At 66.3% G+C, this 55,115-nt stretch carries 55 protein-coding genes and 1 riboswitch (2 of these 56 running past the window's edge); of the genes, 27 read left to right on the forward strand and 28 right to left on the reverse strand.

The genetic code is table 11. The annotated features are described in order from the left end of the window. Together gltX and gltA are read left to right on the forward strand one after the other, a co-directional pair. Positions 1-124 carry the 3' portion of a glutamate--tRNA ligase gene (gene gltX, locus JI664_RS14020; RefSeq protein ID WP_207014384.1) on the forward strand. It extends 1,298 nt beyond the left edge of the window, so 124 of the gene's 1,422 nt are visible here — the last part of the coding sequence; its start codon lies off the left edge, out of view; it ends in the stop codon at positions 122-124. A 58-nt stretch (positions 125-182) separates the two neighbouring features. After that, positions 183-1,478 (forward strand): citrate synthase, encoded by a 1,296-nt coding sequence (gene gltA / locus JI664_RS14025; protein ID WP_207014385.1) that lies wholly within the window; start codon positions 183-185, stop codon positions 1,476-1,478. Between the two features lie 205 nt (positions 1,479-1,683). On the opposite strand, the gene JI664_RS14030 is transcribed toward gltA, so the two are convergent. Then, positions 1,684-2,349 carry an SOS response-associated peptidase gene (locus JI664_RS14030; protein WP_207014386.1) on the reverse strand — a complete coding sequence of 222 codons (666 nt, stop codon included), beginning with the start codon at positions 2,347-2,349 and terminating at the stop codon, positions 1,684-1,686. Between the two features lie 108 nt (positions 2,350-2,457). After that, on the reverse strand, positions 2,458-3,468 hold the full coding sequence (locus JI664_RS14035) for a zinc ABC transporter substrate-binding protein (protein WP_349768730.1): 1,011 nt from the start codon (positions 3,466-3,468) through the stop codon (positions 2,458-2,460). 80 nt (positions 3,469-3,548) lie between these two features. Here JI664_RS14035 and JI664_RS14040 point away from each other — a divergent pair, with 80 nt between their 5' ends. From JI664_RS14040 to JI664_RS14050, 3 genes are read left to right on the forward strand one after another with little or no spacing between them, the layout of a single operon-like run. After that, positions 3,549-4,061 carry a Fur family transcriptional regulator gene (locus tag JI664_RS14040; RefSeq protein ID WP_207014387.1) on the forward strand — a complete coding sequence of 171 codons (513 nt, stop codon included), beginning with the start codon at positions 3,549-3,551 and terminating at the stop codon, positions 4,059-4,061. Beyond that, positions 4,058-4,819 carry a metal ABC transporter ATP-binding protein gene (locus JI664_RS14045; RefSeq protein WP_207014388.1) on the forward strand — a complete coding sequence of 254 codons (762 nt, stop codon included), beginning with the start codon at positions 4,058-4,060 and terminating at the stop codon, positions 4,817-4,819. The genes JI664_RS14040 and JI664_RS14045 overlap by 4 nt, the downstream gene beginning before the upstream one ends. Further along, on the forward strand, positions 4,812-5,615 hold the full coding sequence (locus JI664_RS14050; RefSeq protein ID WP_207014537.1) for a metal ABC transporter permease: 804 nt from the start codon (positions 4,812-4,814) through the stop codon (positions 5,613-5,615). Before JI664_RS14045 ends, JI664_RS14050 begins: the two co-directional genes overlap by 8 nt. Here the strand turns inward: JI664_RS14050 and glmM are convergent. The 5 genes from glmM to JI664_RS14075 form a co-directional block, all read right to left on the reverse strand. Beyond that, positions 5,612-6,955, reverse strand: a complete 1,344-nt coding sequence (gene glmM / locus JI664_RS14055) for a phosphoglucosamine mutase (RefSeq protein ID WP_207014389.1) — start codon at positions 6,953-6,955, stop codon at positions 5,612-5,614. The genes JI664_RS14050 and glmM overlap by 4 nt on opposite strands. Then, a complete protein-coding gene (folP, locus tag JI664_RS14060) occupies positions 6,952-7,923 on the reverse strand; it encodes a dihydropteroate synthase (RefSeq protein WP_207014390.1) in 972 nt (323 codons plus the stop codon). Before folP ends, glmM begins: the two co-directional genes overlap by 4 nt. A 257-nt stretch (positions 7,924-8,180) precedes the next feature. Continuing rightward, positions 8,181-9,089: a dihydroneopterin aldolase gene (locus JI664_RS14065; RefSeq protein ID WP_207014391.1), complete on the reverse strand. Its 909-nt coding sequence runs from the start codon at positions 9,087-9,089 to the stop codon at positions 8,181-8,183. A gap of 183 nt (positions 9,090-9,272) precedes the next feature. Next, on the reverse strand, positions 9,273-9,920 hold the full coding sequence (locus JI664_RS14070; protein WP_286174100.1) for a cell wall hydrolase: 648 nt from the start codon (positions 9,918-9,920) through the stop codon (positions 9,273-9,275). A 340-nt stretch (positions 9,921-10,260) separates the two neighbouring features. Beyond that, a complete protein-coding gene (locus JI664_RS14075) occupies positions 10,261-12,828 on the reverse strand; it encodes a putative PEP-binding protein (protein WP_207014393.1) in 2,568 nt (855 codons plus the stop codon). Positions 12,829-13,072: 244 nt separating this feature from the next. Here JI664_RS14075 and JI664_RS14080 point away from each other — a divergent pair, with 244 nt between their 5' ends. The 3 genes from JI664_RS14080 (at position 13,073) to JI664_RS14090 (ending at position 15,829) form a co-directional block, all read left to right on the forward strand. Next, the gene (locus tag JI664_RS14080) at positions 13,073-13,726 is read left to right on the forward strand and encodes a DUF1236 domain-containing protein (RefSeq protein ID WP_207014394.1); all 654 of its coding nucleotides are present in this window, start codon (positions 13,073-13,075) and stop codon (positions 13,724-13,726) included. Between the two features lie 230 nt (positions 13,727-13,956). Then, complete coding sequence (locus tag JI664_RS14085) at positions 13,957-14,616, forward strand: PRC-barrel domain-containing protein (protein ID WP_207014395.1); 660 nt, start codon at positions 13,957-13,959, stop codon at positions 14,614-14,616. A 163-nt stretch (positions 14,617-14,779) separates the two neighbouring features. Then, positions 14,780-15,829 (forward strand): AI-2E family transporter, encoded by a 1,050-nt coding sequence (locus tag JI664_RS14090; protein ID WP_207014396.1) that lies wholly within the window; start codon positions 14,780-14,782, stop codon positions 15,827-15,829. Positions 15,830-15,854: 25 nt separating this feature from the next. Here the strand turns inward: JI664_RS14090 and JI664_RS14095 are convergent, their stop codons facing one another. The 4 genes from JI664_RS14095 to JI664_RS14110 form a co-directional block, all read right to left on the reverse strand. Further along, positions 15,855-16,370 carry a GNAT family N-acetyltransferase gene (locus JI664_RS14095; protein WP_207014397.1) on the reverse strand — a complete coding sequence of 172 codons (516 nt, stop codon included), beginning with the start codon at positions 16,368-16,370 and terminating at the stop codon, positions 15,855-15,857. Between the two features lie 90 nt (positions 16,371-16,460). Continuing rightward, a complete protein-coding gene (locus JI664_RS14100; protein WP_207014398.1) occupies positions 16,461-18,197 on the reverse strand; it encodes a sensor histidine kinase in 1,737 nt (578 codons plus the stop codon). A gap of 8 nt (positions 18,198-18,205) precedes the next feature. Then, complete coding sequence (locus JI664_RS14105) at positions 18,206-18,796, reverse strand: RNA polymerase sigma factor (protein ID WP_286174101.1); 591 nt, start codon at positions 18,794-18,796, stop codon at positions 18,206-18,208. After that, a complete protein-coding gene (locus JI664_RS14110; RefSeq protein WP_207014399.1) occupies positions 18,771-18,941 on the reverse strand; it encodes a NepR family anti-sigma factor in 171 nt (56 codons plus the stop codon). Before JI664_RS14110 ends, JI664_RS14105 begins: the two co-directional genes overlap by 26 nt. 111 nt (positions 18,942-19,052) lie before the next feature. On the opposite strand from JI664_RS14110, the gene JI664_RS14115 reads away from it, so the two are divergent. Then, positions 19,053-19,865: a response regulator gene (locus tag JI664_RS14115; RefSeq protein ID WP_207014400.1), complete on the forward strand. Its 813-nt coding sequence runs from the start codon at positions 19,053-19,055 to the stop codon at positions 19,863-19,865. A gap of 191 nt (positions 19,866-20,056) precedes the next feature. On the opposite strand, the gene JI664_RS14120 is transcribed toward JI664_RS14115, so the two are convergent. Together JI664_RS14120 and JI664_RS14125 are read right to left on the reverse strand one after the other, a co-directional pair. Beyond that, positions 20,057-20,560, reverse strand: a complete 504-nt coding sequence (locus JI664_RS14120) for a Dps family protein (RefSeq protein WP_211201706.1) — start codon at positions 20,558-20,560, stop codon at positions 20,057-20,059. 89 nt (positions 20,561-20,649) lie between these two features. Further along, positions 20,650-20,823 (reverse strand): DUF1328 domain-containing protein, encoded by a 174-nt coding sequence (locus JI664_RS14125; RefSeq protein ID WP_109533998.1) that lies wholly within the window; start codon positions 20,821-20,823, stop codon positions 20,650-20,652. Between the two features lie 290 nt (positions 20,824-21,113). On the opposite strand from JI664_RS14125, the gene JI664_RS14130 reads away from it, so the two are divergent. Next, positions 21,114-21,461: a hypothetical protein gene (locus JI664_RS14130; protein WP_207014401.1), complete on the forward strand. Its 348-nt coding sequence runs from the start codon at positions 21,114-21,116 to the stop codon at positions 21,459-21,461. Positions 21,462-21,466: 5 nt separating this feature from the next. Next, the gene (locus JI664_RS14135) at positions 21,467-21,793 is read left to right on the forward strand and encodes a hypothetical protein (RefSeq protein WP_207014402.1); all 327 of its coding nucleotides are present in this window, start codon (positions 21,467-21,469) and stop codon (positions 21,791-21,793) included. A 68-nt stretch (positions 21,794-21,861) separates the two neighbouring features. Here the strand turns inward: JI664_RS14135 and JI664_RS14140 are convergent, their stop codons facing one another. Then, positions 21,862-22,884 (reverse strand): alcohol dehydrogenase catalytic domain-containing protein, encoded by a 1,023-nt coding sequence (locus tag JI664_RS14140; protein ID WP_207014403.1) that lies wholly within the window; start codon positions 22,882-22,884, stop codon positions 21,862-21,864. A gap of 180 nt (positions 22,885-23,064) precedes the next feature. Here JI664_RS14140 and pobA point away from each other — a divergent pair, with 180 nt between their 5' ends. Together pobA and JI664_RS14150 are read left to right on the forward strand one after the other, a co-directional pair. Continuing rightward, complete coding sequence (gene pobA, locus JI664_RS14145) at positions 23,065-24,234, forward strand: 4-hydroxybenzoate 3-monooxygenase (protein ID WP_207014404.1); 1,170 nt, start codon at positions 23,065-23,067, stop codon at positions 24,232-24,234. A 52-nt stretch (positions 24,235-24,286) separates the two neighbouring features. Continuing rightward, the gene (locus tag JI664_RS14150) at positions 24,287-24,994 is read left to right on the forward strand and encodes an alpha/beta fold hydrolase (protein WP_207014405.1); all 708 of its coding nucleotides are present in this window, start codon (positions 24,287-24,289) and stop codon (positions 24,992-24,994) included. Here JI664_RS14150 and JI664_RS14155 read toward each other — a convergent pair. Continuing rightward, positions 24,991-25,962 carry a threonine dehydratase gene (locus JI664_RS14155; protein ID WP_207014406.1) on the reverse strand — a complete coding sequence of 324 codons (972 nt, stop codon included), beginning with the start codon at positions 25,960-25,962 and terminating at the stop codon, positions 24,991-24,993. The two genes, JI664_RS14150 and JI664_RS14155, sit on opposite strands and share 4 nt — an antisense overlap. A 116-nt stretch (positions 25,963-26,078) precedes the next feature. Here JI664_RS14155 and JI664_RS14160 point away from each other — a divergent pair, with 116 nt between their 5' ends. Next, complete coding sequence (locus tag JI664_RS14160) at positions 26,079-26,456, forward strand: lysozyme inhibitor LprI family protein (RefSeq protein WP_286174102.1); 378 nt, start codon at positions 26,079-26,081, stop codon at positions 26,454-26,456. A 32-nt stretch (positions 26,457-26,488) separates the two neighbouring features. Here the strand turns inward: JI664_RS14160 and JI664_RS14165 are convergent, their stop codons facing one another. Then, a complete protein-coding gene (locus JI664_RS14165; RefSeq protein ID WP_349768731.1) occupies positions 26,489-27,226 on the reverse strand; it encodes an NAD(P)-binding domain-containing protein in 738 nt (245 codons plus the stop codon). Further along, the gene (locus JI664_RS14170) at positions 27,226-27,708 is read right to left on the reverse strand and encodes a cytochrome b (protein ID WP_207014407.1); all 483 of its coding nucleotides are present in this window, start codon (positions 27,706-27,708) and stop codon (positions 27,226-27,228) included. Before JI664_RS14170 ends, JI664_RS14165 begins: the two co-directional genes overlap by 1 nt. Positions 27,709-27,805: 97 nt before the next feature. Here JI664_RS14170 and JI664_RS14175 point away from each other — a divergent pair, with 97 nt between their 5' ends. From JI664_RS14175 to JI664_RS14190, 4 genes are all read left to right on the forward strand, one after another. Then, a complete protein-coding gene (locus JI664_RS14175) occupies positions 27,806-28,387 on the forward strand; it encodes a GNAT family N-acetyltransferase (RefSeq protein WP_207014408.1) in 582 nt (193 codons plus the stop codon). 102 nt (positions 28,388-28,489) lie between these two features. Then, on the forward strand, positions 28,490-29,221 hold the full coding sequence (locus JI664_RS14180; RefSeq protein ID WP_207014409.1) for a glycosyltransferase family 25 protein: 732 nt from the start codon (positions 28,490-28,492) through the stop codon (positions 29,219-29,221). A gap of 23 nt (positions 29,222-29,244) precedes the next feature. Next, entirely contained in the window at positions 29,245-29,943 is a 699-nt protein-coding gene (locus JI664_RS14185; RefSeq protein WP_207014410.1) for a nitroreductase, read from the forward strand. Positions 29,944-30,069: 126 nt separating this feature from the next. Continuing rightward, positions 30,070-30,675 carry an inner membrane-spanning protein YciB gene (locus tag JI664_RS14190; RefSeq protein WP_207014411.1) on the forward strand — a complete coding sequence of 202 codons (606 nt, stop codon included), beginning with the start codon at positions 30,070-30,072 and terminating at the stop codon, positions 30,673-30,675. 4 nt (positions 30,676-30,679) lie between these two features. Here JI664_RS14190 and JI664_RS14195 read toward each other — a convergent pair whose 3' ends face one another. Together JI664_RS14195 and JI664_RS14200 are read right to left on the reverse strand one after the other, a co-directional pair. Next, complete coding sequence (locus tag JI664_RS14195) at positions 30,680-31,630, reverse strand: DUF726 domain-containing protein (RefSeq protein WP_207014412.1); 951 nt, start codon at positions 31,628-31,630, stop codon at positions 30,680-30,682. 297 nt (positions 31,631-31,927) lie between these two features. Next, positions 31,928-32,371 carry a hypothetical protein gene (locus JI664_RS14200; RefSeq protein WP_207014413.1) on the reverse strand — a complete coding sequence of 148 codons (444 nt, stop codon included), beginning with the start codon at positions 32,369-32,371 and terminating at the stop codon, positions 31,928-31,930. 166 nt (positions 32,372-32,537) lie between these two features. Beyond that, positions 32,538-32,614: riboswitch (SAM riboswitch) on the forward strand. A 67-nt stretch (positions 32,615-32,681) separates the two neighbouring features. Here JI664_RS14200 and metZ point away from each other — a divergent pair. The 4 genes from metZ (at position 32,682) to JI664_RS14220 (ending at position 37,653) form a co-directional block, all read left to right on the forward strand. Further along, complete coding sequence (gene metZ / locus JI664_RS14205) at positions 32,682-33,869, forward strand: O-succinylhomoserine sulfhydrylase (RefSeq protein WP_207014414.1); 1,188 nt, start codon at positions 32,682-32,684, stop codon at positions 33,867-33,869. Between the two features lie 135 nt (positions 33,870-34,004). After that, a complete protein-coding gene (gene folE2 / locus JI664_RS14210) occupies positions 34,005-35,105 on the forward strand; it encodes a GTP cyclohydrolase FolE2 (protein ID WP_207014415.1) in 1,101 nt (366 codons plus the stop codon). Between the two features lie 81 nt (positions 35,106-35,186). After that, on the forward strand, positions 35,187-36,161 hold the full coding sequence (locus JI664_RS14215; RefSeq protein WP_207014416.1) for a 1-phosphofructokinase family hexose kinase: 975 nt from the start codon (positions 35,187-35,189) through the stop codon (positions 36,159-36,161). Positions 36,162-36,204: 43 nt separating this feature from the next. After that, the gene (locus tag JI664_RS14220; RefSeq protein ID WP_207014542.1) at positions 36,205-37,653 is read left to right on the forward strand and encodes a TrkH family potassium uptake protein; all 1,449 of its coding nucleotides are present in this window, start codon (positions 36,205-36,207) and stop codon (positions 37,651-37,653) included. A 241-nt stretch (positions 37,654-37,894) separates the two neighbouring features. On the opposite strand, the gene JI664_RS14225 is transcribed toward JI664_RS14220, so the two are convergent. The 3 genes from JI664_RS14225 to JI664_RS14235 form a co-directional block, all read right to left on the reverse strand. Next, complete coding sequence (locus JI664_RS14225; protein WP_207014417.1) at positions 37,895-39,418, reverse strand: Hint domain-containing protein; 1,524 nt, start codon at positions 39,416-39,418, stop codon at positions 37,895-37,897. Between the two features lie 632 nt (positions 39,419-40,050). Continuing rightward, positions 40,051-40,554 (reverse strand): DUF4405 domain-containing protein, encoded by a 504-nt coding sequence (locus JI664_RS14230; protein ID WP_207014418.1) that lies wholly within the window; start codon positions 40,552-40,554, stop codon positions 40,051-40,053. Positions 40,555-40,708: 154 nt separating this feature from the next. After that, entirely contained in the window at positions 40,709-42,085 is a 1,377-nt protein-coding gene (locus JI664_RS14235; RefSeq protein ID WP_286174103.1) for an aminomethyl transferase family protein, read from the reverse strand. Positions 42,086-42,187: 102 nt separating this feature from the next. Between JI664_RS14235 and JI664_RS14240 the strand changes: the two genes are divergently transcribed. Continuing rightward, a complete protein-coding gene (locus JI664_RS14240) occupies positions 42,188-43,387 on the forward strand; it encodes a LysR family transcriptional regulator (RefSeq protein ID WP_207014419.1) in 1,200 nt (399 codons plus the stop codon). Here JI664_RS14240 and dinB read toward each other — a convergent pair. The 5 genes from dinB to JI664_RS14265 all read right to left on the reverse strand — a co-directional run bounded on the left by dinB (position 43,373) and on the right by JI664_RS14265 (position 47,569). Beyond that, positions 43,373-44,497: a DNA polymerase IV gene (dinB, locus tag JI664_RS14245; RefSeq protein ID WP_286174104.1), complete on the reverse strand. Its 1,125-nt coding sequence runs from the start codon at positions 44,495-44,497 to the stop codon at positions 43,373-43,375. The two genes, JI664_RS14240 and dinB, sit on opposite strands and share 15 nt — an antisense overlap. 90 nt (positions 44,498-44,587) lie before the next feature. After that, positions 44,588-45,691 carry a molybdenum ABC transporter ATP-binding protein gene (gene modC / locus JI664_RS14250; RefSeq protein WP_207014420.1) on the reverse strand — a complete coding sequence of 368 codons (1,104 nt, stop codon included), beginning with the start codon at positions 45,689-45,691 and terminating at the stop codon, positions 44,588-44,590. Further along, positions 45,688-46,380, reverse strand: a complete 693-nt coding sequence (modB, locus tag JI664_RS14255; RefSeq protein ID WP_207014421.1) for a molybdate ABC transporter permease subunit — start codon at positions 46,378-46,380, stop codon at positions 45,688-45,690. Before modB ends, modC begins: the two co-directional genes overlap by 4 nt. Further along, entirely contained in the window at positions 46,381-47,133 is a 753-nt protein-coding gene (gene modA, locus JI664_RS14260; RefSeq protein WP_207014422.1) for a molybdate ABC transporter substrate-binding protein, read from the reverse strand. 64 nt (positions 47,134-47,197) lie between these two features. Next, positions 47,198-47,569 carry a winged helix-turn-helix domain-containing protein gene (locus JI664_RS14265; protein WP_207014423.1) on the reverse strand — a complete coding sequence of 124 codons (372 nt, stop codon included), beginning with the start codon at positions 47,567-47,569 and terminating at the stop codon, positions 47,198-47,200. Positions 47,570-47,959: 390 nt separating this feature from the next. Between JI664_RS14265 and JI664_RS14270 the strand changes: the two genes are divergently transcribed. The 4 genes from JI664_RS14270 to rnd all read left to right on the forward strand — a co-directional run bounded on the left by JI664_RS14270 (position 47,960) and on the right by rnd (position 53,241). Next, a complete protein-coding gene (locus tag JI664_RS14270; protein WP_207014424.1) occupies positions 47,960-49,312 on the forward strand; it encodes a CmpA/NrtA family ABC transporter substrate-binding protein in 1,353 nt (450 codons plus the stop codon). A gap of 135 nt (positions 49,313-49,447) precedes the next feature. Continuing rightward, the gene (locus JI664_RS14275) at positions 49,448-51,529 is read left to right on the forward strand and encodes an efflux RND transporter permease subunit (RefSeq protein ID WP_207014425.1); all 2,082 of its coding nucleotides are present in this window, start codon (positions 49,448-49,450) and stop codon (positions 51,527-51,529) included. Continuing rightward, on the forward strand, positions 51,526-51,990 hold the full coding sequence (locus tag JI664_RS14280) for a hypothetical protein (RefSeq protein ID WP_207014426.1): 465 nt from the start codon (positions 51,526-51,528) through the stop codon (positions 51,988-51,990). The genes JI664_RS14275 and JI664_RS14280 overlap by 4 nt, the downstream gene beginning before the upstream one ends. A gap of 93 nt (positions 51,991-52,083) precedes the next feature. Then, the gene (gene rnd / locus JI664_RS14285; RefSeq protein ID WP_207014427.1) at positions 52,084-53,241 is read left to right on the forward strand and encodes a ribonuclease D; all 1,158 of its coding nucleotides are present in this window, start codon (positions 52,084-52,086) and stop codon (positions 53,239-53,241) included. 108 nt (positions 53,242-53,349) lie between these two features. Here the strand turns inward: rnd and JI664_RS14290 are convergent, their stop codons facing one another. After that, positions 53,350-55,115: the 3' portion of a hypothetical protein gene (locus JI664_RS14290; RefSeq protein WP_207014428.1), read on the reverse strand. It continues 1,684 nt past the right edge of the window; only the last 1,766 of its 3,450 coding nucleotides appear in the window; the start codon falls outside the window, past its right edge; the stop codon is at positions 53,350-53,352.

Raw genomic sequence — 55,115 nt, forward strand, 5'->3', positions numbered from 1 at the left:
CGCGCAACCGCTTCGCGCCGCTCTTGCCGGGCGGACCGTGTCACCAAGCGTGTTCGACATGATGGTGGTGCTGGGTCGAGACGAATCCCTTGCACGGATCCAGGATGCGGCAAAGGGGCAATAAGCCGCCGCGCTGCCATCGGCAGCCCGGCTCAACCGGACAATAACAAAAGGGGACCTCGATGGCCGACACCAAGGGAAGCGCGAAACTCACGTTTGGCGACAAGTCGATCGATCTGCCGATGCATTCACCGACCGTCGGACCGGACGTCGTGGACATCCGCAAGCTCTACGCGCAGGGCGATGTCTTCACCTACGATCCGGGCTTCACCTCGACGGCGGCGTGCTCCTCGACCATCACCTATATTGACGGCGACAAGGGTGAATTGCTGTATCGTGGTTACCCGATCGAGCAACTCGCTGACAAGTCGCACCATCTCGAGGTCTGCTACCTGCTTCTGTACGGAGAGCTGCCCTCGGCCCAGCAGATGGTCGATTTCGAGACCCGCGTGACCCGTCACACGATGGTCCACGAGCAGATGCACAACTTCTTCCGCGGCTTCCGCCGTGACGCGCATCCGATGGCGACCATGGTCGGCGTGGTCGGCGCGATGTCGGCCTTCTACCACGATTCGACCGATATCGCCGATCCGTGGCAGCGCGAAGTCGCGGCGATCCGCATGGTCGCCAAGATCCCGACGATCGCCGCCATGGCCTACAAATACTCGATCGGCCAGCCCTTCGTGTATCCGAAGAACTCGCTCGATTACGCTGGCAACTTCCTGAACATGTGCTTCTCGGTCCCCGCCGAGGATTACGTGGTCGACCCGATCCTTGCCAAGGCGATGGACCGGATCATGATGCTGCATGCCGATCACGAGCAGAACGCCTCGACCTCGACCGTGCGTCTGGCGGGCTCGTCGGGCGCCAACCCCTTCGCCTGCGTCGCCGCCGGCATCGCCTGCCTCTGGGGCCCCGCCCATGGCGGCGCGAACCAGGCGTGCCTGGAAATGCTGCGCGAAATCGGCACCGTCGACCGGATCCCCGAATTCATCGCCCGCGCCAAAGACAAGGACGATCCCTTCCGCCTGATGGGCTTCGGTCACCGGGTCTACAAGAACTTCGACCCGCGCGCGAAGGTGATGAAGGAATCCGCCGACGAGGTCCTGGGCCTTCTGGGCATCGAGGATAACGAGACGCTGGCCGTCGCCAAGGAACTCGAGCGGATCGCGCTGGAAGACGAGTATTTCGTCTCGAAAAAGCTCTATCCGAACGTCGATTTCTATTCGGGCATCATCCTCGAGGCGATGGGCTTCCCGACCTCGATGTTCACGCCGATCTTCGCGCTGTCGCGCGCGGTAGGCTGGATCGCCCAGTGGAAAGAGATGATCGGCGATCCCGAGCAAAAGATCGGCCGCCCGCGTCAGCTCTACACCGGCGCGCCCCGCCGCGACTATGTCGAGGTCGAGGGCCGCTGAGCGCCCTTCGCTGTCTGAACACCGAAACGCCGCCCCGAGGGGCGGCGTTTTCCGTTTCCGCGGCCCCTGTCCGCGCCGCCCCTTCGCTTTCATTCTGCCCAAAATACTCACGCGACTCAGCCCGCCCCGGACCGCCGGCGGGACAGGGCGGCGCGCGCGCAAGCGGGGTGGGTGGGCGGGAGCGCCGCGCGCGCGCCCTCCCCGCTCAGCTTTCCAGCGGTTCGATCAGTTCGGGACCGTCGGCACGGTTGGAATTGACCGCCATACCGACACGCCGGAAGGCCAGCACGCCCTCTTCAGGCGCCACCATGGCCTTTGCCGCGCCATGGCCCTTCTCACCCAGCCACAACGCCCAGTCCTCGGGCTTCAGCAGCACCGGCACCCGTTCGTGCAGCGTCGCCATCTGGCCCTGCGCTTCGGTGGTGACGATAGCGCAACTGGCCACGCGGGCACCTTCTGGCCCATCCCAGCTTTGCCAGATCCCGGCAAAGACCATCGGCGCGGCGTCGGCGCGGGTGATGTACCACGGCAACCGCGTCTCGCCCTCGCGCGTCCATTCGAAAAAGCCCGAGGCCGGGATCAGGCAACGCCGCCGGCGCGAGGCTTCACGGAACGCGCTTTTCTCGGCAATGGTTTCCGAGCGCGCGTTGAACAGAAGCGGCCCGTCGGTAGGGGTCTTGTACCAATGCGGGATGAAGCCCCAGCGCATCGGCCCGTAGCGCCGGTGGCCCTCGGCAGAGATAACCACCGAAACCGGTTGCGTGGGACAGATATTGTAACGCGGCACCGGCGGCAGGTCGTTGGCCGGCACCGCGTCGAACAGCTGTGTCATCGCGTCATCGGGCAGTGTCATGGCAAAGCGTCCGCACATCGTGCGACAGGGACACTGCTAGCGCCATCAGGTCAACCCCCGTTTGGGCTAAAGAGAGCGCCTACAACCGCCAAACGAACGCGCGAAAATGCACGCACAACCCGGGGTTTAACCCTGCACGCAATCTGCAACAGTCTGTGTCATGTTGCGAAGCAAATCGCGATACAGCATCGGCCCCGGTTGCAGCGTCACACCGGCCGGATCCAGCGGCGCCCCCAGCCGCATTTCGGTCCCTTCGATCACCACGCGGGCGAAATCGTCGGCGTGATTGGCTTCGGGAAACAGGCAGACCACGCCCTCTTCCTGCAGCTCGGCCCTGAGCGCCGACAGGCGCGCCGCGCCCGGCGCGGTCGCATCGCCGCCGGTAATCGTGGCAACGATATTCAGATCGAAGGTCTCGGCGAAATAGCCGTAGGCATCGTGGAACATCACAAGGCCCCGCCCCGAGGCCGGCGCAAGCTCCAGCGCCAGTTCGGCCTGCAGCGACAGCGTCGTGTCGATCGCCGCCTGTGCATTGGCCTCGTAGACCATAGCGTTTTCGGGATCGAGCCCGCCCAGCGTCTCGGCAATCGTCTCGAGCCAGATCACCGCGTTACCGGGATCGAGCCACAGATGCGGATCGAGGCCCGAATGCACGTGGTCATGCCCGTCATGGTCATGATCGTCGTGGTCGTGGCTTTCGTGGTCGTGGTCTTCATGCCCATGCTCATCATGATCATGATCATCATGATCATGCGCGTCGTGATCATGCTCATGGTCGTGATCGTGGTCGTGATCCGCGGCGTCCTCGCCGAACTCCCGCAGATGCAGGCCCTCCACCTCGGACAGCGTCAGCACCGCGCCCGAGGCCAGCGTCTCAAGCGGCTCGTCCAGCCACGGCGTCAGGCCACCACCGATCCAGACCACCAGATCGGCGCCCGACAGCGCGCGCGCCTGCGACGGGCGGAACTGCATGTGATGGGGGTCGCCGCCCCGGTCGAGCAGCATCTCGGGCTGCCCCAACTCGCCCATGACCTGCGCCACCAGCGACTGGGTGACGGGGGTATCGGCCAGCACGCGCGGCACCTCGGCGAAAGCCGGGGTCGAGATCAGCGAAAGGGCAATAAGGGATCGCATCATGGGTCTTGGCTCTGTCGTCAGGAATGTTATACTGTTACCTGTTATAATATAACAAATATCAGTGCAAGGCCCCCTCCTCCATGCCCGAGCCGAAATCCGAGCCGCAAGCCGATCCGACTGCTGCCTTTGAGCCGCATGATCACCACCAATGCGTCGATGCCACGCTTGAACGCGCCGATGAAATGGTGCGCGCGCGCGGTCTGCGGCTGACGCCGGTACGCCGCCGGACGCTGGAAATCCTGCTGGAACGGCACGGCGCGATGGGGGCTTATGACGTGCTGCAACGGCTTTCGGACGAAGGGTTCGGCCATCAGCCGCCGGTCGCCTATCGCGCGCTGGATTTCCTTGTCGAGAACGGCCTCGCCCACCGCATCCGGCGCCTTAACGCCTTTACCGCCTGCAACCATCCCGGCGAGACGCACCACGCGGCTTTCCTGATCTGCAGGGGCTGTGACACGGTGGCCGAGATCCCCGCCGACCCGTTGCGCGAGGCGCTCGACCGGGGCGGCGCCGGCCTGGGCTTTCATATCGAGCGCGCGACGATCGAGGCCGTGGGCCTGTGCACCGCCTGCAGTGCAGAGGCGGCCCAATGAATGCCCTGATCGAGGCGCACGGCCTCTCCGTCGCCTATGGCCCCGCCGCGCCGGTGCTGACACATGTCGATTTCACCCTGAACCCGGGCGAGATCGTCACCATCGTCGGGCCCAACGGCTCGGGCAAATCTACGCTCTTGCGCGCGCTTCTGGGCATGGTCCCGGCCGCCGAGGGCAAGGTGACGCGCGCGCCGGGACTGCGCGTGGGCTATGTGCCGCAGAAACTGCATCTCGACGCCAATCTGCCGCTCTCGGTCGAGCGCTTCCTGCGGCTAACGCGCAGACTTGATGCCGACACGGTGGCGCATCTGCTCTCGCGCGTCGGCGCACCGGGGCTTGAGACGCGTGCGATGGCGACGCTGTCGGGTGGCCAGATGCAGCGCGTCATGCTGGCCCGCGCGCTGGCTGGCGATCCGCAGCTTCTGGTGCTGGACGAACCCACGCAGGGACTCGATCAGCCCGGCACCGCTGCCTTCTACCGCCTGATCGAGACGGTCCGCCGAGAACTGGGCTGCGCCGTTCTCAGTGTCAGTCACGACCTGCATGTGGTGATGAGCGCGTCGGACCGCGTTGTCTGCCTCAACGGCCATGTCTGCTGCGAGGGCACGCCCTCGGTCGTGTCGAACGCACCCGAATACCGCGCGCTGTTCGGGCTGGGCACGCAGGGCGCCTTTGCGCTCTATCAGCACCACCACGATCACGGCGCCGATCACCCCGACCACCCCCACGACCACGAGACCTGCGACCATGATCATTGACGCCTTCCTGCTGCGCGCGCTGGCGGCAGGGCTGATGGCCGCGCTGGCCGCAGCCCCGCTTGGCTGTTTCGTGGTCTGGCGGCGCATGGCCTATTTCGGCGACGCCACCGCGCATGCGGCCATTCTGGGCGTCGCGCTGGCGCTCGGCTTCGATCTGTCGATCTTCGTGGGCACGCTGGTCACGGCCTTTGGCATGGCGCTGTTCGTGAGCGTCCTGTCCGGGCGCGGCTGGGCCATGGACACCACGCTGGGCGTGCTGGCGCATTCCGCGCTGGCGCTGGGGCTGGTCGCCGCGTCCTTCCTGACCGGCACGCGCGTCGATCTGACCGCCTTCCTGTTCGGCGACATCCTGACCGTGCGCCCGTCCGAGCTGTGGGGCATGGCGGCGGGCACGCTGGGCGTGCTGGCGCTGATGGCCTGGCGGTGGGAAGCCCTGCTCACCGCCACGATCAGCGAGGATCTGGCCCTGTCGCTGAACATCAAGCCCGAGCGCGAGCGCCTGATCCTGACGCTGGCGCTGGCGCTGGCCGTAGCGGTGTCGCTGAAAGTGGTGGGCGCGCTTCTGATCGGCGCGCTGCTGGTCGTGCCGCCCGCCACCGCCCGCGTCTTCGCCCGCTCGCCCGAGCGGATGGCCATCGGCGCCGTCATCGTCGCCGCGCTGGCCGTGGTGGCGGGGCTGGGCGCCTCGCTTACCTGGGACACGCCGGCGGGGCCGTCGATCGTGGTGGCGGCGGCCACGCTTTTTGTCGCGGCCCTGAGCGTCGGCGGCCTCTCGTCAGACCGGCGGGCGCGTTAAAGCGCCGCCTCGATCTCGGCCACCAGCCCCGTGACGATGTCATCGAGAAGCGCGGGGTCCTCGCATTCGGCCATCACCCGCACCAACGGCTCGGTGCCCGATTTGCGGATCAACAGCCGCCCCTGCCCGTTCAGCCGGGTTTCGGCGGCGCGAATGGCGTCCTTGACGCTGCCCGCCTCCATCGGCGCCTGCCCGGCGGCATAGCGCACGTTCTGCAGCTTTTGCGGCACCGGCTCGAATTGCCGGGTCAGCGTGCTTGCGGGCTGGCCGGTCTCGACCATCGCCAGCAGGAATTGCAGCCCCGCGATCAGCCCGTCGCCGGTCGTCGCGTAATCGGTCATCACGATATGGCCCGATTGCTCGCCGCCAAGGTTCAGCCCCCGGTCCCGCATCCGCTCGACGACATACCGGTCGCCCACCGCCGTGCGCTCCAGCCGCAGCCCCTGCCCCTGCAAGAACCGCTCGAGCCCCAGATTGGACATCACCGTCGCGACCAGCGTGCCGTCGTTCAGACGCTCCTCCATCGCCCAGCGGGCCGCCATCAGCGCCATGATCTGATCGCCATCGGCCACATGCCCGTGTTCGTCGATGATCTGCACCCGGTCGGCATCGCCATCCAGACAGATCCCCAGATCCGCCCCATGCGCCACCACCGTCTCGGCGGCGATCTTGGGATGGGTCGAGCCGACGCCGTCATTGATGTTGAACCCGTCGGGGCTGACACCCACCGGGATCACATCGGCGCCCAGTTCCCACAATACCTCGGGCGCAGCGCGATAGGCGGCACCATGGGCGCAATCGATCACCACTTTCAGCCCGCGCAGACTGGCGCCGCGCGGCAGCGTGGTCTTGGCGTATTCGACATAGCGCCCCAGCCCGTCATCGATCCGCTTCGCGCGCCCGATCTCCAAAGGCGGCGCCAGCGCCATCGTGCCTTCAAGGATCGCCTCAATCTCGGCCTCGGCCTCGTCGGACAGCTTGAACCCGTCGGGGCCGAAGAACTTGATACCGTTATCCGTGGCCGGGTTGTGGCTGGCCGAGATCATGATCCCCAGATCCGCCCGCATCGAGCGGGTGAGGAACCCCACGGCAGGCGTCGGCACCGGCCCAAGCAACAGCACGTTCATCCCCGTCGAGGTCAGCCCGGCGGTCAGCGCGTTCTCCAGCATGTAGCACGACAGCCGCGTGTCCTTGCCGATCACCACCCGATGCACATTGCCCCCGTCGCGGCGGAAATAGCGCCCCGCCGCCGCGCCCAGCTTCAACGCGATCTCGGCGGTCATCGGTGCCGTGTTGGCCTGCCCGCGCACCCCGTCGGTGCCAAAGAACTTGCGGCTCATGCCTCGTCTCCTGTCTGTGTTGTCAGCGCGCGCCACAAGGCCAGCGCCTGCACCGTTTCGGCCACATCATGAACGCGGATGATCTGCGCGCCCTGCCCGGCGGCCCAGAGCGCCACGGCGACCGAACCGGGCATCCGCGCCCCGGCCTCGTCGACGCCCGACACTGTGCCCACGAACCGCTTGCGCGATGCCCCCAGCAGGATCGGCGCGCCCAGCGAATGGAACAGCGACAGGCCCTGCAACAGGCTCAGGTTATGCGTCAGCGTCTTGCCGAACCCGATGCCCGGATCGGTGATGATCCGCGCCGGATCGATCCCTTGCGCGACCGCGTGATCCATGCGCCGCGCCAGCCAGTCATAGACCTCGCGCAGGACATCGTCATAGCGCGGATCGGCCTGCATGGTCTGCGGCGTGCCCTTGGCATGCATCAGGCAGATGGGCACCCCCGCTTCGGCGGTGACCCGTGCCAGATCCGCATCCCATGTCAACGCCGAGACGTCGTTGACGATATCCGCCCCGGCCTCGATCGCGGCCGAGGCCACGCCTGCCTTGCGTGTATCGATAGAAATCGGCGTATCAATCCCGGCGGCACGGATCGCGGCGATCACGGGCGCGGTGCGCGCGATCTCTTCCAGCACCGGCACTTCAGCCGCGCCGGGCCGCGTGCTCTCCCCCCCGATATCGAGGATATCCGCCCCCGCCGTAACCTGCGCCCGCGCCCTCTCGACCGCCGCGGCAACACTGCCCAGCGTGCCGCCATCGCTGAAACTGTCGGGCGTGACGTTGACGATGCCCATTACCAGCGGGCGGTCGGCAGGAAGGCCCGGCAAGACGGGTTTGGCCTTGGCCAGACCAGCGGCATCGGGCGCATCGCCCTGCCACCAGACATGGGCACTGCCCGCCAGCGGCAGGGCACCCTCGGGACGGGGAAGATCGAGACGGGGGACGGGATGGAACGGGACTGTCATGGCATCCTGAGAATCAGATCGCGGCCCGCTTGGCAAGCAAGCCCGCAAAGCCCGCAGCAATGTTACAGCCCCTTCGCGGTTTGCCGCCGATCCGGACAATCATCCGATCATGCGCCCCCGCCCGTTCATTCTGCCCGAAATACTCAAGCCGCCCTGGCGACCCGCGCAACAGCTGTCACGCAACCGCAGCGCCATCACGCGGCGGCCCGGCCAAGCGGAGGCGCCAGCCGGGCCGCCGCCGCCTCGGCCGCGCTTCGTCAGGGGAAGGTTTCTACCGGCACCCGGCTGCCCGCCGGCAGGGACACGCCCCAGGGCACAAGGAACGCCTCGGCCGCCAGCGTCTCGGCCAGCCATTGCGCCAGCGCGGGGCCGTTCGCCGCGTGCCCGATCGGGCCGTCGGGTGCGTCGAGCACCAGTTTCGACGGCGCCCAGACGATGATCTTGCCCTGCCGGATCGCCCAGTCGATCTCGGTCCGGCTTTCGACCACCAGGCACCGCTGATCGCGCGAGGCCAGCGCCCAGGCGTTCTGCTCGATGGCCAGCAGATCGATGCGGCGCTGCACGGCGGTGATGCCGACGCTCGGCGGACGCGCCTCGGGCAGGCCCACGCAGATCACCACCGGCGCGCCGCGCGCGGCCAGCCGGTCGATACGGTCGCTGAAATCCTGCGCGGCGATGGCGGCGTTATCCATATAGACCACGACCGGATGTAAAGCCGCATCCTCGGCCTGGTTCTGCACCGGCACCGCAGCGCGGGTGCGCACGATCTCAACGCCCAGCTTGAAGGGCCCGCGGTCAAGCTTTTCGACCCGCACGAAGGCGCGCATCGCACGGGGATGGGCGAGGATGCGTTCGGCCACATGTTCAGACAGGGTTTCCAGCAGGTTGAGCCGCCCCGCCGACAATTCGTCGGCGATCGCCTCGGTAATCGTGTCATAGGACATGATGCGGTCGACATCGTCGTCGATTGGCCCCGTTTGCGGACGCACCTCGACCACGACGTTGAACATCAGCCGCTGGGTATGGCCGCGCTCGGTCTGGAAAGCGCCGATCTCGGCCTCGACGGCGTAATCTCGCAACGAGATCCGGTCGCGCGGATCGACCGAGGCGGTGGCTTCGGCACGCTCTTCGGGATGGGCGAAGGCAAGATGGATATCGGTGCTCATGCTCAGAGCCTCCGGTCAGCGGCTGGGACGGGTTCGTTGCCCCGCCTTACCCCGGCGCGGCGAGGATGCACAGCCCGAACCCGGCATCATGGCGCCCATGCGCGACCCCGCGCGTTTCCGATAGACGCAACAGCGTCCCGAAAGCGGGAAGACGCCCGGCACAGGCCCCTATTAAAGCCGGTCTCAGTTGAAAGTCAGCCGCAGCGGTTCGCGGTAAAACAGGTGCGAGCCGTATTGCGCCGTGCGGTGAAAGCTCGACGCCCAGCGCGGACGCACGCCGGTGGTGTGGAAATGCGTGGCGCCATCCGTCAGTTCGCGCGGTGAACCCGACATCATCACCTGCGCGATGGCATTGGCCATGCGCCGCGCGCTTGGCTCGGTCATCGCGCGCGAGCGACCGTTGCAGGCATACGAGAACTGGCAGGCATTCAGGCGGCTGGCATTCTGATGCACGACGCCGCAGACGCTGTTGGGATAGGCGGGAAGATCGACGCGGTTCAGGATCACCTCGGCCACCGCGAATTGCCCGTAGACATCCTCGCCGCGCGCTTCGTGATAGATCGCCTCGGCCAGACAGCTGGTTTCGGTATCGGCCGATTGTGGCATGGTCATGAGATAGGACGCATCGTAGCGCATGATCGCGGTCGGATCATCAAGCGGCGTCGTCGCCCGCGTCACCAACGAGGTCGAGACCCCGCGCATCGCCTCGCGCTCGGCGCTGAAGGCCAGAGCCAGCGATTGTTCGAGCGGCAATTCGGCCGCCGCCTGATGCGAAGTAAGCGCCAGTATCGAGGCCAGCCCAAGGGCCGCCAACCTGCTCACCGTTCCCATACCGTCCATCCTCTGTCAGCCACAGGCAGCACGAAGGCTTTGCCAGCGACGTCCGGTGTGCCGCCTCAACAGAGCGGCCTCTTATCGAATTACGGGATGGCGATCCGGCCCGGTTCCCCCCTGGACCACAAGGCATCCCGGACCGAGAGATACCTCAAAACGCGTCGCAAGTCCACAAATCGCAAGGGTTTTCCACGGCCGCGCCTTGCTGTCGCGCAGCAGGCGAATGCCGCGCCGCAGGATCGCCCGGACGCAGATGCGGATGACGATAGGAGTGAACCAATGCGGCTTACGATTCTTGACGCGAAATCAACGCCATAAAATGACTGACATTCTTCGCTTAGCGAAGGTCAGGCATTTTCTCCCCGCCATCCTCGTCCGAGATCGTCAGTTGCGCTGCAGCGAGCCGCGCAACCGGCACCCGGAAGGGCGAACACGAGACGTAGTCGAATCCCGCCTCGCGGCAGAAGGCTATCGATTCGGGGCTGCCGCCATGCTCGCCGCAGATCGACAATGTCAGACCTTTGCGCGTCGAGCGCCCGCGCTCGGCGGCGATCAGCAAGAGCTCGCCCACCCCATCGGTATCGAGCACGTGGAACGGGTCTTCGGGGAAGACACCCGCCTGCACGTAGTAGGACATGAACCGCCCCGCATCGTCACGCGACAGGCCATAGGTCATCTGCGTCAGGTCGTTGGTGCCGAAAGACATGAAATCCGCGTGCTGGGCGATCTCGGCGGCGCGCAGCGCGGCACGCGGGGTTTCGACCATCACGCCCAGCCGGTACTCGAAGGGCTGGCCCTTCTCGACCCGGACGGCGGCGGCGACCGCGTCGATGCGGGCCTTGACCAGCTCGACCTCGCGCATGGCGCTGACCAGCGGGATCATGATCTCGGGCACGACCTTCGCCCCGCGCCGCGCGGTTTCGATCGTCGCCTCGAAAATCGCGCGCGCCTGCATCTCGTAGATCTCGGGCACCGTCACGCCCAGCCGCACACCGCGCAGGCCCAGCATCGGGTTGAACTCGGCCAGATCCTCGGCCCGGCGCGTGACCTCGCTCAGCGGGCGATCCAACGCGTCGGCCAGCTGTTTTAGCCCTTCGCGCGTATGCGGCAGGAATTCGTGCAGCGGCGGATCGAAAAGCCGGATACAGACCGGCAGCCCGTGCATGATCGAGAACAGCTCGATGAAATCCGAACGCTGCATCGGCAAGAGCCGGCTCAGCGCTTCGGCCCGATCCTGCGAACTGTCCGCGAAGATCATTTCGCGCATGACGGTCAGGCGGTCGTCTTCGAAGAACATATGCTCGGTGCGGCACAGGCCGATACCCTTGGCCTTGAAGTCACGCGCGATCCGGGCATCGGCGGGCGTGTCGGCATTCGCCCGCACATCGATGTCGCGCAGCGCGTCGGCCCATTCCAGCAGCGTGTTGAACCATTGGTCCGTCGCCGGTTCGAGGAAATTCGCCTCGCCCAGCAGCACCTCGCCCACCGTGCCGTCGATGGTGATCAGGTCGCCTTCGTCCAGCACCGCGCGCCCGGTATGCAATTGCCGCGCCTTCTGGTCGATCCTGAGCCCGGTCGCACCGACGATACAGGGCACGCCAAGGCCGCGCCCTATCACCGCCGCGTGGCTGGTCATGCCGCCGCGCTCGGTCAGGACGCCCGCTGCAGCATGCATGCCGCGAATATCCTCGGGCGAGGTTTCGCGCCGGACAAGAATGCACTTCTCGCCGCGCGAGGCGCTTGCCTGCGCCGCAGTCGAGGTAAAGACCAGCCGCCCCGTCGCCGCCCCCGGGCTGGCCGCGATACCGCGTGCCACGACAGAGCGCGGACCACGCGGATCGACCTGCCGGTGCAACAGTTCGGACAGCGCGCGGGGCGAGACCCGCATCAGCGCTTCCTTGCGCGAAATGATGCCGTCCTCGGCCAGCGACACTGCCACCCGCACCGCCGCGCGGCTGGCGCGCTGGACCTTGAGCGCGTCCAGAACGGTGAGGTGTTCGTTAACCACGGTGAACTCGATCTGCATCTCTTCGCGAAGCTTCTCGCGGCAGATACCGCCGTGGCGCACCAGCTCGGCAAACGCCTTGGGGTGACGTTCTTCCAGCGAGGGGCCGCGCGGATCGCGCGTCAGGTACATGGCCTGCGGGTTGTTCGAGATCGCATCCCCGTCCTGCCCGCGTTCGGCATAGCGCCCGGTGATCTGCGGCACGCCCGTCACCGGGTCGATGAACTGGATGACCCCCGCGCCGCTTTCCGGCGCGCCAAAGCCCCCCGCCATCGCCTGCACGATCAGCCCCAGCCCGGCATCGCCCGGCGCGCCCTTGGCCTGCCGCAACAGCCGCGCCGAGGTCCCCTCCCACGCGCGCGCCATCGAGCGCAGCACCTCGGCCAGTTGTTTGCCGGGGTCTTGGGGAAACGGCTCTTCCATTTCCTTCTCATACTCGTAAAGCGCGGCCTGCAGCGCGGGCAGGCAGGGTTCGCTCACCGGGAACATGTCGGGGTCGAGCCGCGCGACATGCTGGGCATAGCTCTGCACGAAAGCCAGATAGAGCGCGGTCGCCACATCCTCGCCATGGCTTTCCGAAATGCGTGCGTGCAGCTCGTCATTCATGCCGATATTCAGGATCGCCCCCGGCCCGCCCCAATCGGGGTTTTCCGCCGATGGACGCACCGACAGCAGCTGACCGGGTTCGAAGCGCGCGACCAGACCGCCCAGATCGGGCACCTGACCGGCGGCAATGGCGCGTACGGCATTGAACGACAGTGCGATGGTGCGCGGCACCGGCAAGTCCAGCCGGACCAGCCTTTGCAGGCACTTGGCCCGCCAGCCATGGCTGCGCAGCGCGATCGGCGCCGAGCCGGTAATCTCGGAGTAATCGAGCAGGTTGAGATATCTTGTGGCCATGGCGCGATCTCCGTTGCGCGGCGCAGGATAGGCTTAATCGCCAACCGTGCAAGCGCAGAAATCCCGCAGATGCTGCCGCGACGGAACGGCACCGCGGCCGCAGGGCCGGTGCGACCGGCGGGTTCTCGCCTGCCCTGTGCGGGGAGCCGCCACCGGGGAGAAATCTTTCGGAACCTCGCGGCGGTCTTCGGGTTTTCCAGCCATACCGGCGGCACAGCGCCGCCACGGAAATGGAGATACGACCATGATGACCAAGACCCTGACGCTCGCGACTGTTTCGGCCCTTGCCCTTGCTTCGTCCGCGACCATCGCCAGCGCGGTCACGGCGACCGCCGCCACCGACCTGAGCCTGCGTTCGGGCCCCGGCGGGCAGTACCAGATCGACGGCCTGATCCAGACCGGGGAAGACGTCGAGGTTGCCGGTTGCAACGCCGAGCAAAGCTGGTGCCAGGTGACATCGTCGTCGGGTGAAGGCTGGGCCTATGCGCCGTACCTGACCTTCGATCAATCGGGCGAGATGAAGCCGCTGTCGGAAGTCTCGGCGCAGCAGATCACCATCATCGAAGACAACAGTCAAGATGAAGCGACCGCTCTGGGTGCCGGCATGGGCGCCCTCGCCGGTGCACTGATCGCCGGTCCGGTCGGCGCCGTCGCCGGGTCGATGATGACCGGCATCGCCGCGCATAACTCGGTGAGCGACGAAACCACCGTCTACATTCAGGAAAACCCGGTCGAGCCGATCTATCTGACGGGTGAGCCGGTGGTCGGCGCCGCCGTTCCGGGCGAAGTGACGCTTTATGACGTCCCCGAGGATGACGAGATCGCGTATCTCAACGTGAACGGCAACGACGTCGTCGTCGAGCGCGAGAGCCGCCGCATCGTCTACGTGGTTCGTTAAGCTTTCCACCCCTTCCCGGCAGCGGGGGTTACCCGCTGCCATCAGGGCGCAACCCATTCAATCTTGGGTTGCGCCTTTTCTTTTGCCAATATCTCATTCAACTATCTGTATTTGTTTTTAAAAAATAGGCAGAACGAAAAAGAAATCTGACTCTCTTCGGAACCGATCTCACGCCCGTACGTTGTATTACCAGAGACGCAAACGCGCGTCACAACGACTGGAGAGAAGACATGAAACCGAACAAGATTCTGCCGTTCGCCCTGATCCTCGGCATGACCGCCGGCTCGACTGCCGTTTACGCGCAGACCATGGACGCCACGACCGATCCGATGACCTCTGCCGACGCGAATGCCAACGCTGAACTGTGCGAAGGCGAAAACTGCGCCACGATGGATCAGTCGGCCGATGCGACCACCGACGCGATGACCGACGACCATTCGGACATGGCCACCAGCGCCGATGCAGACGCGACGATGGGCACCACCATGGGTGAGGCCGAAGACGACGCGGTTGCCGCCGACGAGCCGCTGCTGCCGATGGGCGACTCGGAAACCGAGATGGTCACCGACAGCGACATGGCTGTCGAGAACGGTAATTCGATCGTCGACATCGCGACCCTTACCAGCAGCGAAGAGCTGGTCGGTACGCGTGCCTATGACACCAACGACGAATGGGTCGGCGAAATCAGCGCCGTGATCCCGGCCGACGCCGAAGGTGGCGAAGAGCGCTTCGTGATCGACGTGGGTGGCTTCCTGGGCATTGGCGAAAAGCCGGTGGCTCTGGGTTCGGAATCGCTGCAGGTGTCGGTTGACGCCGATGGTGACATCGACCACGTGATCGTCGACCATTCGATGGAAGAACTGGAAGCGATGCCCGAAGTCGAAATGTAAATCGACCATGGTATTCTGGAACGCGGGGCTTCGGCCCCGCGTTTCGCGTACCGATTCGCGTCGACCATGACGCGCCGAATTCAGGGGCTATCCGCCCATTAGAATCCCGGTCGTCCTGCATGTCGAAGCGCTGCCCCGGCAAGCCATCCATGCAGGAGAGCCCATGACCCAATTCATCCGCCAACGCTGGCCCGAGACGCTTTTGGCCACCCTTGCCGGCCTTGCCGCGCTGAAATACGCCGAGGCGGTGATGGCGCCGCTTATCCTTGCCTTTGTCATCGCGCTGGTTCTCACCCCGATCCAGAACCGTCTGCTTCGGATCGGCGTGCCCGTGGCGCTTGCCAGTACCATCACCCTTATGGCGACCATGCTGACCCTTGTGGGCATCGCGCTGCTGCTGCGTCCCTGGGTGAACGAGGTGATCATCTCGTGGCCCGGCGTGGTTACCGAATTGCGCTCGGCCGCGCTGGATCTGCGCTACAAGCTCAGCGGCGTGTTCGACATGCAGCGTGAGGTGATGGAGGCAATTACCCCCGCAGGCTCGGGCGCTGCGGGAGGCGGAGGCGAAGGCAATGGCGATTCCCTGCCCACCCTTGCCGATGCGGCCTGGCTTGCACCGCAGCTGGGCGCGCAGTTCCTGATCTTCCTCGGCGGGCTGTTCTTTTTCCTCTACGGCAAGGAACGCGCCTATGACTGGGCCAAGTTCATCGGCTTCCGCCCCTCGACCTTCCGTCTGGCCGAGGAACGCGTCGCCAGCTATTTCGCCATCGTCTCGGTCATCAATGCGGGCCTCGGCATTGCCGTGGGGCTTGCGCTGACCGCCTATGGCCTGCCCGGCGCGCCGGTCTGGGGGCTTGTCGCGGCCTTGGCGAATTTCGTCATCTATCTGGGCCCGGCGGTGACGGCGGCGATGCTGCTGCTTGCGGGGACGGTGGCCTTCGACGGGCTGGCCGTGGTTGGCGTGCCGATCATCTACTTGTCGATCAACCTGATGGAAGCGCAATTCGTCACGCCGATGCTGATCGGTCAGCGGATGCGGCTTGACCCGCTCTTGGTCTTCCTGTCGCTGACCGTCTGGCTGTGGCTCTGGGGGCCGATCGGCGGCATCGTGGCGATCCCGCTGGTGCTGTGGTTCCAGTCACTGTGGAAAGACAGCTCGATCTACAAGCAGGGGCAGGAGCTGATCCTGTCCGATACCACGCGGGACGAGTGACCCGCGTTCCGCCTGCTGTGCGACGTCACGCGATGTCGAGACCGTAGAGCGCCGAATACGGTGTCGACAAAGCGGGGTCGAGGGCAAAGCCCGCCTTTTCCAGCACGCGAGCCGAGGCGGGATTGTCCCGATCCACACCGCCGACCAGCCGGACCGGTCCCGCGTTGCGCAGCGACGCGACCAACCCCGTCAGAACCTCCGACGCCGCGCCCTGCCCCCAGACGCGTTCGGCGAACAGATAGCCCACATGCAGGGCTGCTTCTGTGGGGTCGGGCGCAAGGATCACCAAGCCGATCAGCCGCCCGTCCTCCTTTGCAGTGATCGTCAGCACGTCGCTCTCGGCGTCCCGTGCGTCGATCCATTCCGAGGCCGCGCGCGCGCCCTGCCCCAGATGCAAGGCTCCGGGCAGATGCGCGGTGACGGCGGGCGTCAGGATCTCGTGCAGCGCGTGCTCAATGAACTGGCGCGTGTCGGCGTCCCGCAAGAGCGGGCCCCAGGGCTGAACAAGAAAGCGATCTGTCGAGAATGCGGTGAACGGCATGGCGCCCCGATACGATGACAAGCGGCGCCCAGCCTAGCACAGCCTGTGGGCCGGCGGAGCAGCTTTCACCGCTTCCCGCCCCAACGAGGCTCAGTCCTCGTCTTCGTCGAGCTCCGGCACGTTGTGATCGGCCGGGTCCGGATCGAAGACCGACCCTTCGAAGACCAGCCTGAAGTCGTAATATTCCTCGGTGATATCCGTGGTCACGACGCCGCCCACCTGCGTGGCGAAGCCCGCGATCAACGAGCGCCCCAGCCCCGAGCCGACCACCGTTTCATGCGGCACGAAGGGCGTGCCGCATGTATTGACCACGCGCAGCGTCGCCTCGGTCTCGGTCGTGGCTTCCAGCGAGATCCGCAAGAACGCCTCGCCATTCTCAAGCCGCCCCATATATTTCAGTGCGTTCGTGACCGCCTCGGTCGCCATCAGCAATAATGGCACCGCCTGATCGGGATACAGAAGGATCGGCGCGTAATCCTGCTCGATGGTGACCGTGCGCTCATCGGTGACGCCTGCGGCGATGGTGGAATTGACCACCGTGGTCAACAGATCATCCGCGCGCACTTGCCCGCTCGACGGTTCGGAATACAGCGCCCGATGCACGGCGGCGATGGACATCACCCGCATCTGCACTTCCTTGAGCGACCGCCGCGCCTCGGGCGAGGTCGCCCGGCGGATCTTGAGGTTCACGATCGACGCGATGAGCTGCAGGTTGTTCTTGACTCGGTGATGCACCTCTTTGAGCAGCACGCTCTTTTCATGCACCATATTCTCAAGCTCGGCCTCGTCGCGCACCAGATGGTTGGCAAGATCGCTCCAGGTCTCGTCGATCTCGACCAGTTCCTGCGGCAAGGTCGTCCGGCTGGTCGACAGCGGCAGGATGCGCCGCGAGCGCGAGAATTCGCCCAGATTGTCCTTGAGCTTGCGGATATAGCGGATCACCAGCGCGTTGACGGCGCCAAAGGCCACGATCAGCCCGGTGAGCAGCATCAGCACCGGGAACAGCACGGGCGACAGCCGCATCCAGCCTAGCGTTTCGCGCGGCCAGCTTCCCAGCGCGTGCACGACGCCCGGAATGATCGGCACCACCGCGAAGATCCGCTGCTCGCCATTCGCCGACATGCCGGTGAAGGCAAATTGCCGGTTGGTGACCAACGACGAGAGCGGTCGTCCGACCGGAAGCGTGGTCTCGGCATCGCCGAGGTCACGGTCCGAAGACAGCAGATCGCCATTGGCGTTGAAGGTGATGATATTGGTGGTCTGGTTCAGCCCGGCGCTGCCGGGAATCCCGAAGATGCGCGAATGCGGAACCGACACGGCGACGAAGCCGATATATTCGCGATCGTCGAAGACCGGCGCGGCGGAAACGATGACCGACGTGCCGCTGATCGTGCCGAAGCCGCTGGCGATCACCATCGGCTCGCGCGCGGCATCCATCCGGGGGAACATCACGCCGTCGGACATATCGCGCCCGACATCGGCCGAGCCGCATTCCAGCGTGCCGTCGGCGGCGATGTAGCCGGCAAACGAGAATTGCGGCGTGTCGCGGACAACGTTGCGGAACATGGTCGAGCAGCCATCGCTCGCCCCCGCATTGGCCGCCACCATGGCCGCCAATGTTGCAACCGCCCCCGTCGCCGAAGAAATCGCAAGAGCTTCGCCCGCTGCGGCCTCGGCCGTCGCGGTCAGCAGCGCCACTTCCATGCGGCTCTGCTCTTCGGCCGCAATCTGCACGGCCTGATAGACGGCAATCGCGCCGATGGGCATCAGCGCGATTGCAAGCGTTCCTGCGATTCTCGTGGCCAACCCCCGGAATGGCCACGTCATTCTGGTGCTCACGCGGTCAGTCGTCCTTGGGCGCCGGCATTCACGATGGCCGAGGTGACGCGATCCGTCATGTCCCCGTATCCGTCTTCACCGGCGTGCAGCATTTCAACCAAGCGCGCACGGCCCCGATTGGCGCGGCTCTTGATCGTACCCACGGCGACACCGCACATGGATGCCGCTTCCTCGTAGGAGAACCCCGAGGCCCCCACCAGCGCCAGCGCCTCGCGCTGTTCGACCGGCAGCTGGGCGAACACTTCGAGAAACTCCGACAATTGCAGCCGACCGTCATGGGCCGGCTTGACCGACAATTGCCCGGCGGCGATGCCATCGGGATCGGCCACTTCGCGCGAGCGCTTGCGCCTGAGCGAGTAGAAGGTGTTGCGCAGGATGGTAAACAGCCATGCCTGCATGTTGGTGCCGACCTGGAAACTTTCGATATTCTTCCACGCCTTCACCAGCGATTCCTGCACCAGATCGTCGGCTTCGGCACCGTTGCGCGTCAGGGACAGCGCAAAGGCCCGCATCGGCCCCAGATGGGTGACAATTTCGTCGCGCGGGTCCACGACCGGTTTCTCAGCTGTCATGAGAAGGCCGGTCATTCAGGGGTGAATCCTGCTCGCGGAGTTGCTGAAGCAGATCCAGAAAACGATCGGGAACCTTTTCTTCCGCGCGTTCGCTGAACGCACGACGAAGGTTCTCTGCTATCTGGTCTTCCAGCGCATTATTGTGGTTCTCGTTCTGCATGGCGTCCTTCGGCAAGCTGCCTTCCACCTGACAAAATTCTTACTATTTCTGGAACCAAACACACACCGACGCGTTTGGTTCCAAGAATTTCGCGAAAAGGACAGAAAAAAGATGCCGATCGCTCAGAAGGAACAGTTCCTGTCAACCATCGTTGCCGACCTTCTGCCCTATCTGCGCCGGTACGCTCGCGCCCTCAGTGGCAGCCAGGTAACCGGCGACAAATACGCGGCCCTGACGCTCGAGGCCCTGCTCACGGACCGTTCGGTCTTTGACGGCGACTATTCGCACAAGGTGGCGCTGTTCAAAGCGTTCCACGCGATCTGGTCGTCCTCGGGTGCGTTGACGGAAGACACCGAAGCCGGAATCTCGGCGCGCGCGCAGGCTCACCTGGCCAAACTGGCGCCCAATACCCGCGAAGTCCTCTTGCTCAAGACCATCGAGGAGTTTTCGGAAGACGAGGTCGCCACCATCATGGACATGGATGTGTCCGAGGTCCGCGAACTCTACACCCTCGCACTGCGTGACATGGAAGATAGCGTCTCGGGCCGCGTGCTTGTGATCGAAGACGAAGCGATCATCGCGCTCGACCTGCAATCCATCGTCGCCGATATGGGCCACCGGATCACCGGCGTGGCCCCCACGCACAAGGCGGCGGTCGAGCTGTTCGGCCGCGAAAAGCCCGACCTGATCCTGTCGGACATCCAGCTTGCCGATGGCTCGTCGGGGATCGAGGCCGTGAACGAGATCCTCAAGACCGCCAAGGATACGCCGGTGATCTTCATCACCGCCTTCCCCGAACGTCTGCTGACCGGCGAACGCCCCGAACCGGCTTTCGTCATCACCAAACCCTATACCGAGGAACAAGTCCGCTCGGCTGTCAGCCAAGCGATGTTCTTCTCGTCGACGGAAACCCTTCGCGCCTGATTTCCCTTTTTCCGGCACGATACGACCTTCGTTGCGACTGGGCGCCTTTCGGGGCGCCCTTTTTCATGCGCTGCCCTGCCGCAGGGACAAGAAAAACCCCGCGCCGCCGGGCTTCGGGCAAGGCGCGAGGCTCTTGGACTGCTCTGGGTCCGATGCGGGCGCAAAGCGCCCGGCACCGTTTGGCTTTCGGATCAGTCAGCCGCCATCGAGCGCAGCATCCAAGCGGCCTTTTCGTGCACGGCCGAGCGACCGTTGCACAGATCGGCGGTGACGGGGTCATTCACGTCTTCGCCTTCGCAAAGATCGGTCGTCTCGTGGCACAGACGCGCCAGCGCTTCGTGACGATCCTTGAGCATGGTGATCATCTTGACGGCCGAGGTCTTTTCGTCGGCGACGGTTTCACCGCTGGTATCGACCAGCGCCTTGGGCGTCGCGGGCGCCAGATGACCCAGCGCGCGGATGCGCTCGGCCAGAACGTCGGTCGCTGCGAACAGCTCGCCATATTGCTCTTCGGTCAGCATATGGACGCCGTAGAACATCGGACCTTCGACGTTCCAGTGCACCTCGTGCGTGCGGATCAGCAGCTCGTACGTGCCGGTCAGGATCTCGGCCAGCTTCTCGGAAACCTCGGCGGGTTTCTTCACGCCGGTGTTCACTTTGACGGCTTCGGGGGAAACGTTGCGGATATCTTTCATAATCACACCTGTGGAATTCTAAGATCGCATATCGAGAGGCGAAAGCGCCGGGCGGCTGCGGTCAGTGACCGCCCGGCGACTGCTTACCCTCAGACCCTGGAGGAACCGCGTACGGCGCGGGCCACCAGAGCGATCACGAACAGGGCAAGGAACACGACGAACAGGATCTGAGCGATACCCGCCGACGCGCTGGCGATGCCACCAAAGCCGAACACAGCGGCAATGAGGGCGATAACAAAGAATGTGAGGGCCCAACCAAGCATGGAAGGTCTCCTTTCTTTCTGTTGAACGAGGCCGGCATCTTGCGCGGCCTTTTGATGACCTAACGGCCATGCCCGGCACTTGGTTCCGACTCTTTCTGACTCTCGTTCGGTCTCGTGATCGCGCTGATGATCGCGCTTGGGGTTCCGAAACCGCGCCTTGCACGGTGAGCGCCGCACAAAACCCTGACGAGAACGCGACGATGCCGTCACGCGCGACAAACGCCTCGGGAACCAATGCGCCGCTCGCGCGTTGTTGTGCCTGAAACACTCATTCATCACGGAGGCTTATCATGGCCCGAGCCAGCCAACCCAGCACGGCGCAGCTGAAGCGTGAATTCGATTCCCTCAAGGCCGATCTCGGCGCCCTTGCGCATGAGATGCGCGCCTTCGCCCAAGCGCAGGAAAGCAGCCTCAGCTCGCGGGCTCAGGCAAAGGCGAACAATGCCGCCGAGGCAGCGCGCGGTGCGGCGGATTCGCTGTTCACCGGCGCTGACCAGCAATTCCAGCATATCCGCCAATTCGCCGAAACCGCCGCCGGCGGGGCCGAAGATATGGTGCGCGAGCGTCCGGCTGCCATCGTTGCCGGGGCTGCCGCGATCGGCTTTCTCGTCGGGGCCCTTGCCGCGCGCAAGGCATAAGCGCCATGCTTGCGCTGGTCGCCAGACAAGTCGCGATCCGGGCAGCGGTAGCGCTGTTCGGGCTCGCCTTCATCGGCGCGGGGCTGGTCTTTGCCCTCCGCGCCCTTTGGCTGTCGCTGGTCATAACCTATGGACCGATGGCCACCGCGCTGATCATGGGCGGCGGAATGCTGGCCGTGGGGATGCTGGTGCTGTGGCTGGCCCTGCGTCGCCCGCGCGTGCCGGTGCCGCCCCCGGCCCCGGTTGCCGCCAATCCGCTGAATTCGGTCATTTCCGCCTTCGCGCAGGGTTATGGCGTCGCACAGGCGATGAAAACCAAGAACACGCCCTGACGGTCCGATCCTGACGGCCATTTCGAACGGGTGCGCCCGGCCTTCGCAGGCCGGCGCACCCTTGTCGTTCAGGGCCGGATCATCACCTTGCCCGCGCCGCTGGCATAGGCGGGCAGGATCCGGTCAAGCGCCTGATCGAGCGGGATCTCCTCGGCGACGCGGGTGCTCCATGCTCCGCTCGCGAAGCGCTTTTGCACCTGCGCGATGACCTTGGCCGAGCGTTCGGGCGGCGCCGAGAGCAATTCGCGGCTTAGCCAGAATCCCTCGATCGTTTTGCCCATGAAGATGAACTGCCCCATCTGCGTCAGGCTCGGCGCTTCCTCCGACATCTTGCCATAGCTGACCCAAGCCGCGCCCGAGGGCATGGTGAAGAACAGATCCGCCGTCGCCTGATCGCCCACCGCATCGAGCAGGACGCGCGGCTTCAGCGCCTTGATCGCGGCCTGCGCCTTGGCCATGAAATCGGGCTCGGAACTGACCAGAACCTCGGTCGCCCCGGCCTCGCGCAGGGCGTCTTCTTCGCCCGGACGCCGGATCACCGCAATGGGTTTGAGCCCCTCGTCACGCGCCAGCCCCAGCATCAACCGCCCCAGTTGCGATGCGGCGGCGTTCAGGATGAAGGCCTCGCCCCCTGCACGCCCGCGCTCGACCAGTGCGACGGCGGTCAGCGGATTGACGACCAGCGCCGCGCCATCGACGTCGCGCACAGCATCGCTCAGCGGAATGCAAAGCGCGGCTTCGGCCACCGCGTGCGTCGCCCACGACCCCGAACCGCTGCCCAGAAACGCGACCCGCTTGCCCACCAGCTTTTCACCCGCCGCGCCGCCCGCCGCGATCACGCGACCGCAGCCTTCGAACCCCGCCGCGTGGCCCTGTTGACGGGGCTGTCCGTAAGCGCCCTGCAGATAGAAGAAATCCGACGGGTTGACCGGGCTCAGGATCACCTCGACCAGCACCTGCCCTTCGCCCGGTTCGGGCAGCTCGATCTCGCGCAGTTCCAGATGCGCGTGCAGATCCCCGGGCACCTGCGGACGCGGCCCCTTGGCGAAGCCCCCCTCGCGCAATGCCAGCGCCTGTGTCACCTGACCCATGGTCTCTCCTCCCGTTTTGGCGCCATGCTAACGCAGGCGGTCAGACAGGCACAGCCCCCGCCAAGGCGCCCTCCGCCACGTCATGCCCATGCACGATTCGTCCAAGTTTCGGCACGACCCGTCCCTGTGAAAGATGCACGCAACATCTATGATTTGCGCCCAGAGAAACGGGAGAACATCATGCGCACTCAGGTTGCCATCATCGGCGGCGGTCCTTCGGGGCTGCTCTTGTCGCAACTTCTGATGAAAGCGGGCATTTCCACCGTCGTGCTGGAACGCAAGAGCCGCGACTATGTGCTCAGCCGCATCCGCGCGGGCGTGTTGGAACAGGGCATGGCCGATCTTCTGCGCAAGGCGGGCGTGGCCGAGCGGATGGAGCGCGAGGGCCATGTCCATGACGGCACCAACCTGTCGACCGCGCACGGCATGTTCCGCGTGAATTTCAAAGAGCGCGTGGGCAAATCGGTTATCGTCTACGGCCAGACCGAGGTGACGCAGGATCTGTACGAAGCGCAGGACGCGATCGGCGCCACCATCGTGCACGAGGTCGACCATGTCGCCCTGCATGACGTCACCACCGGCGCGCCCCATGTCACCTATGACAAAGACGGCCAGACGCATCGGCTGGATTGCGATTACATCGCCGGGTGCGACGGATTCCATGGGGTCAGCCGCCCGACCATCCCGGCCGACAAACGGCAGGAATTCGAGCGGGTCTATCCCTTCGGCTGGCTGGGCATCCTGTCTCACACCAAGCCTGCCGCCGAAGAGCTGATCTATGCCAACCACCCGCGCGGCTTCGCGCTGGCCTCAATGCGCTCGGACACGCTGTCGCGCTATTACGTGCAGGTTCCGCTGACCGACAAGGTCGAGCAATGGTCCGATCAGGCCTTCTGGGACGAGCTGCGCCGCCGCCTGCCCGACGAGGTTTCCGAAACCATGGAAACCGGCCCGTCGATCGAGAAATCCATCGCGCCGCTGCGCTCTTTCGTGAACGAGCCGATGCAATGGGGCCGGTTGTTCCTTGTCGGCGATGCCGCACATATCGTCCCGCCGACTGGCGCCAAGGGGCTGAACCTTGCCGCGTCGGACGTGCATTATCTGTTCGAAGCGCTGACGGCTGCGATCCTCGACAAGGATGCCGCCGCGCTGGACCAATACGGCCCGCGCGCGCTGACCCGGATCTGGGCGGCGATGCGGTTCAGCTGGTGGATGACGACGCTGATGCACCGTTTCCCCGACCAGACCGAGTTCGACCAGAAGATCCAGGAGGCCGAACTGCATCAGCTCGAATCCATGGAAAGCGCGCAGATCACCATGGCGCGCAATTATGTGGGTCTGCCTTACTGACCTTGCGGTGTCCCCTTGAGCGCGGCAGGATGCCGGGCAAACGGGGGACATCATGGCACGCATCGTTCTGGTTCACGGCGCTTGGGGCAATGCCCTGAGCTGGGCTGCCGTCGCGCCGCTGCTGCAAGCGGCGGGCCACGATGTCGAGGCGCTTGACCTGCCCGGCCATGGCCGCAACGCGCCCTCGGGCGAGATCGGGCAGCAGGATTACGTCGATTACCTCTGCACCCGGCTGGCCGATGGGCCGCCCGCGCTGCTGGTCGGGCATTCGCTGGGCGGGATCGTGATCGCACAGGCCGCCGCGCGCCTGCCCGCTCAGGTCACCGCCTGCGTCTTCGTCGCGGCCCTGCTGCCGCGCGACGGGGAAAGCCTGCTCGACCTCATCCGCCATCAGGACGCGCCGGGCGTTCAGGCCTATGTGCGACCCGGCCCGGTGCCCGGCACAACAACGCTGTCCGATCAGGCCCCCGCCGCCCTGTTCCCCGATGCCTCGCCCCGCGCGGCAGCGGCGGCGATGTCGGCGCTCAGCCCGCAGCCCAACAAGGCCCAGACCGACAAGGCGCAGATCGGGCCGGGGCTGGCGGGCGTGCCCAAGGCCTATGTGCATTGCACCGAAGATCGGGTCGTGACCTATGCGCTGCAAAAGCAGATGGTTGCGGCCACGCCCTGCGAGGCGATCTTTACCATGGATTGCGGCCACGTGCCCCTGCTGACGCAACCCAAGGCGCTGGCCGAAATCCTGCTGGGGCTCGCGGGTTAAACCTCGGGCGTGCTGCCGGTCAGCACCCGTGCGTACCAGTCGCGGTCGATATTCCCGCCCGACAGGACCAGCCCGACCTTGCGCCCGGCCAGATCGTCGCGTTCGGCCATGGCGAGCGCCAGCGCTGCCGCGCCAGCGCCTTCGGCGAGATTGTGGGTGGCGGTGAAGTATAGCCGCATCGCCTCGGCCACCTGAGCATCGCTCACAGCGCCCAGATGATGCGCGCCGGGTCCGTAGATCGCCAGTGCTTCGGGCACCGGCACGCGCACCGCCATACCGTCGGCAAAGGTGCGCGCGCTGTCGGTGGCGATGGGCCGTCCCTCGGCCACCGAGCGCAGCGCACCATCGGCGGCGGCGCTGACCACGCCGACCACCTCACACGACAGGCCCAGCGCATCGCGCGCCGCGATCACCCCGCAGATGCCCGAGCCGCAGCCGATCGGCACATAAACCCGGTCGAGATCGGGATGCGCGCGAAACAGCTCCAGACCATAGGTCGCGACGCCGCGCACCAGTTCGCGGTGAAAGGGCGGCACCGGGAACAGTGGCTGCGTTTCGGCCACGCGCATGGCTTCGTCCTTGGCCTCATCGAAATCCGCGCCATGCTCGACCAGATCGGCGCCGTAAGCGCGCATCGCGGCGTTCTTCTCGACCGAATTGCCATGCGGGACGAAGATCTTGGCCCTCAACCCCATCGCCGTCGCCGCCCGCGCCTGGCTCTGACCGTGATTGCCGCGCGTGGCGGTGATCACGCCCTCCATCCGCGGATGCGTGCGTTTTAGCCAGTCCATGAAGGTCACGCCGCCGCGCACCTTGAAGGCGCCGGTGGGGGCGTGGTTCTCGTGCTTGACGATCACCTGCCGCGCGCCCAGCGCCCCGGCCAGAAGCGGCCAGTCGAGCGCGGGCGTCGGCGGAACGTGGCGCGAAACCAACGCATGGGCGTCGTCCAACTCTCGGGTGGTGAACATCGGGGGCCTCCTGTCTCTGGGCGCAGGATGCCAAAACGTCCCGCAGCCGCAAGTCCATGCTTGGTTTTCGGGCAAGACAGGCTAGCGTAGAGGCCCATATCCCGCGAGGTCCCCGGATGAACCGTCTGCTTCTTGTCGCCCTGCTTCTGCCCGCGCCCGCTCTGGCCGATCCGACGATGGAATGCCCCGGCGGCAGCCAGATCGAGATCGGCGCCTGCCTGCGCGACACGCTCGACCGCGTCGATGGGGCCGTCGAGACAGCCTATAGCTATGCCCTGATCACCGCCGCCGACCTCGACAGCGAAACCGGGCGGGCCAATGCCGCGCCTGCGCTGGAAGCCGCGCAAACCGCATGGAACGCCTTTCGCGACGCGCAATGCACCTATGTGGGGGAAAGCTACGCCGGTGGGTCGGGCACCTCGGCGGGGATCGCGTCGTGCCGGATCACCATGGGCCGCGAACGGGTCGAGACGCTGCTCAACCTCATACGCTGACCTTTGGCCAGCCTTTGATCTTTGGATGGCCTTTAACCTTTGGCCAGCCTGTCGAGACCGGCTTTCAGCGTCTCGGGCGTCCCGGCCTCTTCCATGTGAACGCGCAGGCGCTGGTTGAAGCCGCCCGGCGTGTTCAGCGCCTCGAGCAGCGGGGCGCAGCCGCTCGTTTGCAGGCTGCTGCCCACCAGAAGGCGCAAGAAGGCCTCGCCCATCTCGGGATCGACACCGCGCCCGGCCATCCATTCCGCCGCATTCCCCACCATCGCCACAGCCGGCGACAGAACCGCCTGCGCGCTCAGATAGGTCTGCATCTGCGCGGCATCCGGCACGGTGAAGATCGTGTTCGCCCCGCCGAAGATACGCGCCACCAGATCGGTGTCGCCCATTGCCAGAACCGGCGAGCCGCCCTGCGCGATGCCCGGAAACGGCAGCATCAGCGCCGACGCGCCGGCGGGCGCGCAAAGCGCCGCCACCTCGGCCAGATCGACGCCCGCCATGAACGAGATCACCCGCTGCCCGGCGCGGAACCGCAAGGCACTCAGAATTTCGGGCGCGGCATCCGGCAACAGGCCCAGAAACACCACGTCGCTGGCATCGACCACGCCCTGATTGTCGGCCACGACCAGATCCGGGATTTCCGCCGCCAGCGCCGCCGAATGCCGCGCGCTGCGCTCCGAGACGGTGATCCGGTGGCCGTCCCGCGCCAGCCCGCGCACCACCGCCGAGGCGATGGTGCCGGTCCCGACGAAGCCCAGCCGCAGCCCGCTCATCAGCGCATCCTCGCCAGCAGCCGGTCTTTCAGCACGAACTGGTGGAACAGCGCGGCGGCGATATGCAGCCCGACCAGAATCAGGCCCAGCGTGAACAGCACTTCATGCACCTCGCCCACATCGGTGATCCCGCCGAACCACGCGGCCATCCCGCTCAGCGGCAGCGCCAGCAGCACCAGATAGATCAGCCCGTGCACGACCGACGACGCCACGGTCAGCATCGGCGGCTGACCCGCCACCGGCTTCGGCGCGCCCTTGGTAACGCGCAAGACGATGCGCAACAGCGTGAGCACCAGAACGGTGATGCCCACCACGACATGGACCTGTGCGCCGATCACCGGCTCGGTCACGCCGTCGCGGGTAAAGGCGCGCCACGCGCTTTTCATGCCTTCATGGCTGATGAAACTCACCAAAAGCAGGGCGAGCGTCGTCCAGTGCAGGATGACTTGGGTACGGGCATAGCGTTCGACCGGGGCTGACATCGGATTTCCTTTCTTACCAATCCCCGCTTAACGTTCGGGAACCCGCTTTCCGTCGCCCCAGACTTGCAGAAAGCCCGGCGCGCGGCAATGGTGTGGCATGATCAGCCCCGATGCCCCCGCCCCGACCGCCATTCATGCGCCTGTCATTCGCCCGGCTGCGCCGCAGGACGCCCCGGCACTGGCCGCGCTGCATGTCGCGGTGTGGCGCGACACCTATGGCGCACTGGCCCCGGCGGCGGCGCTTGAGCGGCTCGATCTTGATCACCGGCTGCGCGGCTGGCAGGCCCGGCTACAGGACCCCGCGCTAACGACTTGGGTCGCGCTCGATGCCAACGGCGCGCTGGCAGGCCTTGTGACCGGCGGCGCGGCGGGCGACGGCGTCAGCGGCGCGCGGCGCGACGACAGCGTCAGCGCCGAGATCGCGCATCTCTACGTCGCCCCCGAGGCACGCAAATCGGGGCTGGGCCGGGCGCTGATGCAGGCGGCGTTCGACGCGCTGGAACAGCAGGGGCATCGCGGCGTCGGGCTTGGCGTCGTGCGGCAGAATTATGAGGCGCGGCTGTTCTATGCCCGGCTCGCCGGGCGCGAAAGCGGCAGCTACACCGATCCCGGCCCGCTCTGGCAATCGCTGATGATGCTTATCACTTGGCCCTTGCCCGCGCGGCTACCCGATCCCTGAGCGACCGCTTTCCGGGACCGCAACCGGGCCGAGGGCGCATCGCTGCGGTTGCAACCGCGCTCTTGCCAAGGCAAGAAAGACATTCGCTCAGCCGGATTTGCCATGTCAGACCGCTCTCCTTCCCAGGCCCTGCTCGACACGTTTCACCGCGTCGTCGTCATCAACCTGCCCGAGCGGGCCGACCGACGGCGCGGCATTGCGCAGGAACTGGCCAAGCTGGACCTGTCTCTGGACCATCCGCAGGTCGAGTTGTTCGCAGCCCGCCGCCCCGACAGCGCTGCGGGCTTCCCCTCGATCGGTGCGCATGGCGCGTTTCTCAGCCATCTGGGCGTAATGGAGCGGATGCTGGCGCAGGGCTGGCCGCGCTGTCTGGTGCTCGAAGACGATATGGGGTTCGCCCCCGGTGCCCCGCCCCGTCTGCCCGCGCTGGCCGAGGCTCTGGCCGCGCGCGACTGGCAGATCTTCTACGGCCATCCCGGCGACATGCCCGAGCGCACACCTGCCCCGGATGCCGACGGGATCATCGCCTTTCCCGCCGATCTGGGCCTTATCCAACTGCATTTTCTGGGCCTGACCCGAGCCGCCGCCGAAACCGTCGCGCCCGAGCTGCGTCTCATGCTGACGCGGCCTGCCGGCAGCCCCAAAGGCGGCCCGATGCATGTCGATGGCGCGCTCAACGTGTTGCGCGCGCGCTATCCGGCGCTGACATCGCTGGGCATCGCCCCCGAAATCGCCGTGCAGCGCGCCTCGCGCTCGGATATTGCCGAGGCCCGCTGGTTCGACCGCCTGCCCGGACTACGCCGCGTGTCCAGCGCGCTGCGCGGCCTGCGCTGACCTCTGTCCTTGAGGATACCGTGATGACCCAAGAGACCGCGAAAGCTGCCCCCATGACCGCCGACGCCTTTGACACGCTCGTGCGCACCCGCCGTTCGGTGCGCGGCTACCTGCCCGACCCCGTCGCGCCCGAGGTGATCGCCGGCGCGATGGAAACCTCGCTCTGGGCGCCGTCGAACTGCAACGTGCAGCCTTGGTCGGTGCATCTGGTCTCGGGCGAGAAACTGCGCGCGCTGGGTCAGGCAATGATGGATCACGCCCAATCGGGCCGCCCGACGCCTGATGTCCCTATGGATACGGCCTATCGCGGCGTTTACCGCGACCGGCAGATCGGCTCGGCCAAGGCGCTCTACGGCGCGATGGGCATCGCCCGCGACGACCGCGCCGGGCGGGCGTCGGCCTTTCTGCGCAATCTCGATGCCTTCGGCGCGCCGCATGCCGCTTTCGTCTTCCTGCCCGAGAATTTCGGCATCCGCGAAGCCGCCGATCTGGGTGGCTTCGTGCAGACCTTCCTGCTGGCGCTGACCGCGCGGGGGCTGGGAAGCTGCGCACAGGGCGCGCTGTCGCTCTATCCCGATATCGTGCGCGATCAACTGGGCCTTGCCCCCGGCGCGCAGCTGATGGTCGGCATCGCTTTCGGGTATGAAGACCCCGACCACCCCGCCAATGCCGCGCGAACCGACCGCGAAGGGATCGAGGGCGTTCTGGTCCGCCACGGCTGACGCCACCCTACACGCCCCGCCCCATCACGCCCGTGTCATACCCGTCGGCCGCTCGCGCGTCGCTGAACGCTTGCGCTTGGGGGGAGCTTTGGGTCACATGGCGCCACGCATCTGACCGGAGCCCCGATGACCCAGCCGCAACGCCAACAGCCCTCGGCCCTGACGCGCCAGTTGCTCGAATTCGGGCCGCTGCTGATCTTTCTGGCTGTCTATCTCTACATGCGCGACACGACCGTCACATGGGGCGGCACCGAATACGGCAGCTTTGTCGTGGCCATCGTCGTCTTTGTGCCGCTGCAGGTCGTCTCGGCAATCGCCATGCGGATCCTGACCGGGCGCCTGAGCCGGATGCAGCTTGTCACGCTGATCATGGTCATCGTGCTGGGCCTTGCCACGGTGCTCTTCAATGACGAGCGCGTGTTCAAGATGAAGTCCACCTTCATCTTCGGACTGTTCGGGATTCTCTTGTTCATCGGCCTGTGGCGCGGGCAGTCCTGGCTGGCCTTCGTGCTGGATCAGGCGCTGCCCATCGATCACGAGGGCTGGATGATCCTCACCCGGCGCATGGCGTGGTTCTTCCTCGTCTTCGCGGCGATGAACGAAGTCGTCTGGCGTAACTTCTCGACCGATACCTATGTGTTGTGGGACACGTTCGGGCAGATGGCAGTGATGTTCTTGTTTTTGATCTCGAACTACAAACTGATCGAGAAACACTGGATCGGCGAGCGCTGAGCGCTCACGCCCGCCGCCGGAACGGCACCGACAGCCGCACGGCCGGCACCAGCCGCGGCAGGCGGCTCCAGCGCGGATCGGGCGTCTCGGACAGGGCCGCGCGCAATTGGGCCAGCGTCAGCCCCTCGCGATCATGCAGCAGGCGGCGGTACAGCCGGAACACGCCGGGCCGCAGATAGACCGAGAAATGGCAGATCCTGAGGGGCGGCGCGGCCAACGGCAGGCCCAGCGAGCGCAGCCCCGCCACCGTCGCGGCGTGGTCGATCTGGATGTCGAGCCAGTTGTCCGCCCCGCGCAGCCCGCGCCCCAGCGCTGCCTCACGACCGAAGGGCGACAGCGCACGCTCGAACAGGAAATCGAACAGGTCGTTCTCGCGCGAGGTGACATTAAAGAACTGCGACGTTTTTCCGGCCGGGGTGTCCAGAACCTGCCGCGCACGGCCGGTAAAATCGGCCCCCGCCAGCAGGATCGCGCGGCCCACTGCGCCCGCCTCGGCCTGCGCCACGGCGCCCAGGATCACCCGCGCGCCCAGCGAATGGCCGATCAGATCGACGGGGCGGCCCGGCGCGAAGCGGCGGATGAGCGCGATCAGCGCCGCCAACCGCTCCGAGGCCGCATCCGCCTTGGCCGTCGCCGCCCAGATCCGTCCGCCCGCATCCCAGCCGAAGGCGATGCACAGCCCCAAGGGCGCGCGCGGACCGGGCAAGGCGAAGCCCAGCCGTCGCGGCCACGAGATATTCCGGCTGTTCCCGTGCCCGCCGCGCGGCGCGAACAGCAGGTGATGGGGGTCGCGGTCGAATTGTCCGGGGCGGTAGCCCTTGCCATGCACCATGATCACCACCGGCGCCGTTTCCGGCAATCCCGCCAACGCCGCCGCGATCGCCGCATCCGGCGGCTCTGATCCGCCGGCAAGGGCCAGGGCGGTGGGGGTCGCGGTGATCGGGATCAGCGTCATGGGGGCCTCGGGCTGTGTGGCGAAAGGGTCAGGTCAATGGCAGGTCCATCTGTCGGTCAGTTGGCTTTCAGTCGGGTTCTCGCAGCGTGCGCCGGCAACAGCCGTCAAACTTTGATAGTCGTGGGTCGCGTCGGGGCGTCCTTTGGTTCAGCCTGCGCGCGAAGCATGGCCAAAACGTGAACACAAAAAGATAGTCGCATGACACGAACGTGCCATGCGACTGTTTTGTTTCGTCAAACCGGGTCCGGCGCGCACACTACTCGGTGAACGCGGCAGGCGCCTGTCAGGGGCGATGGGTCAGAGCACCAGTTCATAAGTCGTGAGCATCTCGCGAGCGCTCGGCGTACCCGAAGGCCTGCGGATACCGCGCGTGTCCAGCTCGGCCTGTGCCAGCGCGGCGTAATCGACCAGCGCGCGCGCCACGGACAGATCGTCATGGCCGATATAGTCGCGGAAGGTCGCGTAGATGCGCGCATAGGCCAGGCTCAGATCCAGATCCGACATCCCGCGCAACGCGGTTTCGACCTCGGTCCGGGCGGCCGAGGCCATCTGAACCTCGGCGCTGGCCATCGGCATCGCGATCTCGCTGCTGAGCGAGGCAAGAGTTTGCGCTTGCGCGTCGTCGAGCACACGCCCGAAGCCGAAAAGCGCGGCGGCGAAGACCGAGGCGCTCAGCGCGACGGTTTTGATGGCAACACCATGGTACGAGTCCTGCACATGGTCCTGAAAGGCAGATTTCATTGGTCTCATGTCCGGTCGGTCATTTTTCATGAGATCAGGTTGCTCAGGAATCAGGGCGATTCATGGGCGCGCCATGGACGTTTCAGGGACAATGTTGCGCCCTCTCTTTGCCGAATCCGGCGATTTGAGGCCGTCATGCTTGACCCGTGCCATGTTTCCGGCGTATTGGCCCGCCCGTGGGGGTTTGTGCCGGCTTGTGGCCCACGTTAAAGAATCCGCTAAAGAGGCGTGGCGTCAGCCTCGTGGCGACGTCGCCTCCTGCCGGTATTGACCGCGCCCCGAAAGACAGGGGCGCAAGGGGGCGAAAACGATGATCCCGAATGACAGATTGAAAAGCCGCACCATCGCGGTGCATGGCGGTGCCCGTCGCAGTCAGTACGGCGAGATGGCCGAGGCGATGTATCTCACGCAGGGCTTTGCCTATCCCGATGCCGAAAGCGCCGAGCAGCGTTTCGTCAAAGCGGGCGAGGACGAATTCATCTATGCCCGCTACGGCAACCCGACCACCGCCGTCTTCGAAGACCGCATCGCCGCGATCGAAGGGACCGAGGACGCTTTCGCCACCGCCTCGGGCATGGCCGCTGTTTCGGGCGCGCTGACCGCCCTTCTGAAGGCCGGGGACCGCGTCGTCGCCAGCCGCGCGTTGTTCGGCTCGTGTCTTTACGTTCTCGAAGACGTGTTGGGCCGGTTTGGCGTGACGGTCGATTTTGTCGACGGCACGGATGCCGCGCAATGGGTGGATGCGCTGTCGGCGCCCGCGCAGGTGGTGTTCCTTGAAAGCGTGTCGAACCCGACGCTCGAAGTGATCGACCTGCCGAATGTGTGCCGTCTGGCCCATCAGGCGGGCGCGCTGGTGGTGGTGGACAACGCCTTTGCCACGCCCATCTTCTCGCGCGCGGTCGAGCATGGCGCGGATCTGGTCGTCTATTCGGCGACCAAGCATATCGACGGTCAGGGCCGGTGCCTTGGCGGCGTGATCTGCGGCCCTCGTGAGCTGATCCGCGGTAAGATCGAGCCCTATCTCAAGCATACCGGCGGCGCGATGAGCCCGTTCAACGCCTGGGTGATGATGAACGGCCTGACGACGCTGGAGCTGCGCGTGCGCGCGCAGGCGCAAAGCGCGCAGACCATCGCCGAGACAATGGAAAAGCACGACGCGGTCGCCAAGGTGCTGTTTCCGGGCCTTCCCAGCCACCCTCAGCACGCGCTGACGCAGGCGACGATGGACGGGCCGGGCACGGTGCTGGCCTTCGATCTGAAAGGCGGGAAAGAGGCGGCTTTCGCCTTCATGAACGCGCTGAACGTGGTGCTGATTTCGAACAATCTGGGTGATGCGCGCACCATCGCCACGCATCCCGCCACGACCACCCATCAGCGCCTTCCCGACGAGCAGAAAAAGACGCTGGGCATCACGCCGGGGCTGATCCGGCTTTCGGTCGGGCTGGAAGCGGTCGAAGACCTGCTGGCCGATCTCGACGGCGCGCTTTCGGCAATCTGAGGCGCGGATCGGAACGAAAGGCGCACGATAAGGGCGGCGCGGTTGTGATCCGATGCGTCGCCCCGGTCGTATAAGCGTTGAAAAAAGGTTGTAACAACTTACGTTACGCCTGCGCGCCAACGGAGGGGCGAAGTCATGAATATCCACATGTCGCTCGATGAACGGGATCCCACTCAATCCGAAGCCGAGGCCGCGCTCGAGACGTTGCGCGCCTGGGCCAACCGCGCGAGCGACGAGGAAATCTCGGCGCTCGACCCGCGTTTGCGCCGGATGATCCCCGGACTGCCGGACCCGGCCTATCCCGATCTCAGCGCCAAGTATCCCGCCGATTTCGCCCCGGACGAGGCGTATAAGCGTTCGATGCCGGACCTGCAGAACGGCCCGGCCAGCCTGATCCGCGGCGCCCGCGCGCCGATCCAGCATGTCGGTATCTCGAATTTCCGCCTGCCGGTGCGCTTTCGCAATCGCGAGGGCGGCGACACGACGCTGCAGGCCTCGGTCACCGGGTCCGTCAGCCTCGAGGCCGACAAGAAGGGCATCAACATGTCGCGCATCATGCGCAGCTTTTACCAGCATGCCGAGAAACGTTTCTCGGTGCAGGTGATCGAAGCCGCGCTCGATGACTACAAGGCCGATCTCGAAAGCTTCGACGCCCGCATCCAGATGCGCTTTTCCTTCCCGATGAAGGTGGAAAGCCTGCGCTCGGGCCTGTCGGGCTGGCAATATTACGACATCGCGCTCGAGCTCGTCGATCAGGGCGGGGTGCGGCGGCAGTTCCTGCATCTCGATTTCGTTTATTCGTCGACCTGCCCCTGCTCGCTGGAACTCAGCGAACATGCCCGCTCCGGGCGCGGTCAGCTTGCCACGCCGCATTCGCAGCGCTCGGTCGCGCGGATCTCGGTCGAGGTGGTCGAGGGCGAAGTCCTGTGGTTCGAAGACCTGATCGACCTGTGCCGCAAGGCCGTGCCGACCGAAACGCAGGTCATGGTCAAGCGCGAGGACGAGCAGGCTTTTGCCGAACTCAATGCCGCCAACCCGATCTTCGTCGAAGACGCGGCGCGTCTGTTCTGCGAAGCGATGCGCAGCGACAGCCGGATCGGCGATTTCCGCGTGGTCGCCAGCCATCAGGAAAGCCTGCACAGCCACGATGCCGTCAGCGTTCTGACCCAGGGCCCGACCTTCCAGAGCGAAAGCCTCGATCCGAAGCTGTTCTCGACGCTGATCCATGTCGGTTGATTGATCGCTTGCGGCCCGGCCTTTTCGGCCCGGCCGCAAGCCGCTAGGCTCGCCTCCATGCAACCAGCATGAATGCGAGCCATGGACGATACCCCCCACGACCTTCTTACCGTCACGCTCAATCCCGCGCTGGATGTGTCGAGCACGACCGAACGCGTCATCCCCGGCCCGAAACTGCGGCTTGAGCCGCCGGTGAGCGAGCCGGGCGGCGGGGGCATCAATGTCGCCCGCGCGGCGGCGAAACTGGGCGGCAGACCCTGCGCCATTGCAGCGCTTGGCGGCCCTACCGGCGCGCGGATCGCGGCGCTGATGGCGGATAGCGGCGTCACGCTCTGCGCCTTCGATCCCAAGGGCGAGACGCGCACCAATCTTGCCGTCACCGAAACCGCCACCGGCCAACAATACCGCCTGCAAATGCCCGGCCCCGACTGGACGCCCGAAACCGAGGCCGCGATGATCGCGATGATCGACGCCGAGGCCGCCCGCATCGGCGACGCGGCGGTCATCGTCCTGAGTGGCAGCCAGCCGCCGGGCCTTTCCGACAGCTTCGCGCAGGATCTTGCCCAGACGCTGGGCGCGCGGGGAAGGTTGATCGTCGATACGTCGGGACCGGCGCTGCAACGCCTCGTGTCGTCCCCGAGAAAGAACGCCGCGCCGCGCGTCCTGCGCATGGATCAGGCCGAATCCGAAGGCATCGCCGGACACCCCCTGCCCGATTGCGCCGCGAGCCTCGATTTTGCGGGCGGGCTGGTGGCGCAGGGTGTGGCCGATTGCGTCGTCATCGCACGCGGGGCCGAAGGGTCGGTGCTGGCCACCACGGACACCCGGCTGCACTGCCAGCCGCCCGTCGTGCCCGTTGTCTCGAAGATTGGCGCGGGCGACAGCTTCACCGCCGCTTTCGCGCTGGCGCTGGCGCGCGGCCAAGGCTGGGACAAGGCGCTGGTGGCGGGAACCGCGGCGGCCGCAGCGGCGGTGATGACGCCCGGAACCGAGCTGTGCCGCGCCGAGGATGCCAGCAATATCACACCCGACTGCAGGCTGAGCGACAGCCGCTGACACGCGCTTGACACGCGCCCAAGGCGCCGCCATGGCTGTTCGCATGATCGACTTCCGCCCCGTCGCGAACATCATCGGCTGGCTGCTCGTGGCGCTCGGAGCCATCATGCTGGTCCCGTCGCTCGTCGACCTCGTCTACGGCTCGCAGGACTACCGCGTCTTCCTGATCTCGTCCTTCGTGACGATGGTCGCGGGCGGGCTGGTGGTGATCGCCACCTCAAACGCCCTTGGCCCGGCGCTGACGCTGCGGCAGAGCTTTCTGGTCACCACGCTGTCCTGGGTCGTGCTACCGGTCTTCGGGGCGATCCCGCTGGAAATGGCGCTGGACCATATCAGCTGGACCGACGCGATCTTCGAATCCATGTCGGGTATCACCACCACCGGCTCGACCGTGTTCGACAATCTTGAATCCATGCCGCCCGGCATCCTGCTGTGGCGCTCGATCCTGCAATGGCTGGGCGGGCTGGGTATCGTGCTGGTCGCGCTGATCTTCCTGCCGGTGATGAAGGTGGGCGGGATGCAGCACTTCCGCTCGGAAGGCTTCGACACGATGGGCAAGGTCCTGCCGCGCGCCGCCGATATCAGCTGGATGCTGTTGCAGATCTATGCCGGGCTGACGATCCTGTGCGCGGCGGCCTATCTGCTCTGCGGCATGTCGACCTTCGATGCGGTCAACCACGCGCTGACCACGCTGTCGACCGGGGGATTTTCGACCCGCGATACGTCCTTTGCGCTTTATGACAATGAAACGCATTGGGTCAGCATCGGCTTCATGTGGCTCGCGGGCCTGCCCTTCATCCGCTATCTGCAGCTTATCAACGGCTCGTACAAACCGTTCTTTGCCGATATCCAGATCCGCGCCTATTTCCGCTGGACGCTCTACGCGATCGGCGCGGTGCTGGCCTATCGGCTGCTGCACGAGAATGCCGAAACCGACGGCATCCTGCGCGAGACGGCCTTCAACGTGGTGTCGGTTTTCTCGGGCACCGGGTTCGGCAGCGCCGATGTGTCGGCCTGGGGCGATTTCCCGATCCTCGTGCTGATCGTGGTGGGCTTCATCGGCGCCTGCACCGCCTCGACCGGCTGCTCGCTTAAAGTCTTCCGGTTTCTCGTGCTGTTCGAAGCGATCCGCGCTCAGCTCAAGCAGCTGGTCTATCCCAACCGGGTCGTGCCGCTGCATCTGGACGGGCGGCGGCTCGAAAGCGGCGTGGTCGATTCGGTGGTGGTGATGTTCACCGCCTTCGTCGTGGGCTTCGGCGTGCTGACCGTGCTGCTGTCACTGTCGGGGCTGGAGATGCGCACCGCGCTGACAGCGGCTTGGACCTCGATCTGCAATGTGGGCCCGGCCTTCGGGCCCGGCGTCGGTCCGACCGGCGCGATGCATGACTTCCCGGCGCTGTCGAAATGGCTGATGATCCTGGCCATGCTGATGGGGCGGCTGGAAATGGTGGCGGTGCTGGTGCTGGTGCTGCCGCGCTTCTGGCGCGGGTGAGGCCCGGTGAGGATCTCGCAGGCGCGTGCCCAATGCCTGACCGGAGGGGGGCATTCTGCCCCCTCTTGGCTGCGCCAATTCACCCCCTGAGGATATTTCAGGATTAAAGATGGGGCGGTCTGCGGCGCCTTGACGGGCGGGCGCAAGGCATGGGTTTTCTTGCTCCCATAGATGGCGGGCGACGCAGAAAGCCGCCCCGGGGGACCGGGAGCGGCTTTGCGGATCGGCGATCCGGGTCGGTTCAGGCGGCGAAGAGGCCGCGCGCCTCGGCACCCGAGAGGACCGGGCGGGCAGCGGCATAGGCGGCGCGGCCTTCTTCGGTCGCCAGTTCAGGGAACAGCGCCAGAAGCTCGGCGCGGGCCTCGGCGTCGAGCGTGTCGATCACCACTTCGGAGGGCTGGAAGCTTTCACTCCAAGCGCCCTCGGCGCGGATGATCTGGTGGCTGTCGCACATCACATGGATATAGGTGACGGGCGCGTCGGTGACGCGGCTCACGCCCGGCAGGTCGAGCAGATCGCCCGCCGCGACCAGCACCTCGCGCTCGCCGAACATCAGCTCGGCGCGGGCGCCGGTGATCAGCATGCGGTGGCGCGGCGAGACGGTCATGTCACGCTCGGGCAGGCCTGCGCCCAGTGCGCCCGCTTCGATGCGAACCGGCACGATCGAAGGGCTGACGGCGAGCTCGGCCATGGTCAGCTCGCGCCGCCCGGTCCAGGTGAGCTCCTGATAGCCGTTGTCACGGGTCAGGACCTTGTCGCCGACCGAAAGATCCTCGACCGCGATCCGGCCGCGCAGCGTGTCGATCAGCGTGCCGGGGGTAAAGCAGATGCAGACTTTCTCGACCTTTTCGAAGCTTTCGAAATCCAGCCGCGAGCCGTCCTTGAACACGATATAGCCGGTCTTCGAGGTCGCACCGGGCACGTCGTCATAGGGGACTTCGGCGGTGATATACACCTCGGCTTCGTCATCGACGACCAGCGTGTCGAAGCTGTCGCCGCCATTGACATAGCCGGTGGTCGAGCTGTCGATCACCTCGACGAAATCGTCGCCGGTGCCGAGATAGGTCTTCTCGATCTCGGAGAAATCGAGCGTCGAGGCGCTACCATTGATCAGGCCCTGCTCATCGCCGGTGTAATACATCCGCACCGCGTCGCTGACCGATGTCAGGTCGAGCGTGTCCCCCGTCGCCGTCTCGCCGGTTTCGCCGCCGACGATGTGGTGGGCGCCGAAATCGTTGAACACGCGGAACACGTCGTCGCCCGAACCGCCATAGGCGGTATCGTTGCCGTTATCGGTGACCAGCGTGTCGTTGCCATAGCCAGGCTCGGGCGCATCGCCCGGATCGCGGCCGCCGAAATCGCCGGGATTGTTGTCGCCGATCAGCAGGTCGTCGCCGGCGCCGCCGGTGATCAGGTCGTCGCCCGCGCCACCGATAAGCTTGTCGTCGCCTTCGTTACCCTCAAGCGTGTCTTCGCCGTCATCGCCCCACAGCGTGTCGTCGCCCATGCCGCCCAGCAGGCTGTCTTCGCCGGCGCCGCCGAAGACCCAGTCATGACCCCAGCCGCCATTCAGCGTGTCATTGCCCAGACCGCCATAGACCGTGTCATTGCCGCCGCGAGCATTGACGACCGAACCGGCATCGGTGAATTCATCGCCTTCGGGGTCGGTATAGGGAACCGAGATCACCTCGCCGGCGTCGGTGCCTTCCACGATCCCGACCGCATTCGGGGCAATCGTCGCGGGTCCTTCGTTTCTCGGCGGCATAATCAAACTCTCCTAAAGTCCGCGTTCGGACATCGCTGGTCACTCGCCGGTCCCGAGGCCGGGCGGCATTCCTTTTCCGGCTTCGCCGGTGAGATGCCTTGGAGATCCACAAGGGGGTGCGGCGCCGCAATCGTTGACACAATTCACCCCGGACACATTGGCAGCATCCCGTCAGATCACCCCCATGACCTGACAGCCCTTTCGGGTCGATGCCGAATATAGCAGAGGCCCCTAGAAAACAAAAAGAAATCGCCATTTTGGCCGTGTTTTGGCGTCTCGCTGCACAGGCCAAACAAGGCCGACAGCCAAGAATAATCCTCGTTTTGGAAACAATCATCGCCATGTTTTCGCCATGTTTTCGCCCCTTGACGGCCAGTTTTACGCCATTCTTGCCTGAATTTGGCCTTGGCGCGGCCAAATTGGGGCGGGCATTGTCGCTCATCGAGAACCAGAAAACCCATCGGCAAGAAACTGCGCCGGCGCCCCTCACCTGTTTCCGCATCGGACCCGAGTCGGCGCTGATGCGGGGATTGTTCCGGGATTCGCGCCGCCACCTGATTCGTCGCACCCTTGCCGCGGGGCAAACGCAAAGAGCCGGGGCATGCCCCGGCTCAAATACCGCGCGCGCAGTGTCAGTCCGCGCTGTCGACCAGCAGGCTGATCACAGCGGTCGTCGGCTGATCCGTGCGGGCGGCGATCTCGGCCAGCGTGTCCTCGGCCCGGGCCGACGGATCGGCTGCCTGCAACCGGGCGATGAGGATTTCGGGCGGCACCTGCAGGATCTCCGCGATCTGGGCGACCTGCCCCTGCATCATCCGCTCGGAAAACGCGAATTGCGGCGGACCGCCACGACCCGGGCTCTGCCCCGGCACCGGGATGACGAAGAGCGCGGCCATCGCGACCGAGACCGCCATGGCGATCCAGAACGGCGCGCGCCTGAGATAGCAGGTGATCGGGCGCCAGTTCTTCCACAGGTGCAGGACGAAGGGCACGATCAGCACAAGGCTCAGCCATTCGTGCATCGCATGGAACCATGCCGCGCCGAGATGGAAGAACAGCGCAACGCCCGACACCAGAGACACAAGAAACAGCCCGGTGATGAAGGGCGTGGCGTAGCGATTGAGAAGGGATGGCATGACGAGCTCCTGCGTTGGGCGGCGCAATGCTGTTGCGTCAAGCCGTAGCACGCGGGCGCCCGCCGGTTCTGTCGCCTCTCGATGCGCGGCAGGAGGTCGCAGCAAAAGGGCCGCCCGAAGGCGGCCCCGTACGGATCGGCGGATCGCGGCGCGATCAGTTCTGCTTGCGGTAGCTTTCGCGCGCGGCCTGATGGATCGGCCAAGGATGGACCTCGGCGCCGACCTTCATCTGCACATGCTCTTCGACATGCGGCTTGTCCGAGCCGCCATTCGCCTCGCCCCACAGGATCGACACCTTGCTGCCCTGCTCGGACAGATCCGCGCGCACGATCGCCAGCGAAATCCACGCGCGTTCATTGGCCGAATAGACCGGATAGGTCGAAATGCCGACCATCTCGCCATCCTTCAGAACCTGATCATAGGGATGCGCGGCATAATGGCCCGAGGGCATTTCCATCAGCTTCGGGCCGGGGAAGTCGCCCATCAGACCGTCGAAGATCTTCAGCACGTCCGCGCGGTCCCAGACCAGCGTGACCTTCACGCGGTGCGGCTGATCCTGCATCTTTTCCAGCGCTTCGCGACCGATGAAATCGTGGTCGAACTTGATGACCCGCTGATAATCCAGATCCCACGGCGTGAGGTAGTAGTCCTCGACATTCTCGGGCTCGAACGAGCCGCCGACCGAGCTGATCGCCTCAAAACTGTCGGCGCCGAGCCAATCGCGATAAGGCTTCATCTTGTCGCCCGAATAGATGGCTGGCAGCGGCGAAGGGATCCAGCCCGATTCCTGCGAGGCGGTGGAATAGGCCCGTGCGCCTGCGCGCAGCATCCCGTATTTCGTGCCGACCTCCAGCAGGCGGTCATAGACCTTCTGGTGTTCCTCGTACGGCCCCCAGATTTCCAGCCCCTGCGCGCCGCCCATGCCGTGCGACAGCGTGCGCGCCTTGCAGCCGGCGATGGTGATCTCGCCCATATTGAAGAACTTGGTGGTCAGCGGACCGCCCTCGTTCACCTCGTTCAGGATATCCAGCGCCTTGGGCCCCTGCACCTCGTAACGGTACAGCTTGCGCGGCTTGTCGGGGTTCTCAAGGCTGCGGATGTCGAATTCGGTGGTGACGTTCAGCCCCGAGATTTCGGCCTGATAGGCCACCCAGTTGCAGACCGGCGGGCGCCCGATCAGCAGCGCTTCGTCCTCTTCCAGACCGAAGACGATGACGTCGCCGATGACGTAGCCATCGTAATTGCAACACACGAGCTGCTTGGCCTTGTTCTTGCCCCACGTCTTGAAGCTGTTGATGCCGACGCGTTCGAGCAGCGCCTTCACATCCGGGCCGCGCACATAGAGGTCGGTCATGTGATAGGACTGGTTCAGCAGTACGGCGCCGTGACGCCACGCGCGCACTTCCTCGATCCAGTTGGTATAGGCGGGCGGGACCGGGAATTGATAGGGGCCGGTCTGCGCGTTCTGCAGCATCTTGGCGGGGTTGCCGCCGGCTTCGGCGATACGGTCCGACAGGGATCTGGTGGTCATCGTATTGTCCTCCCAACGATTGCGACGACGATAGCCGCAATGGACGCGCCGCGCTTATGCGCAGATTGAATAAGCCGTTCCGATTTGCTTATATACGTGCCGATGGCCCTGCCCCTGACCGCCCGCGAAGCCCGAGTGATCCGCGCCCTGTCCGAGCACAGGCGCGTCGCCACGGCGGCCGAGGCGCTGGCGACCAGCCAATCCTCCGTCTCGCGCGCACTGAGCGAGGCCGAGGCGCGGCTGGGCGTCGCCCTGTTCCAGCGCGGCTGGACGGGAAGCGAACCCACGGCGCTGGGGGATGTGGTGGTCGATCATTGCCAGCGCATCCTGTCGGATCTGGAAACGGTCGCCGCCGATCTGTCCGACAGCGCGCCACGACTGCCCGCTTTGGTGCAATGGCGCCATCTGCAGGCGCTGGCGGCGGTGGTACGGAACGGCAGCGCACAGGCGGCGGCGCGCGAGCTGGGACTGACCCAACCGGCTATCAGTCAGGCGCTGCGCGATCTCGGCGGCTTCGTTACCCCGCCCTTGTTCCGCCGCCATGCCAGCGGGCTGGCCCCCTTGCCCGGCGCCTATGCGCTGGCCGCTTTGTGGGACCGGATCGAGACCGATCTGCGCGCCCTGCCCCGGCTTCTGGAACAGGCCTCGATGGGACTCAGCGGGCGGGTGGCCGTCGGGATGATGCCGTTTTCCGGGCAGGCCAAGGTGATGGCGGCTTTCGGCGATCTGACGCGCGCGCATCCCAACCTTCGGCTCATTGGCGTGCCGGGCAATTACACCGCTTTGTGTGAGGCGCTGAAGCGGCGCGAGATCGACGTGATCGTCGGGCTCTTGCGCAGCCCCGCGCCGTTTCCCGGCTTTGTCGAGGAACCGCTTTACGACGAGCGTTTCACCCTGGTGGCGCGGCGCGATCACCCGGTCCACGACACGCCCGTCACCATCGACACGCTGGCGCGGCAAAGCTGGGTGGTGGCGCCACACGGCACGCCGGTGCGGCGCTATTTCGAAACGGTCTTTCGAAGGCTGGGTGCGGTGCCCCCGGCGCAGAGCTATGAAATCTGGTCCTTCGCCGATGCCGAACAGATGATCGCCGACAGCGATTCGGTCGCGCTGCTCAGCTATTCGGACGAGACGCTGGCGGAGCTGCGCCCGGATCTGAAGCGCGTGGCCTTCGATCTGCCCGATGCCGGAATCAGCGTGGGCCTGACACGACTGGGCGAGGCCTCGCCCCCGCCTGCCGTCAGCGCCTTCGCCCAAGCGCTCGCCACGCGGCTGGCGCGGATCGCGTCACCAGAAGGATAGCTGCTCGCCCTCGTCATCCCTGTCAGACGCATCGCGGCTCAGTGTCGACAGGGTCACACCCAGCAACCGGATCCCCCTGGGCGTAGGAAAAAGCGGCTCGAGCATCGCATTGACGAGGGCCAGCATTTCGTCTTGCGACGCGAAGGGCACCTGCAGCGTGCGCGAGCGGGTGATCTGCTGGAAATCGTTGTATTTCACCTTCAGCACCACGGTGCGCGCCTTGAGATCCTTGTCGCAGGTATGCCCCCAGACACGCGCGCCGAGCGCGGCGATTTCCTCGCGCGCGCGGGCGATGTCGTGGATGTCTTCCATGAAGGTATCTTCGGACCCCACGGATTTCCGCTCACGATGCGCCTTGACCTCGCGCTCGTCGATGCCGCGCGAGATGCGGTAATACCAGCTGCCGGATTTGCCGAAATGCCGGGTCAGGAAGTCCAAGGGCTTGGCGCGCAGATCGGCGCCCGTCTCGATACCCAGCCGCGCCATCTTGCTTGCCGTGGCCGGCCCGACGCCGTGGAACTTCTTCACCGGCAGGGCGGCCACGAAATCGGCGCCCTGGCTGGGGCGGATGACGGCCTGCCCGTTGGGTTTGTTCAGGTCTGACGCAATCTTTGCCAGAAACTTGCAATAGCTGATCCCGGCCGAGGCATTGAGGCCCGTCACCTCTTTGATGCGGGCACGGATCACCTGCGCCAGTTCGGTGGCGGCGGCGATGCCCTGCTTGTTCTCGGTCACGTCGAGATAAGCTTCGTCCAAGGACAGCGGTTCGATCAGGTCGGTATGTTCGGCAAATATCTCGCGGATCTGGGCCGAGACCGCGCGATAGACATCGAAGCGGGCGCGCACGAAGATCAGCTCGGGGCACTGGCGCCGCGCCGTGACCGAGGGCATGGCCGAGCGCACACCGAATTGCCGCGCCTCGTAGCTGGCCGCCGCCACCACGCCGCGCGGACCGGCCCCACCCACGGCGACGGGCTTGCCGCGCAGATCGGGATTGTCGCGCTGTTCGACCGAGGCATAGAACGCGTCCATATCGACATGGATGATCTTGCGCTGCGGCATGGCGCCGCCCGCCTGCTGAAGATCCCTGAAGCTGTCCGCGCCGTCCATGGCCTGGCCCTCCGGTGCCCGCCTTTGCTGCCACTATACAGGCTGTGTCCGGCACAGGGAAGAACAAAGCAGGAATATGGGCAAGGGCCGCTAGGTCGCCCGCTCTTGCGGGGTGCCGATATCCTCGGGCGCGACGGCCACGCTTTTCAGGATCGCGTGGCAAGCGACACCCGGCGCCAGTTCCAGCGCCTGCGCCGAGCGGCGGGTGATCCGCGCCAGCATCCGCCCCGCCGCCGTATCGAGCGAGACGATCGCGCCGGGGCCGTCGCCGGGCCGGACCTCGTGCACCGTGGCGGGCAGGATGTTGAGCGCCGACAGCCCTTCGGGGCGCGCGCGCGACAGGATCACGTCATGCGCGGCGATCCGCAGGCGCAACCGGCTGCCCGGCGCCTGCGCCACGCGCGGCAGGAACAAAGGGACACCGCCCAGATCCAGCTCACTCAGCCCGTCCGCGTGATGGCGCAGAACCGTCGCCACCAGAAGCGCCCCCGCCGCCCGCGCGCCCATGGGCGTGACGGCGGGATCAGCCAACACCTCGGCCGCCGGTCCCTGCCGGATAACCCGGCCCTGATCGAGCACGACGATGGTCGTGGCCAGCCGCGCGACCTCGGCGGCGGAATGGCTGACATAAAGGATCGGCACCTCGCCACGCAGGCGCTCGAAATACGGCAGGATCTCGGATTTTCGGGCTTCGTCCAGCGCGGCGAGCGGCTCGTCGGCCAGGATCAGGCCGGGCCGGGCCAGCAGCGCACGCCCGATCGCCACGCGCTGTTTCTCGCCCCCCGACAGCGCAGCAGGGCGGCGCTCCAGCAGCGGCCCGATGCCCAGCATCTCGACGATCCGGTCGAACTCGGCTGCCTCGGCGCCGCGCGCGCGGCGCGGCGCGAACCAGCGGCCATAGGTCAGGTTCTGGCGCACGCTCAGATGCGGAAACAGCCGCCCCTCCTGAAACACATAGCCCAGCCTGCGCCGATGGGGCGGCAGGAACACGCCTTTCGCGCTGTCGAACACCGCCTGTCCGTCCAGCACGATCCGTCCCGCCTGCGGGCGCTGCAGCCCGGCGACCGCGTTGATCAGCGTGGTTTTCCCGCTGCCCGAGCGTCCGAACAGCACGGTGATGCCGGGCGGGGCCTCGAACGCGGCGTCAAGCGTGAAGGTGCCCTGCCGGTGGGTGATCGCGACCTGCAGGCTCATGCGCCGCTCACCCGTTGCTGAACCCGGCGCGCGAGCACTTCGGAGGCCAGCAGCGCGCCCATGGCGATCACGATGGAAACCAGAACCAGCCGCATGGCCGAGGCTTCGCCCCCCGGCACCTGAAGGAAAGTATAGATGGCCGAAGGCAGCGTCTGGGTCTGACCGGGGATATTCGACACGAAGGTGATCGTCGCGCCGAATTCGCCCATCGCCTTGGCGAAGGCCAGCACCGCCCCGGCCAGCACGCCCGGCAGAATGAGCGGCAGCGTCACGGTCATGAACACCCAGACGCGCGAGGCGCCCAGCGTGGCTGCGGCCTGTTCCAGCCGGGGATCGACCGCGTCAAAGGACAGCCGGATCGCGCGGACCATCAGCGGAAAGGCCATGATCCCGGCGGCCAGCGCCGCGCCGGTCCAGCGGAAGGCGAAGACGATGCCGAGAGGTTCGAGAAGCGCGCCCACAGGTCCGCGCGGGCCGAACCCCAGCAGCAGCAGATAGCCGGTCACCACCGGCGGCAGGATCAGCGGCAGGTGGATGATCCCATTGAGCAGCGCCTTGCCGGGAAAGTCACGCCGCGAGAGGACATGCGCGGCAAGGATCCCCAAGGGCAGCGACACCAGCGTCGCCCAGATCGCCACTTTCAGCGACAGGGCGACGGCTTGCCATTCCTCGGGTCCAAGCCAGTCCATTCACGCTCCGGGCAAGGTAAAGCCGTGGCGGGCGAAGATCGCCTGCGCGGGTGCGCTTGCCAGCCAGTCGAGGAACGCGCGCGCCGCCTCGGGCTGCGCGGCGTCGGCGTTAACGGCGGCGGGGTAGCGGATCGCAGGATAGCTGCCCTCAGGGAAGGTCATCACCACCGAAACGCGCGGCTCGGCGGCGGCATCGGTGCCGTAGACGATGCCCAGGGGCGCGGCCCCGGTGGCGACGAAGGCCAAAGCCGCGCGCACATTGTCGGCCTGCGCGACCTGTCCCTGCACCGCATCCCATTGGCCAAGGCTTTCAAGCGCGGCCTGTCCGTAAATGCCCGCTGGCACCGCGTTGAGCAATGCCATAGCCAGCCGCCCCTCGCCCAGAAGCGCGGGCAGGTCCAGCGCGTCGGGCGCGACCGGCTCGGCAGGGGCGGGCGCGATCAGCACCAGCGAATTTCCCAGCAGATCGATGCGGGACCCGGGCGCGATCAGACCCTCGGCGGCCAGCGCGTCCATCCAGTCGGTATTGGCCGAGATGAACAGATCGGCAGGCGCGCCCTGCTGGATCTGCCGCGCCAGCGCCGACGAGCCCGCGAAGGCCAGCGTGGGGCTTTCGCCAGTTTCATCCTGATAGGCCCCGGCCGCCTCGGTCAGCGCGTCGGCAAGGCTGGCGGCGGCGAAGACGGTGACATTCTGCGCCAGAGCGGGCGCGCCGACGATCAAGGCCGCGCAAAGGACGAAACGGGAGAGCATGGCGGACCTCACAAGCAATATGTTCGAAGAAACATATCGCAGCCGGACGAGGCCGACGCAAGCGTTATTTCCCATCGGGAATATCGCATAGAAGTGCGCGGATCGCCGCGATCTCGTCTTCGGCGGCAGCGGCCGCGATGGCAACGACCTTGCGGTAATGCGCCAGCACCGCCTCGCCGGTTTCGCTGAGCGACGCGCCACCGCCCGACGCGCCGCCCCGCACGCTGAGCACGAGCGGCGCGCGAAACGCGCTGTTCATCTCTTCGACAAGGCTCCATGCGCGCTTGTAGCTCATGCCCATCGCGCGCCCGGCAGCCGAGATCGAGCCGGTCGCAGCGATCTGTTGCAGAAGATCCGCCTTGCCCGGCCCGAGCATCACATCGGAGCCGAACAAGAGACGAAGACGCAGGCGAACGGGATCAGGGGGCGCGGTCATGCGCTACCTTGTCGCCATGCCGGGGCTGCGTGCAAGGGCCGCCACGCGCGCGATTCGTTCGCCAAGGGCCGCTTCTTTGACCGTCCAGCGGCGATGAGGGTGCATTCTGTTCAAATGCTGCGCAGATTTCTGCGCCGCCGCATGCGCTGAGTCCCGGCCTCCGGTTTTGAGCTATGCGGCGCGCGCGCGACCTGAAAACCTGAGAAAACAGAGACCATCGCGTCTTTGAGAAAACACCTCGTCCCGCTCTTCCGGGACATCTGAGCACAGCCGCGCGACTTGCCTGCCTCCTCCCGCAGGACTTGTCGGCGGCTGTTTTTCGTTTCTCAGTCTTTCTCGCGCATCCTGCATCCGCTCCCCGCGTTGCGGGGGACGGAAAGGACGCGACAGATGAAGACACCCCTCGCCGCACTGGCCCTCGCCACGACCCTGATCGGGGACGCCCATGCGCATGACGTCGAGATCGGCGCGCTGACCTTCGGCTTCATCAAGCTGACCGACATGGCACCGCTCGCGATAGCCGCCGAGCTGGGCTATTTCCGGGACGAGGGCCTTTCCGTCACGCTGGAAGCGCAGGCCAATTGGCGCGTGCTGATCGACGGTGTAATCTCGGGCACGCTGCAGGGCGCGCATATGCTGGCCGGGCAGCCACTGGCCGCGACCATCGGCTACGGGACCGAGGCGCATCTCGTCACGCCCTTCTCGATGGATCTCAACGGCAACGGGATCACCGTGTCGAACGCGGTCTGGCAGCAGATGCGTCCGCATATCCCCTCGATGCCCGACGGACGCCCGGTGCATCCGATCAGCGCCTCGGCTCTGGCGCCGGTCGTGCAGGACTTTCGCGACAGCGGCATCCGGTTCGACATGGGCATGGTGTTCCCCGTCTCGACGCATAATTACGAACTGCGCTACTGGCTGGCCGCCGGGGGTCTGCATCCGGGTTTCTACAGCCCCGACGATCCCGGCGGGCATATCGGTGCCGATGTTTTCCTGACGGTGACCCCGCCGCCGCAGATGCCCGCCACGCTCGAAGCCGGGTCGATCCACGGCTATTGCGTGGGCGAGCCGTGGAACCAGCAGGCCGTGCAGCGTGGTATCGGTGTGTCGGTCATCACCGATTACGAAATCTGGCCCAACAACCCCGAAAAGGTGTTCGGCCTACGCGCCGATTTCGTCGAGGAATTTCCCAACACCACCCGCGCCATCGTGCGCGCCCTGATCCGCGCGGCGATGTGGCTCGATGCGAATGACAATGCGAACCGCTCGCGCGCGGTCGAGATCCTGAGCCAGCCGCGCTATGTGGGCGCCGATCCGGGGGTGATCGCGGCCTCGATGACCGGCACGTTCGAATACGAACCGGGCGATGTGCGCGCGGTGCCGGATTTCAACGTGTTCTTTCGCCATTACGCAACCTACCCGTTCTATTCCGACGCGATCTGGTACCTGACGCAGATGCGCCGCTGGGGGCAGATCCCCGGGGCACAGAACGATCAGTGGTATCTGGATGTCGCGGCCTCGGTCTATCGGCCCGATATCTACATGGACGCCGCGCAAAGCCTGATCGATGACGGCATCGCCTCGGCCGGGGATTTCCCCTTCGGCAGCGACGGGTTCCGCCCGCCCGTGATGCTGATGGACGGCATCCCCTATGACGGGCGCGTCCCCAATGGCTATATCGACAGCCTTCCAATTGGACTGACCGGCACGCAGACGATTATCGACGGCACCGTCGTGGAGTGAAGGCGCGCCGCCGTAACGCCCGGTGCCGCATGCTTTTCGTGGTGCACCTGTGCCGCGTGTCTCCCTTGTCCGCGACCCGGCGCGTGATACCTTCCGCCGATGGCGAGCGGACAGGCAGCACCGAATGAACGAGGTTTGGCAGGGGTCTTCGCGCTCTTGCTCGCGCGCCCGGTGATACCGGGACTGGTGCTGGTCCTCGTGACCCTTCTGGCCCTTTGGCAGACCACGCAGATCCGGGTTGCGGTCGACCTGTCCGGGCTGATCGGCAACCAGACGCAGGGCGCGCAGGCGATGACCCGGTATTCCGAGCGGTTCGCGCCGTTCCGGGCCGAAGAAGTGCTGTTGGTTCGCGCGCCGAGTTTCGCCAGCGAAGAGGCGCTGGACGCGCTGGAGGATCTCGTCCTCGAGCTGCAATTCGTCGATGGTGTGGCGCAGGTGATCTCGCTTCCCGGCCTGCCCGCGCCGGGGCGCACGGGCGCATGGCTGACCGGACCGGAACTGGCCGATCTGCCGCCCGGCGAACGACTGAGACAAATGCGCACCGAAAGCCCGCTTGCCGCGCAGATGATCGCCGAAAGCCTCGACGCGACGCTGATCTCGGTCGCGGCAGAACGCGGCGCGCTGGGCGACGCCTTTGCCGAGCGCGTCATGGCCGCCGCCGACAGCGTGCCCGGGCTCGATGTCACGCCCGTGGGCCTGCTGGAAGTGCAGCGCGCCATCGCGGTCGAGCTGATCCACGATCTGGGCGTGCTGGTGCCGGCGGCGGTGCTGATCTGCCTGCTGATTTCGGGCGTGCTGTTTCGCTCGCTGCGCGCGGTGGCGGTGATCTCGCTGCCACCGATCGCCGGGCTTGTGTGGTTTCTGGGCTTTCTGGGCGCGACCGGAACGCCCATCGACCCGCTGATGGGCGCGCTGCCTGTCGTGCTGATCGTGCTGGCCTTCTCGGATTCGATCCATGTCTATCACGCCGCAATCGGCGCCCTGACCACGGATACGCCGCGCGCCACCGCCTTGGCGCGGGCGCTGGCGCAGACGGCCCCCGCGGCGGCGTTTACCTCGCTCACCACGCTGATCGCCTTCGCCTCGCTCGCGTTGCCGGATTCGCCGTCGCTCAACGCGATGGCCTGGACCGGGGGCGTGGGCATGGTGCTTTGCCTTGCCGCCGTGCTGGCGATGACGCCGGTGCTGATGTGGGCCCTGGGCGTGCCGCGCAGGGGCACGCAGGCGCCGGGGCTGTTCGCGCGCGTCGTCCCGCCCGCTTTGGCGTTGGCGCGGCACGGGCGGGTCGTGGTGGTGCTGGCGGTGCTGGTGCTGGGCGGAGTCTGGGCGCTGCAAAGCCGCTCCGAGGTCGGGTTTCGCTACGCCGATTATCTGCCGCAGGGTGCCCCGGTGACCGAAGCGCTGGCGATGATGGATGACAGCGGGCTTGGCTCGGACCGGATGCTTGTGGTGATCGAGGCCGATCCGGACGCGCCGCTCGACCGCGTCCGCCGGGCGGCAGCGGCGATCTACGGACCGGGCGCATCGGGTTTCACCGAGGGCGAAACCGGCGCGCGGATGCTGGACCGGATGGCCGCGCGAGATGGCAGTGCCCATGCCTTGCCGGTGCAGATGCCTATCGCCGCAAGCGACATCCGCGCCGACGAGGCGCTGTCGGCTCTGGAAGCGCGCCTCGCCGAGGCCGGTCTGGCCGGGGCAAGCCACGTGGTCGGCCCCGGCTATGCGCTTCTGGTCGAAGGGCCGCGCATCGTTGAAAGCCTGCGCTTCGGGCTTTACGCGACGATCCTGTCGATCACGTTGCTGGTGGCGCTGGTCTATCGTTCGATCCGGCTCGCGCTGGTCGGGCTGGTGGTGAACCTGATCCCGATCATGGGGGTCGAGGCGTGGCTGGTCCTTCTGGGGCGCGAGGTGACGATCATGAACATGATCGCGCTGACCGTGGCCTTCGGCATCGCCATCGACGACACGCTGCATTTTCTCAACCGCTTCCGTCTGGCGCGCGGCGAAACCGCCGACCGCGTGACGCAGGCCGTGCGCGAAGCGGGGCCACCGATGGCCGCGACGACCCTGATCCTGCTGGCCGGGCTGGTGGTGACACTGGCCTCCAGCCTGCCGGGGCTGTCGATCTTCGGCGGGCTGATCGCGCTGGCGGTGGGGCTGGCGCTGGTGGCCGACCTGTTCCTTCTGCCCGGCCTGATCCGATGGAGTATGAAATGACCCGATTGTCAGCCGCGATCCTGGCCACGCTGTGTCTTGCCGTCCCGGCCTCGGCGCAGGTGCTGCCCGGTTTCGCCGGGAATTGGGAGGGCGACGGCACCCTCACCCGGGCGGGCGAACCCGCCCAGACCTTTCGCTGCCGGTTGCGGATCGTCCCGCTCGAGCTGCGCGAGGCGCAGTTCGTCGGGCGCTGCGTGACCGCGCAGGGATCGCAGAGCGTCAACTATACGCTGACCGAAAGCCCGGACGGCGCGCTGGTCGCGACCGACCGCAGGCCCCTGCCCGACACGCGCCCGGCTGAACTGACGGGAACCGCCAGCATCGGGCAATTGCGCTTCAGCGACGAAAGCGGCGCCGGGGTGACGCTGATCCGCGCGGGCGAGACGCTGCGTTTCGAAATCGCGGGAGAAGACGAGGCCGGGCGGGTGCGCGGCGCGGCGGTGTTGCAGTTGCGCGACTAGGCCCCACGGGGGCGGCGCTGACTGCTTTCCATTCCCGCGCGTGGCCCTTAGAACCGAAAGACCAGCGGGATGACCCCGCCCAGGCGAGGCGGAATGAACATAATCACCACGACCGATGCCCTGGCCGCGATCTGCGCCGAGGCCGCCCACGAGCCCTTCGTTACGCTCGACACCGAATTCCTTCGAGAACGCACCTATTACGCCAAGCTCTGTCTTGTGCAGATGGCCCTGCCCGGCAAGGGGCCTGAGCGCGCCTATCTGATCGATCCGCTGGCCGAGGGTCTGTCGCTGGACCCGCTTCTGGACCTGATGCGCAACAAGGATGTGGTGAAGGTCTTCCACGCCGCGCGGCAGGATCTGGAAATCTTCTTCATTGATGGCGGGGTGATTCCCGAGCCGCTGTTCGACACCCAGATCGCGGCGATGGTCTGCGGTTTCGGCGAACAGGTGGGCTACGAGACGCTGGTCAAGAAGATCGCCCGCGCGCCGCTCGACAAGACCTCGCGCTTTACCGACTGGTCGCAGCGCCCGCTGACGGATGCGCAGCAACGCTACGCGCTCGATGACGTGACCCATCTGCGCCAGATCTACGAACATCTCAAAGCCGCTATCGAGCAAAACGGTCGCGCCGCCTGGGTGGCCGAGGAACTGGCGGTGCTGACCTCGCCCGAAACCTATATCTCGCGCCCCGAAGACGCGTGGAAGCGCGTGCGTACCCGCGGTCAGTCGGGCAAGTTCATGGCCATGGTGCGCGAACTCGCCCGCTTCCGCGAAGATTACGCGCAGACCCGCAATGTGCCGCGCTCGCGCGTGTTCAAGGACGACGCGCTGCTGGAACTCGCCTCGACCAAGCCCGAAACGATCGAGGCTCTGGGCCGCTCGCGGCTGCTGTTGCGCGAAGCCCGGCGCGGCGAGATCGCCGAGGGCATTCTGGAAGCCGTGCAGCAAGCGCAGCGGCTGGGTCCGAAGGACTGGCCCAGCACCGCCGATGAAGGTCCGCCGCTGCAGGTGAACCCGGCACTGGCCGATCTGCTGCGCGTTCTGCTGAAGGCCAAGGCCGACAGTGCGGGCGTCGCCCAACGGCTGATCGCGCCGACCTCGGATCTGGACGCCATCGCAGCCGGCAAGCGCGACGTCGATTGCCTGAAGGGCTGGCGGGCCGAGCTGTTCGGCGCCGATGCGCTGCGGCTTTGCGCGGGCGATCTGGCGCTCTCGGCCAAGGGGCAGCAGGTGCAGGTAATCGAAATCTGATCGCGCCCCCGGCGGCCACGCCCCAAAGGCAAGCAAAGAAAACCCCGGATCGCAGCTTGGCGTTCCGGGGTTTTTTGTTTCTTGCAGCAGTGCCGTGTCGAGGGTTGTTCAGCCGCCGATCTCAAGCACCTCGTTGCGGCCACTGCGGACATAGCGCAGCTCGCTCTCACCAATAGCCGCGACCTGCCCGCCATCCAGCCGGTCGCCCACGCCGACGCGCACGACGCGGCCATTCGACATCCGCACCAGCGCGCGGCGATTGTTGGGGCTGCCGAACACGGCGATCAGATTGACGCGGTTCAACCGGATCCCGTCTTCCTCGGTGGCCTGCCGCGCGACCGAGGCCGAGCTGGGGATCACCGGGTCGTTGCCGCCTGCGACGTTGGTCGGCGCGGCGGCAGCGGGCGCAGACGCGGCAGCCGCTGCGGCAGCGGCCAGAACTTCGCGGCCCCGGACCTCGACATCGTCGGGACGCGCGCCGGGCATCGGCGATGCCGCGACAGCCTCGGCGGTGGCGCCGGACAAGTCGATTTCCGGTTCGGTCGCTGATTCAGGCGCCGCCTCGGGCACCAGATCGCTGGGACGGCGCTGCGGGCGCAGCGCATCCAGCGCCAGCCCGCCCGGTGAGGGCGCTTCCAGCGCCGCCAGTTCGGTCGTCGCGGCACCGTCGCCGGTCCGCGTCGCCGCGCTGTCTTCACCCGCGACGGCGGGATCCGCCGGAGCAAGCGCGGCGGTATCGGTCTGCGCATCGGTCGCGGGCGCAAGCTGCGTCTGATCGCCCGGCGCTTCCTGCGCGCGCTCGGCCTCGAGCCGTTCACCGATCTCGCGCACCGCTTCGGGGCGCGGCTGCGGACGGGCATCGGCCAGTTCCGGATCGGCGCGCGGCGTGTCGTCATAGACGACCTCGGGCTCGGCCGGCGTTTCGGTCACGGCACCCGTCGCGTCCGGCGCCGCCTCGCCCACCGCAGCGGCGATGGCGCTTTCGATGGCGGCGGCGACCGGCTCGTCGCTCGGCGCGGGCGCGACCTCAGCGGTGGTTTCGGGCGCCGGTTCCTCGGCCGCGTCAGGCGCAGCTTCGGCGGCGGGTTCGGGCGCAGCTTCGGGCGCGGCGGGCAGGATCGTGCCTTCGCGCGGCGCGGGGACGGTATCGGGACGTCCGGCATAAACCGTGACCCCCGAGGGCGTCAGCGCACCTTCCGGCGTCGCCACGACCAGCCCGCGATCATCGAAGACGAACTCGGTGCCGAAGGGCGGCGGCGGGGGCGGCGGGGTGAACGCGACCTCTTCGACCGGCGGCACCGCCATGCCCGACGGCAGCGAAAGGCTTTGCACAGTTGCGGTTTCGCTGTCGAGCTGCGGCGAGTCGCTGGCAATGGCGACCGGCGCCTGCGCGCTGTCCTCGCTCCCCTGAGTGCTCGCATCCTGCGCGGCCTGCGGCTCGGGCGTCGCCGGGGCGTCTGCCCCGGTCGCGGCATCGGCCAGCGTGGTCTCTGCCGGGGTGTTGGCCTCTGGCGCTTCGGTCAGGGCATCGGCGACAAGGGCGTCAACCTGCTCTTCGGGCAGCACCCCGTCGCCCGCCCCGTCGGGGGCCGTGCCCCCTGCATCGGCGAGCACCTCGGTACCCGGCGTCTCGGTCGCGGCTGTGTCGGGCGCATCAAGGGCGGCGGGCACCCCGATCCCCTGCTCTGCCGTGGCCAGCGTTTCGGGCGCTTCGATCCCGGTTGCGCCGTCAGAGCCGGTGTCCGTGGACAGCGTCTGTTCCTGGCTCGACGCGATCTGCGTGTTGTCCGAGCTGCTGAAATAGATGGCCCAGACCGCGACAGCGATCAAAATCAACAGGGCGCCGCCAGCGGCCATCAAGCCGCGTTGGGCGA

It is taken from the genome of Rhodobacter sp. NTK016B (genome assembly GCF_017303295.1).
GTDB lineage: Bacteria > Pseudomonadota > Alphaproteobacteria > Rhodobacterales > Rhodobacteraceae > Pararhodobacter.

Excerpts from the sequence above, each read along its gene's own strand:
- JI664_RS14035 (WP_349768730.1), bottom strand. The coding sequence starts at position 3,468 with ATGATGCGATCCCTTATTGCCCTTTCGCTGATCTCGACCCCGGCTTTC.
- JI664_RS14225 (WP_207014417.1), bottom strand. The coding sequence starts at position 39,418 with ATGCCGCCGAGAAACGAAGGACCCGCGACGATTGCCCCGAATGCGGTC.
- JI664_RS14195 (WP_207014412.1), bottom strand. The coding sequence starts at position 31,630 with ATGACGCTGATCCCGATCACCGCGACCCCCACCGCCCTGGCCCTTGCC.
- JI664_RS14040 (WP_207014387.1), top strand. The coding sequence starts at position 3,549 with ATGCCCGAGCCGAAATCCGAGCCGCAAGCCGATCCGACTGCTGCCTTT.
- JI664_RS14075 (WP_207014393.1), bottom strand. The coding sequence starts at position 12,828 with ATGGCCACAAGATATCTCAACCTGCTCGATTACTCCGAGATTACCGGC.
- JI664_RS14265 (WP_207014423.1), bottom strand. The coding sequence starts at position 47,569 with ATGACCGCGCCCCCTGATCCCGTTCGCCTGCGTCTTCGTCTCTTGTTC.
- JI664_RS14105 (WP_286174101.1), bottom strand. The coding sequence starts at position 18,796 with ATGACCGGCCTTCTCATGACAGCTGAGAAACCGGTCGTGGACCCGCGC.
- JI664_RS14215 (WP_207014416.1), top strand. The coding sequence starts at position 35,187 with ATGGACGATACCCCCCACGACCTTCTTACCGTCACGCTCAATCCCGCG.
- JI664_RS14120 (WP_211201706.1), bottom strand. The coding sequence starts at position 20,560 with ATGAAAGATATCCGCAACGTTTCCCCCGAAGCCGTCAAAGTGAACACC.
- JI664_RS14065 (WP_207014391.1), bottom strand. The coding sequence starts at position 9,089 with ATGAGCACCGATATCCATCTTGCCTTCGCCCATCCCGAAGAGCGTGCC.
- JI664_RS14270 (WP_207014424.1), top strand. The coding sequence starts at position 47,960 with ATGAAGACACCCCTCGCCGCACTGGCCCTCGCCACGACCCTGATCGGG.
- metZ (WP_207014414.1), top strand. The coding sequence starts at position 32,682 with ATGATCCCGAATGACAGATTGAAAAGCCGCACCATCGCGGTGCATGGC.
- modC (WP_207014420.1), bottom strand. The coding sequence starts at position 45,691 with ATGAGCCTGCAGGTCGCGATCACCCACCGGCAGGGCACCTTCACGCTT.
- JI664_RS14090 (WP_207014396.1), top strand. The coding sequence starts at position 14,780 with ATGACCCAATTCATCCGCCAACGCTGGCCCGAGACGCTTTTGGCCACC.
- JI664_RS14185 (WP_207014410.1), top strand. The coding sequence starts at position 29,245 with ATGACCCAAGAGACCGCGAAAGCTGCCCCCATGACCGCCGACGCCTTT.
- JI664_RS14100 (WP_207014398.1), bottom strand. The coding sequence starts at position 18,197 with ATGACGTGGCCATTCCGGGGGTTGGCCACGAGAATCGCAGGAACGCTT.
- gltA (WP_207014385.1), top strand. The coding sequence starts at position 183 with ATGGCCGACACCAAGGGAAGCGCGAAACTCACGTTTGGCGACAAGTCG.
- glmM (WP_207014389.1), bottom strand. The coding sequence starts at position 6,955 with ATGAGCCGCAAGTTCTTTGGCACCGACGGGGTGCGCGGGCAGGCCAAC.
- JI664_RS14125 (WP_109533998.1), bottom strand. The coding sequence starts at position 20,823 with ATGCTTGGTTGGGCCCTCACATTCTTTGTTATCGCCCTCATTGCCGCT.
- JI664_RS14080 (WP_207014394.1), top strand. The coding sequence starts at position 13,073 with ATGATGACCAAGACCCTGACGCTCGCGACTGTTTCGGCCCTTGCCCTT.
- JI664_RS14085 (WP_207014395.1), top strand. The coding sequence starts at position 13,957 with ATGAAACCGAACAAGATTCTGCCGTTCGCCCTGATCCTCGGCATGACC.
- modA (WP_207014422.1), bottom strand. The coding sequence starts at position 47,133 with ATGCTCTCCCGTTTCGTCCTTTGCGCGGCCTTGATCGTCGGCGCGCCC.
- JI664_RS14135 (WP_207014402.1), top strand. The coding sequence starts at position 21,467 with ATGCTTGCGCTGGTCGCCAGACAAGTCGCGATCCGGGCAGCGGTAGCG.
- folP (WP_207014390.1), bottom strand. The coding sequence starts at position 7,923 with ATGACAGTCCCGTTCCATCCCGTCCCCCGTCTCGATCTTCCCCGTCCC.
- JI664_RS14200 (WP_207014413.1), bottom strand. The coding sequence starts at position 32,371 with ATGAAATCTGCCTTTCAGGACCATGTGCAGGACTCGTACCATGGTGTT.
- JI664_RS14115 (WP_207014400.1), top strand. The coding sequence starts at position 19,053 with ATGCCGATCGCTCAGAAGGAACAGTTCCTGTCAACCATCGTTGCCGAC.
- JI664_RS14165 (WP_349768731.1), bottom strand. The coding sequence starts at position 27,226 with ATGAGCGGGCTGCGGCTGGGCTTCGTCGGGACCGGCACCATCGCCTCG.
- JI664_RS14070 (WP_286174100.1), bottom strand. The coding sequence starts at position 9,920 with ATGGGAACGGTGAGCAGGTTGGCGGCCCTTGGGCTGGCCTCGATACTG.
- folE2 (WP_207014415.1), top strand. The coding sequence starts at position 34,005 with ATGAATATCCACATGTCGCTCGATGAACGGGATCCCACTCAATCCGAA.
- JI664_RS14130 (WP_207014401.1), top strand. The coding sequence starts at position 21,114 with ATGGCCCGAGCCAGCCAACCCAGCACGGCGCAGCTGAAGCGTGAATTC.
- dinB (WP_286174104.1), bottom strand. The coding sequence starts at position 44,497 with ATGGACGGCGCGGACAGCTTCAGGGATCTTCAGCAGGCGGGCGGCGCC.
- JI664_RS14140 (WP_207014403.1), bottom strand. The coding sequence starts at position 22,884 with ATGGGTCAGGTGACACAGGCGCTGGCATTGCGCGAGGGGGGCTTCGCC.
- JI664_RS14280 (WP_207014426.1), top strand. The coding sequence starts at position 51,526 with ATGACCCGATTGTCAGCCGCGATCCTGGCCACGCTGTGTCTTGCCGTC.
- JI664_RS14190 (WP_207014411.1), top strand. The coding sequence starts at position 30,070 with ATGACCCAGCCGCAACGCCAACAGCCCTCGGCCCTGACGCGCCAGTTG.
- JI664_RS14155 (WP_207014406.1), bottom strand. The coding sequence starts at position 25,962 with ATGTTCACCACCCGAGAGTTGGACGACGCCCATGCGTTGGTTTCGCGC.
- JI664_RS14230 (WP_207014418.1), bottom strand. The coding sequence starts at position 40,554 with ATGCCATCCCTTCTCAATCGCTACGCCACGCCCTTCATCACCGGGCTG.
- pobA (WP_207014404.1), top strand. The coding sequence starts at position 23,065 with ATGCGCACTCAGGTTGCCATCATCGGCGGCGGTCCTTCGGGGCTGCTC.
- JI664_RS14160 (WP_286174102.1), top strand. The coding sequence starts at position 26,079 with ATGAACCGTCTGCTTCTTGTCGCCCTGCTTCTGCCCGCGCCCGCTCTG.
- JI664_RS14220 (WP_207014542.1), top strand. The coding sequence starts at position 36,205 with ATGATCGACTTCCGCCCCGTCGCGAACATCATCGGCTGGCTGCTCGTG.
- JI664_RS14170 (WP_207014407.1), bottom strand. The coding sequence starts at position 27,708 with ATGTCAGCCCCGGTCGAACGCTATGCCCGTACCCAAGTCATCCTGCAC.
- JI664_RS14175 (WP_207014408.1), top strand. The coding sequence starts at position 27,806 with ATGATCAGCCCCGATGCCCCCGCCCCGACCGCCATTCATGCGCCTGTC.
- JI664_RS14110 (WP_207014399.1), bottom strand. The coding sequence starts at position 18,941 with ATGCAGAACGAGAACCACAATAATGCGCTGGAAGACCAGATAGCAGAG.
- modB (WP_207014421.1), bottom strand. The coding sequence starts at position 46,380 with ATGGACTGGCTTGGACCCGAGGAATGGCAAGCCGTCGCCCTGTCGCTG.
- JI664_RS14030 (WP_207014386.1), bottom strand. The coding sequence starts at position 2,349 with ATGTGCGGACGCTTTGCCATGACACTGCCCGATGACGCGATGACACAG.
- JI664_RS14240 (WP_207014419.1), top strand. The coding sequence starts at position 42,188 with ATGGCCCTGCCCCTGACCGCCCGCGAAGCCCGAGTGATCCGCGCCCTG.
- rnd (WP_207014427.1), top strand. The coding sequence starts at position 52,084 with ATGAACATAATCACCACGACCGATGCCCTGGCCGCGATCTGCGCCGAG.
- JI664_RS14180 (WP_207014409.1), top strand. The coding sequence starts at position 28,490 with ATGTCAGACCGCTCTCCTTCCCAGGCCCTGCTCGACACGTTTCACCGC.
- JI664_RS14150 (WP_207014405.1), top strand. The coding sequence starts at position 24,287 with ATGGCACGCATCGTTCTGGTTCACGGCGCTTGGGGCAATGCCCTGAGC.
- JI664_RS14235 (WP_286174103.1), bottom strand. The coding sequence starts at position 42,085 with ATGACCACCAGATCCCTGTCGGACCGTATCGCCGAAGCCGGCGGCAAC.
- JI664_RS14045 (WP_207014388.1), top strand. The coding sequence starts at position 4,058 with ATGAATGCCCTGATCGAGGCGCACGGCCTCTCCGTCGCCTATGGCCCC.
- JI664_RS14095 (WP_207014397.1), bottom strand. The coding sequence starts at position 16,370 with ATGCCGTTCACCGCATTCTCGACAGATCGCTTTCTTGTTCAGCCCTGG.